The 56,902-nt window shown below is 60.7% G+C and carries 53 protein-coding genes and 2 tRNA genes (1 of these 55 cut by a window edge); 14 read left to right on the forward strand and 41 right to left on the reverse strand.

Going from position 1 to position 56,902, the window contains the following annotated elements; translation table 11 throughout:
• Nucleotides 1-1,125 carry the 5' portion of an FAD-dependent oxidoreductase gene (locus tag AC1D3C_RS06565; RefSeq protein WP_477482311.1) on the reverse strand. It extends 351 nt beyond the left edge of the window, so 1,125 of the gene's 1,476 nt are visible here — the first part of the coding sequence; it begins with the start codon at nt 1,123-1,125; the stop codon falls past the left edge of the window.
• Nucleotides 1,126-1,612: 487 nt separating this feature from the next.
• Here AC1D3C_RS06565 and AC1D3C_RS06570 point away from each other — a divergent pair, with 487 nt between their 5' ends.
• The 7 genes from AC1D3C_RS06570 to AC1D3C_RS06600 all read left to right on the forward strand — a co-directional run bounded on the left by AC1D3C_RS06570 (nt 1,613) and on the right by AC1D3C_RS06600 (nt 8,857).
• Nucleotides 1,613-3,211, forward strand: coding sequence for an ABC transporter substrate-binding protein (locus AC1D3C_RS06570; RefSeq protein ID WP_477482374.1), 1,599 nt, complete (start codon nt 1,613-1,615; stop codon nt 3,209-3,211).
• Between the two features lie 78 nt (nt 3,212-3,289).
• Nucleotides 3,290-4,243, forward strand: coding sequence for an ABC transporter permease (locus tag AC1D3C_RS06575; protein ID WP_477482312.1), 954 nt, complete (start codon nt 3,290-3,292; stop codon nt 4,241-4,243).
• Between the two features lie 3 nt (nt 4,244-4,246).
• The gene (locus tag AC1D3C_RS06580; RefSeq protein WP_477482313.1) at nt 4,247-5,140 is read left to right on the forward strand and encodes an ABC transporter permease; all 894 of its coding nucleotides are present in this window, start codon (nt 4,247-4,249) and stop codon (nt 5,138-5,140) included.
• A complete protein-coding gene (locus AC1D3C_RS06585) occupies nt 5,137-6,198 on the forward strand; it encodes an ABC transporter ATP-binding protein (RefSeq protein WP_477482314.1) in 1,062 nt (353 codons plus the stop codon). Before AC1D3C_RS06580 ends, AC1D3C_RS06585 begins: the two co-directional genes overlap by 4 nt.
• 2 nt (nt 6,199-6,200) lie before the next feature.
• Nucleotides 6,201-7,166 carry an ABC transporter ATP-binding protein gene (locus AC1D3C_RS06590; RefSeq protein ID WP_477482375.1) on the forward strand — a complete coding sequence of 322 codons (966 nt, stop codon included), beginning with the start codon at nt 6,201-6,203 and terminating at the stop codon, nt 7,164-7,166.
• A 69-nt stretch (nt 7,167-7,235) separates the two neighbouring features.
• Entirely contained in the window at nt 7,236-7,913 is a 678-nt protein-coding gene (locus AC1D3C_RS06595; RefSeq protein ID WP_247036719.1) for an aspartate/glutamate racemase family protein, read from the forward strand.
• 104 nt (nt 7,914-8,017) lie between these two features.
• A complete protein-coding gene (locus AC1D3C_RS06600; protein WP_477482315.1) occupies nt 8,018-8,857 on the forward strand; it encodes a MurR/RpiR family transcriptional regulator in 840 nt (279 codons plus the stop codon).
• A 42-nt stretch (nt 8,858-8,899) separates the two neighbouring features.
• Here AC1D3C_RS06600 and AC1D3C_RS06605 read toward each other — a convergent pair whose 3' ends face one another.
• The 4 genes from AC1D3C_RS06605 to AC1D3C_RS06620 form a co-directional block, all read right to left on the reverse strand.
• Nucleotides 8,900-9,958, reverse strand: coding sequence for an ABC transporter ATP-binding protein (locus AC1D3C_RS06605; protein ID WP_477482316.1), 1,059 nt, complete (start codon nt 9,956-9,958; stop codon nt 8,900-8,902).
• A 91-nt stretch (nt 9,959-10,049) separates the two neighbouring features.
• Nucleotides 10,050-10,940, reverse strand: coding sequence for a carbohydrate ABC transporter permease (locus AC1D3C_RS06610; RefSeq protein ID WP_477482317.1), 891 nt, complete (start codon nt 10,938-10,940; stop codon nt 10,050-10,052).
• A gap of 2 nt (nt 10,941-10,942) precedes the next feature.
• Nucleotides 10,943-11,911: a carbohydrate ABC transporter permease gene (locus AC1D3C_RS06615; RefSeq protein WP_477482318.1), complete on the reverse strand. Its 969-nt coding sequence runs from the start codon at nt 11,909-11,911 to the stop codon at nt 10,943-10,945.
• A gap of 60 nt (nt 11,912-11,971) precedes the next feature.
• Nucleotides 11,972-13,327, reverse strand: coding sequence for an ABC transporter substrate-binding protein (locus AC1D3C_RS06620; RefSeq protein ID WP_477482319.1), 1,356 nt, complete (start codon nt 13,325-13,327; stop codon nt 11,972-11,974).
• A 401-nt stretch (nt 13,328-13,728) separates the two neighbouring features.
• Here AC1D3C_RS06620 and AC1D3C_RS06625 point away from each other — a divergent pair, with 401 nt between their 5' ends.
• From AC1D3C_RS06625 to AC1D3C_RS06640, 4 genes are all read left to right on the forward strand, one after another.
• Nucleotides 13,729-14,661, forward strand: coding sequence for a LysR family transcriptional regulator (locus AC1D3C_RS06625; RefSeq protein WP_477482320.1), 933 nt, complete (start codon nt 13,729-13,731; stop codon nt 14,659-14,661).
• Between the two features lie 227 nt (nt 14,662-14,888).
• Nucleotides 14,889-15,800: a sugar phosphate isomerase/epimerase family protein gene (locus AC1D3C_RS06630; protein ID WP_477482321.1), complete on the forward strand. Its 912-nt coding sequence runs from the start codon at nt 14,889-14,891 to the stop codon at nt 15,798-15,800.
• A 103-nt stretch (nt 15,801-15,903) separates the two neighbouring features.
• The gene (locus AC1D3C_RS06635) at nt 15,904-17,577 is read left to right on the forward strand and encodes a GMC oxidoreductase (RefSeq protein WP_477482322.1); all 1,674 of its coding nucleotides are present in this window, start codon (nt 15,904-15,906) and stop codon (nt 17,575-17,577) included.
• A gap of 167 nt (nt 17,578-17,744) precedes the next feature.
• On the forward strand, nt 17,745-18,596 hold the full coding sequence (locus AC1D3C_RS06640) for an NADPH-dependent oxidoreductase (RefSeq protein ID WP_477482376.1): 852 nt from the start codon (nt 17,745-17,747) through the stop codon (nt 18,594-18,596).
• A gap of 182 nt (nt 18,597-18,778) precedes the next feature.
• Here AC1D3C_RS06640 and AC1D3C_RS06645 read toward each other — a convergent pair whose 3' ends face one another.
• The 33 genes from AC1D3C_RS06645 to AC1D3C_RS06805 all read right to left on the reverse strand — a co-directional run bounded on the left by AC1D3C_RS06645 (nt 18,779) and on the right by AC1D3C_RS06805 (nt 50,949).
• Nucleotides 18,779-19,045 (reverse strand): hypothetical protein, encoded by a 267-nt coding sequence (locus AC1D3C_RS06645; protein ID WP_247036707.1) that lies wholly within the window; start codon nt 19,043-19,045, stop codon nt 18,779-18,781.
• 91 nt (nt 19,046-19,136) lie between these two features.
• Nucleotides 19,137-19,373: a hypothetical protein gene (locus AC1D3C_RS06650; protein ID WP_477482323.1), complete on the reverse strand. Its 237-nt coding sequence runs from the start codon at nt 19,371-19,373 to the stop codon at nt 19,137-19,139.
• 660 nt (nt 19,374-20,033) lie between these two features.
• Nucleotides 20,034-20,945: a class I SAM-dependent methyltransferase gene (locus AC1D3C_RS06655; protein WP_477482324.1), complete on the reverse strand. Its 912-nt coding sequence runs from the start codon at nt 20,943-20,945 to the stop codon at nt 20,034-20,036.
• Nucleotides 20,942-21,658, reverse strand: a complete 717-nt coding sequence (locus AC1D3C_RS06660) for a ThiF family adenylyltransferase (RefSeq protein WP_477482325.1) — start codon at nt 21,656-21,658, stop codon at nt 20,942-20,944. Before AC1D3C_RS06660 ends, AC1D3C_RS06655 begins: the two co-directional genes overlap by 4 nt.
• A 61-nt stretch (nt 21,659-21,719) precedes the next feature.
• A complete protein-coding gene (locus AC1D3C_RS06665) occupies nt 21,720-23,168 on the reverse strand; it encodes an aKG-HExxH-type peptide beta-hydroxylase (RefSeq protein WP_477482326.1) in 1,449 nt (482 codons plus the stop codon).
• A 270-nt stretch (nt 23,169-23,438) separates the two neighbouring features.
• Nucleotides 23,439-25,136 (reverse strand): S8 family serine peptidase, encoded by a 1,698-nt coding sequence (locus AC1D3C_RS06670; protein ID WP_477482327.1) that lies wholly within the window; start codon nt 25,134-25,136, stop codon nt 23,439-23,441.
• Between the two features lie 34 nt (nt 25,137-25,170).
• Nucleotides 25,171-26,181, reverse strand: a complete 1,011-nt coding sequence (locus tag AC1D3C_RS06675) for a phosphatase PAP2 family protein (RefSeq protein WP_477482328.1) — start codon at nt 26,179-26,181, stop codon at nt 25,171-25,173.
• A 39-nt stretch (nt 26,182-26,220) separates the two neighbouring features.
• On the reverse strand, nt 26,221-28,173 hold the full coding sequence (locus AC1D3C_RS06680) for an AfsR/SARP family transcriptional regulator (RefSeq protein WP_477482329.1): 1,953 nt from the start codon (nt 28,171-28,173) through the stop codon (nt 26,221-26,223).
• Between the two features lie 440 nt (nt 28,174-28,613).
• On the reverse strand, nt 28,614-29,528 hold the full coding sequence (locus tag AC1D3C_RS06685) for a DUF6282 family protein (RefSeq protein WP_477482330.1): 915 nt from the start codon (nt 29,526-29,528) through the stop codon (nt 28,614-28,616).
• 32 nt (nt 29,529-29,560) lie between these two features.
• Entirely contained in the window at nt 29,561-30,475 is a 915-nt protein-coding gene (locus AC1D3C_RS06690) for a cupin domain-containing protein (protein WP_477482331.1), read from the reverse strand.
• A 23-nt stretch (nt 30,476-30,498) separates the two neighbouring features.
• Nucleotides 30,499-31,266: an HpcH/HpaI aldolase family protein gene (locus tag AC1D3C_RS06695; protein ID WP_477482332.1), complete on the reverse strand. Its 768-nt coding sequence runs from the start codon at nt 31,264-31,266 to the stop codon at nt 30,499-30,501.
• A gap of 113 nt (nt 31,267-31,379) precedes the next feature.
• Nucleotides 31,380-31,844, reverse strand: coding sequence for a PaaI family thioesterase (locus tag AC1D3C_RS06700; RefSeq protein WP_477482333.1), 465 nt, complete (start codon nt 31,842-31,844; stop codon nt 31,380-31,382).
• Complete coding sequence (locus AC1D3C_RS06705; RefSeq protein WP_477482334.1) at nt 31,844-32,725, reverse strand: beta-keto acid cleavage family enzyme; 882 nt, start codon at nt 32,723-32,725, stop codon at nt 31,844-31,846. Before AC1D3C_RS06705 ends, AC1D3C_RS06700 begins: the two co-directional genes overlap by 1 nt.
• Before the next feature lie 86 nt (nt 32,726-32,811).
• A complete protein-coding gene (locus tag AC1D3C_RS06710) occupies nt 32,812-33,612 on the reverse strand; it encodes a helix-turn-helix domain-containing protein (RefSeq protein ID WP_051900409.1) in 801 nt (266 codons plus the stop codon).
• Nucleotides 33,613-33,822: 210 nt separating this feature from the next.
• Complete coding sequence (locus tag AC1D3C_RS06715) at nt 33,823-35,046, reverse strand: MFS transporter (protein ID WP_477482335.1); 1,224 nt, start codon at nt 35,044-35,046, stop codon at nt 33,823-33,825.
• Nucleotides 35,047-35,272: 226 nt separating this feature from the next.
• Entirely contained in the window at nt 35,273-36,784 is a 1,512-nt protein-coding gene (locus tag AC1D3C_RS06720; protein ID WP_477482336.1) for a tripartite tricarboxylate transporter permease, read from the reverse strand.
• A 7-nt stretch (nt 36,785-36,791) separates the two neighbouring features.
• A complete protein-coding gene (locus AC1D3C_RS06725) occupies nt 36,792-37,271 on the reverse strand; it encodes a tripartite tricarboxylate transporter TctB family protein (RefSeq protein WP_040124556.1) in 480 nt (159 codons plus the stop codon).
• A 44-nt stretch (nt 37,272-37,315) separates the two neighbouring features.
• The gene (locus AC1D3C_RS06730; protein WP_477482337.1) at nt 37,316-37,813 is read right to left on the reverse strand and encodes a nuclear transport factor 2 family protein; all 498 of its coding nucleotides are present in this window, start codon (nt 37,811-37,813) and stop codon (nt 37,316-37,318) included.
• Between the two features lie 15 nt (nt 37,814-37,828).
• Entirely contained in the window at nt 37,829-38,662 is an 834-nt protein-coding gene (locus tag AC1D3C_RS06735; protein WP_477482338.1) for an amidohydrolase family protein, read from the reverse strand.
• Between the two features lie 65 nt (nt 38,663-38,727).
• Entirely contained in the window at nt 38,728-39,708 is a 981-nt protein-coding gene (locus tag AC1D3C_RS06740) for a Bug family tripartite tricarboxylate transporter substrate binding protein (protein WP_477482339.1), read from the reverse strand.
• 952 nt (nt 39,709-40,660) lie between these two features.
• Nucleotides 40,661-40,801: a hypothetical protein gene (locus AC1D3C_RS06745; protein ID WP_477482340.1), complete on the reverse strand. Its 141-nt coding sequence runs from the start codon at nt 40,799-40,801 to the stop codon at nt 40,661-40,663.
• Between the two features lie 229 nt (nt 40,802-41,030).
• Nucleotides 41,031-41,981, reverse strand: coding sequence for a methyltransferase domain-containing protein (locus tag AC1D3C_RS06750; protein WP_477482341.1), 951 nt, complete (start codon nt 41,979-41,981; stop codon nt 41,031-41,033).
• Between the two features lie 23 nt (nt 41,982-42,004).
• Nucleotides 42,005-42,613, reverse strand: coding sequence for a class I SAM-dependent methyltransferase (locus AC1D3C_RS06755; protein WP_477482342.1), 609 nt, complete (start codon nt 42,611-42,613; stop codon nt 42,005-42,007).
• Nucleotides 42,606-43,583 (reverse strand): lysylphosphatidylglycerol synthase transmembrane domain-containing protein, encoded by a 978-nt coding sequence (locus tag AC1D3C_RS06760; RefSeq protein WP_477482343.1) that lies wholly within the window; start codon nt 43,581-43,583, stop codon nt 42,606-42,608. Before AC1D3C_RS06760 ends, AC1D3C_RS06755 begins: the two co-directional genes overlap by 8 nt.
• A 548-nt stretch (nt 43,584-44,131) precedes the next feature.
• Nucleotides 44,132-46,177, reverse strand: coding sequence for a thiol-disulfide oxidoreductase DCC family protein (locus AC1D3C_RS06765; protein ID WP_477482344.1), 2,046 nt, complete (start codon nt 46,175-46,177; stop codon nt 44,132-44,134).
• A gap of 397 nt (nt 46,178-46,574) precedes the next feature.
• Nucleotides 46,575-46,650: transfer RNA gene (locus AC1D3C_RS06770), tRNA-Phe, on the reverse strand.
• A gap of 165 nt (nt 46,651-46,815) precedes the next feature.
• On the reverse strand, nt 46,816-47,025 hold the full coding sequence (gene yacG, locus AC1D3C_RS06775; protein ID WP_046607348.1) for a DNA gyrase inhibitor YacG: 210 nt from the start codon (nt 47,023-47,025) through the stop codon (nt 46,816-46,818).
• Nucleotides 47,026-47,156: 131 nt separating this feature from the next.
• Complete coding sequence (locus AC1D3C_RS06780) at nt 47,157-47,777, reverse strand: Maf-like protein (protein WP_247036656.1); 621 nt, start codon at nt 47,775-47,777, stop codon at nt 47,157-47,159.
• A gap of 26 nt (nt 47,778-47,803) precedes the next feature.
• Nucleotides 47,804-48,022 carry a translation initiation factor IF-1 gene (gene infA / locus AC1D3C_RS06785; protein WP_004435948.1) on the reverse strand — a complete coding sequence of 73 codons (219 nt, stop codon included), beginning with the start codon at nt 48,020-48,022 and terminating at the stop codon, nt 47,804-47,806.
• A 152-nt stretch (nt 48,023-48,174) separates the two neighbouring features.
• Nucleotides 48,175-48,654 (reverse strand): arsenate-mycothiol transferase ArsC, encoded by a 480-nt coding sequence (locus AC1D3C_RS06790; RefSeq protein ID WP_040124542.1) that lies wholly within the window; start codon nt 48,652-48,654, stop codon nt 48,175-48,177.
• Nucleotides 48,655-48,656: 2 nt separating this feature from the next.
• Nucleotides 48,657-49,130: a UPF0262 family protein gene (locus AC1D3C_RS06795; RefSeq protein WP_477482345.1), complete on the reverse strand. Its 474-nt coding sequence runs from the start codon at nt 49,128-49,130 to the stop codon at nt 48,657-48,659.
• A 3-nt stretch (nt 49,131-49,133) separates the two neighbouring features.
• Nucleotides 49,134-50,447, reverse strand: a complete 1,314-nt coding sequence (gene hisD / locus AC1D3C_RS06800; protein ID WP_477482346.1) for a histidinol dehydrogenase — start codon at nt 50,445-50,447, stop codon at nt 49,134-49,136.
• A gap of 67 nt (nt 50,448-50,514) precedes the next feature.
• Nucleotides 50,515-50,949 (reverse strand): DUF2948 family protein, encoded by a 435-nt coding sequence (locus tag AC1D3C_RS06805; protein WP_247039173.1) that lies wholly within the window; start codon nt 50,947-50,949, stop codon nt 50,515-50,517.
• A gap of 897 nt (nt 50,950-51,846) precedes the next feature.
• Between AC1D3C_RS06805 and AC1D3C_RS06810 the strand changes: the two genes are divergently transcribed.
• Complete coding sequence (locus tag AC1D3C_RS06810) at nt 51,847-52,746, forward strand: helix-turn-helix transcriptional regulator (RefSeq protein ID WP_477482347.1); 900 nt, start codon at nt 51,847-51,849, stop codon at nt 52,744-52,746.
• A gap of 62 nt (nt 52,747-52,808) precedes the next feature.
• Nucleotides 52,809-53,687, forward strand: a complete 879-nt coding sequence (locus AC1D3C_RS06815) for an NAD(P)H-binding protein (protein WP_477482348.1) — start codon at nt 52,809-52,811, stop codon at nt 53,685-53,687.
• A gap of 102 nt (nt 53,688-53,789) precedes the next feature.
• On the opposite strand, the gene AC1D3C_RS06820 is transcribed toward AC1D3C_RS06815, so the two are convergent.
• The 3 genes from AC1D3C_RS06820 to AC1D3C_RS06830 form a co-directional block, all read right to left on the reverse strand.
• Nucleotides 53,790-54,632: an oxidoreductase gene (locus AC1D3C_RS06820; RefSeq protein ID WP_477482349.1), complete on the reverse strand. Its 843-nt coding sequence runs from the start codon at nt 54,630-54,632 to the stop codon at nt 53,790-53,792.
• Between the two features lie 157 nt (nt 54,633-54,789).
• Entirely contained in the window at nt 54,790-56,082 is a 1,293-nt protein-coding gene (gene murA, locus AC1D3C_RS06825) for a UDP-N-acetylglucosamine 1-carboxyvinyltransferase (protein ID WP_477482350.1), read from the reverse strand.
• Between the two features lie 113 nt (nt 56,083-56,195).
• Nucleotides 56,196-56,447 carry a hypothetical protein gene (locus tag AC1D3C_RS06830; RefSeq protein WP_040124531.1) on the reverse strand — a complete coding sequence of 84 codons (252 nt, stop codon included), beginning with the start codon at nt 56,445-56,447 and terminating at the stop codon, nt 56,196-56,198.
• 152 nt (nt 56,448-56,599) lie between these two features.
• Between AC1D3C_RS06830 and AC1D3C_RS06835 the strand changes: the two genes are divergently transcribed.
• Nucleotides 56,600-56,674: transfer RNA gene (locus tag AC1D3C_RS06835), tRNA-Thr, on the forward strand.
• Nucleotides 56,675-56,902: the final 228 nt, after the last annotated feature.

The following is a 56,902-nucleotide window of genomic DNA, read 5'->3' on the forward strand; positions in this document are numbered from 1 at the left end:
GACGTCCTTCCAGAGCAGGATCCTGTTCCGCAGCGCCGCAAATTCCGGACGCTTGCCGAAATCGACCGAAAAGCCGGTGGCGAAAATCACCAGGTCGGCGGCGTAACGGCCCTTCGGTGTCACGACCTCGACACCATCGCCTGTCTCGACGAGATCGTCCACGGGGCTTGCGATGTGAAAAAAGGCGTTCGGGTGCCGCGAGACCCGTTGCACGCTGTGACGCGGCGGCGGAATCTGCGCCCGCTCGCCGGCCACCATATAGGTCCATTTGTCCGCATCGGGCAGGCCGAGATAACCATGTGTCATTCCCTGGCTGCCGACACCGGTGAACTTGTCGATGCGCGGGATATCCGCACGGCGGACGAAGATATCGACACGTAGCGCGCCGGCCTCCAGAGCGGCGGCGGCATTGTCCATGGCCGAGGCACCGGCCCCGACTATCGCAACCCGCTTGCCCTTCAGCGAGCCCATGTCGATGAGGTCGGCCCCGTGCTTCACGAAGCGCGGCGAGACCCGGCCAGCGACCTCCGGCTGGGCGGGTGCGCCCAATCCATCGAGACCGGTCGCCAGCACGACGCGGCGGGCGAGCACCTTCTGCGTCTGCCCGCCGGCCTCCAACTGCAGTGCCAGGAGCCCGTCCTCGCGAAAATCCAGACCGGCAAACGCCGTCTCGTTGGCCACATCAAGATCGAGCACCCGGCGATACCAGACAAGGTATTCCATCCACATCGGGCGTGGGATGAGCCCCATGTCGAGATAGGCCTGAGCGCCGTATTGCGCCTCGAACCAGGCCCGGAACGTCAGCGACGGAATGCCAAGGGCCGGACCGACGGCATCCTTGCGCGTCCGCAGGGTTTCCATGCGCGCATAGGTCACCCACGGCCCTTCGAACCCTTGCGGGCTACGGTCATAGGCCCGCGCATTCGGTATCCCGACCTTTTTCAGTGCCGCCAGAGTGACCAATCCGCACAGACCCGCCCCGACCACCGCAACATCGAGAACCCGCGAGCCTTCGACGCCCCGGGGCGGCACCCAGGCCTTCGGCGGCTGGTTCAACCAAAGCAGATCCAGGGCCAGACGCGCTTCAAGCGCCTCAAGATCGGCGGGTCGATTTCGATCCTGCATTCTCGTACCCCAAGTCAATTATGCGAAAAGAACATAGAAGTGCGTTAAGGATGCGCTTTCTGAAAAATTACTCCAACCGTGGAAGATTGCAAGAGCGTCGTGATTGTGTGTCGGGCGCGCAATAGATTTCCTTTTCAAGAATTCCATCGAATTGAGTATCGCCTCTGTTGAGCCCAAGACCCGCACGCCATGCGCCGAGGCCGAGCACGTCGATTTTATCCAGTCCGCGGTATTTTTCGGCAGACGCCCGGCATTCCCGCCACAGAATTCGGCACGAGCGGCCTGCATTCCGAAATTGATCTCGCCTGTTTTGCGCTATTCACCTGGCGCAAATCATGAAATTTCAGTTTCACAGCAATTGGCATGAAATCTGCTTCTCCTTTGCCGACTGGGTGAAAATCCGGCGACTTCAATAAAAAGAGGGAACAGCATGACCAGAACTTCATCAACTTGCCGGCACGGCATCGGCATTTTCCAGAACCTGCGGATGACGACGATATTCGGCGCGACCGCGGCAGCACTCCTTGCAGCCGCCGCGACCCCCGCATTGGCGGCTGGAACGCTGCGCATCGGCATGACCGCTTCCGACATCCCGCTCACCACCGGCCAGACCGACCAGGGCGGTGAAGGCCAGCGCTTCATGGGTTATACGGTCTATAATTCTTTGATCGAATGGGACCTTTCGAAGGCCGACAAGCCATCCTCCCTCATCCCCAGCCTTGCAACATCCTGGCAGGTCGATCCGACCGACAAGACCAAATGGATCTTCAAGCTCCGCGATGGCGTCAAATTCCATGACGGCAGCGCCTTCGATGCGGATGCCGTTGTCTGGAACCTCGACAAGCTTCTGAAGACGGACGCCCCGCAGTTCGACAAACGCCAGGCGGCCCAGGGCAAGTCGCGTATTCCGGCGGTTGTCTCTTATAAGGCAATCGATCCGCAGACCGTCGAGATCGTCACCAACACGCCGGACGCGACACTTCCCTACCAGATCAGCTGGATTCTGATCTCTTCACCGATGAATTGGGAAAAGCAGGGCAAGAGCTGGGATGCGGTTGCCCAGAAGCCGTCAGGCACCGGCCCATGGAAGATGGAAAGCGGCTTCACGCCGCGCGAGCGTGCGGAGCTGACGCCCAACAAGGATTACTGGGACAAGGCGCGTGTTCCGAAGCTCGACAAACTCGTCCTGATCCCGCTGCCCGAGCCGAACACCCGCGTAGCCGCAATTCGCTCCGGCCAGGTCGACTGGATCGAGGCGCCCGCTCCGGATTCGGTGAAATCGCTGAAGGAAGCCGGCTTCAAGATCATCACCAATTCCTATCCGCATAACTGGACCTGGCATCTGTCGCGTGTCGAAGGCTCGCCGTGGAACGATATCCGCGTCCGCAAGGCCGCAAACCTTGCCGTTGACCGCGCTGGCCTCAACGAGCTTCTCGGCGGCCTTTCCGTTCCCGCGCAAGGCTACATGCCGCCTGGCCACCAGTGGTTCGGCAAGCCGACCTTCAAGGTGGAATACAATGTCGAGGAAGCCAAGAAGCTGATGAAGGAAGCGGGTTACGGTCCCGACAAACCGCTGAAGACAAAGGTCATCATCTCCTCCTCCGGGTCCGGTCAGATGCTGCCCCTGCAGATGAACGAATACATCCAGCAGACGCTCGCCGAAGTCGGCATCAATGTCGAATACGAGGTGATGGACTGGAATACGGTCATCAACGTCTGGCGCGCCGGCGCCAAGGATCCGAGCGCCAAAGGCGCCACGGCGATCAACTACAGCTACTTCATCCAGGATCCCTTCACCGCCATGATCCGTCAATCGCAGTGCAAGCTCGCCCCGCCGACCGGCACCAACTGGGGTTATTATTGCGACAAGGATATGGATGCGCTGTTCGACAAGGTGCGCAACACCTTCGATCCCGTGGAACAGGACAAGGTGATGCAGCAGGTGCATGAGAAATACGTGAACGACGCGCTGTTCCTGATGGTGACGCATGACGTCAACCCGCGCGCCATGACCACCAAGGTCAAGGGCTTCGTCCAGGCACAGAACTGGTTCCAGGACTTCTCGACGATCACCATCGATCCCTGATCCCGAGCCAGCGGTGCGCCGGTCGATCGGCGCGCCGCCTTTCATGATGCCCGATCAACCTCTTCCGGTGAGGACACCATGCTGCTCTACGCCCTGAAACGGCTTCTGCACGTCATTCCCGTCGCGATCGGCGTGAGCATCGTATGCTTCATGCTGATCCATATCGCGCCGGGCGATCCGCTCGCCGCCATCCTGCCTTCGGATGCCTCCGCCGAACTGCAGACGCAGATGCGCAGCTTCTACGGCCTCGACCGGCCGCTTCCCATCCAATATGCCCTTTGGGCATGGCATGCGCTGCAGGGCGATCTCGGCAACTCGATCGCCAGCGGCCGGCCGGTGCTGAACGAGATCCTGGATGCATCCGTCAATTCCATCATCCTCGCACTCGCTGCCGCCATGATCGGCTTCGTGGCGGGTTCTTCCCTGGGTTTCCTTGCCGGTGTCTTCCGCGGAAGCTGGGTGGATCGCCTCGCATCGGCGGTTTCGATGCTCGGCGTCAGCGTGCCCCACTATTGGCTCGGCATGGTGCTGGTCATCGCCTTCTCTGTCACGCTCGGCTGGCTGCCGGCCATGGGCGGCGGACCGGAGGGATCGGCGGGCCGAACCTTAAGCTGGGCTTATCTGCAGTTCCTCATCTTGCCCGCGGTCACCATGTCAGTCATCCCGATGGGCATCATCGCCCGTACCATCCGCTCGCTGGTCGCCGATATCCTCTCCCAGGACTTCACCCAGGCGCTCGCCGCCAAGGGGCTAATGACACCGCAGATCCTACGCCATGTGGTGCGCAACGCCGCGCCGACCGCGCTCTCGGTCATGGGACTGCAGCTCGGTTACCTGCTCGGCGGCTCGATCCTGATCGAAACGGTTTTCTCCTGGCCCGGAACCGGCTTCCTGCTGAACGGCGCGATCTTCACTCGCGACCTGCCCATCCTGCAGGGGACGATCCTGGTGCTCGCCATGTTCTTCGTTTTCCTCAACCTCGTCGTCGACGTGCTGCAGAGCGCCATCGATCCCCGCATCCAGAGGAGCTGACCCATGGCTGTCGTCACCGCAGACATCGCGGCCCCTTCCCCTGCCGCTATTGCCAAGTCCCCCGGCTTCTGGAGCGGCGTGCTGCGCCGCATCTGCCGTGACCCGGTCGCCATGTCGGCCCTCGCTATTCTCCTGATCCTGGTGCTGATCGCGATTTTCGCGCCCTATATCGCGCCCTATGATCCCTCCAAGGGCAGCGTCATCCGCCGCCTCAAGCCGATCGGCACGCCAGGCTATATCTTCGGCACCGACGAACTCGGCCGCGACATGCTCTCCCGGCTGATCTATGGGGCGCGGCTTTCGCTTATCATGGGCGTCATCCCGGTGCCGGTCGCCTTCATCATCGGCTCGACCATCGGTATCGTCGCCGGTTATGCAGGCGGCATCGTCAACACGCTGATCATGCGCACGGTCGACGTCTTCTACGCGTTTCCGTCGGTCCTTCTGGCCGTGGCGCTGTCGGGCGCACTCGGCTCGGGACTCACCAATGCGCTCGTCTCGCTGACTGTCGTCTTCATCCCGCAAATCGCCCGCGTCGCCGAAAGCGTCACCACCCAAGTCCGCAAACTCGACTACGTGGACGCGGCGCGGGCGTCCGGCGCCCCGCCGATGACGATCATCCGCGTTCATATCCTCGGCAACGTGCTCAGCCCGATCTTCGTCTTTGCGACGAGCCTGATATCCGTCTCGATGATCCTCGCCTCGGGCCTCTCCTTCCTTGGCCTCGGCGTGCGGCCGCCGGATGCCGAATGGGGGCTGATGCTGAACACGCTTCGCACGGCGATCTACAACAACCCGTTCGTGGCGGCCCTGCCCGGCCTGATGATCTTCATCACCTCGATCTGCTTCAACCTTTTCTCAGACGGGCTGCGCACAGCCATGGACGTGAAGTCATGATCAGCATCGTCGAAGAACCCGCCTACGATCTTCCCGTAGGCGAAAGGGGCGGGCCTGCGCAACCGCTGATCTCCGCGCGCGGCCTGATCAAGCACTTCCCGGTCAAGGGTAGCGGTTTCATGAAGCCGAAGAAGGTCGTCCGCGCCGTGGATGGCGTGGATTTCGATATCTTCAAGGGCGAGACGCTCGGGGTCGTCGGAGAAAGCGGGTGCGGCAAGTCCACCACGGCGCGGCTGCTGATGCAGCTCATCTTGCCCGATCGAGGCGATATCCTGTTCGACGGTGAGACGGTCGGTGGCGCGCTGCCGCTTTCCGATTACCGCCGCCAGGTGCAGATGGTCTTTCAGGACAGCTATGCCTCGCTCAATCCCAGGCTGACGATCGAGGAATCCATCGCCTTTGCACCGCGTGTGCATGGCATTGCCGCGAGCAAGGCGATCGCCAGGGCCCATGACCTGCTGCATCGGGTCGGGCTGGAGCCCTCGCGCTTTGCCGGCCGTTACCCGCATGAACTGTCGGGGGGACAACGGCAGCGCGTCAATATCGCCCGGGCACTCGCACTCGAACCGCGGCTCGTCATCCTCGACGAAGCCGTGTCGGCGCTCGACAAGTCGGTGGAGGCCCAGGTCCTGAACCTGCTCCTCGACCTGAAACGGGATTTCGGTCTGACTTACCTGTTCATCTCCCACGACCTCAACGTCGTGCGCTTCATGTGCGACCGGGTGATGGTCATGTATCTCGGCAAGGTGGCCGAGATCGGCAGCCGCGATGCGATCTTCGAAAACACCCGCCATCCCTATTCCGCTGCGCTGCTCGCCTCGATGCCAAAGATGGACCCGTCCGAAAGAACCTCGGAGCCGCCCCTCTCGGGCGACCCGCCGAACCCGATCGATCCGCCGTCAGGCTGTCGATTCCATACCCGCTGTTCGTTTGCCGAGAGCGTCTGCAGCGAGAGTTTGCCGCCGCTTGCCAGCGTCTCCGAAAGCCAGTCCGCAGCCTGCCTGATGTCCGTACCGGGCTCACGCCACAGCCGTGCGCCGGCATTGATGGAGGCATGACCATGCAAACCGCCGCGATGATCGATATTCGCAATCTTTCGGTGACGTTCAACCGCGGCCGAAAGCCCGTGAAAGCCGTCAACGGCGTCAGCCTTTCGGTACAGCCGGGCGAGGTTGTTGCGCTGCTCGGCGAATCCGGGTCCGGCAAGAGCGTCACCATGCGCTCGCTGCTGCGCCTGCACCCCAAAGGCACGACGATCGAAGGCTCGATGACGGTCGCCGGCCGCGATGTGACCGGATTGACGGCCAAGGATCTCGGTGCCTTTCGCGGCGCCGTCGCCTCGATGGTCTTCCAGGAGCCGCGGCTGGCACTCGACCCGGTCTACACGCTTGGCCGCCAGATAGAAGAAACCATCATGCGGCATGAGGGCATCTCGCGCTCGCAAGCGGCGGCGCGCGCGCTTGCGCTCTTCCAGAAGGTCAAGATCCCCTCCCCGGAGCGCCGGCTGCAAAACTATCCGCATGAAATGTCGGGCGGCATGCTGCAGCGGTCGATGATCGCCATGGCGCTTGCCTGCAATCCGAAGGTCCTGCTCGCCGACGAACCGACCACGGCCCTCGATGCAACGGTCCAGATCCAGATCCTCCTGCTGATCCGCGATCTGCAGAAGGAATACGGGCTCTCCGTCATCTTCGTCACCCATGATATCGGCGTTGCGGCGGAAGTCGCGGACCGGATCGCGGTGATGTATGCCGGGCGGATCGTCGAAGAAGGCAGGGTCGCCGACATCATCCGCGAACCGAAGCACCCCTATACCAAAGGGCTGCTCGGCGCCCGCGTCGAACTGGCCCACGGACGTGACCGGCTGGTCACCATTCCCGGCGCACCGCCGGACCTGGCCGCCATGCCGCCCGGTTGCGCCTTCGCACCGCGCTGCGCCCAGGTTTCCGATCTCTGCCGCACGGAAGTCCCGGCCTTGATGCCGTCCGGCGGGGCCGGCAGCGTCGCTTGCGTGCAATATGCCTGAACACCAAAGATGACGAGAGACGATAACAAGGTAGGGAGGGCGTCCGTGCAATCGCGCACGGAACGAGACATGACGCATATCACATTGATCAATCCGAACACGTCCCAGGCGACGACGGTTATGATGACCGAGATCGCCCGGAAATACCTGCCGGAGAAATTCTCGGTGGAGGGGGTCACCGCCACGAGAGGAGTATCGATGATCCTGAATGGCGAGGAGCTTGCTGCAGCGGCCGGCGGCGTCGTCGAAATGGGATTGGCCGCGGCGGGAATGAGCGACGGGTTGATCGTCAGTGCATTCGGTGATCCGGGACTCGAACGCCTGAAAGCCCTGTCCGGCCTGCCGGTCGTCGGCATCTGCGAGGCGAGCATGCACGAGGCCTCCGCCGGAGGCCGGCGTTTCGGCATCGCGACCGTCACTCCCGACCTCGTGGCGAGTTTCGCCGCCAAGGCTGAAACGCTGGGCCTTGCCCACCTCTTTGCCGGGACACGGCTGACCAGCGGCGATCCGCTGGTCCTTGCATCCGACCCCGCGCGTTTACACGCGGCTCTTGAGATCGCGGTTCGGGAATGTTTCGAAAGGGACGGCGCTGAAGCCGTCATCATCGGCGGCGGTCCGCTGGGCCAGGCGGCGGACGATCTTCAGCAGGCTCTCTCGTCACCGGTGATTGCGCCAATCCGCTCCGCTGTCGAACTGTTGCTTTCCCGGATCGCCCATCCTCCCGAAGCCGGAGCGAGGGCGAAATGATCAGGGCGTCTCCCGAACAACGCCATGGAGGGGTCGTTTTTTCTGTTGCAAGTCGCGGCGCCCCGCCGGAAGGTCAGCCCGCTGACGTCTTGGCGGAGTTTCCCATGCCGAAGGATAAATCATTCCTGTATCGGGTCAGGCAAGCCCTGCCCGAACTGCGTCCGGCCGAAAAGCGCGTGGGAGAATTCGTCTGTGATTTTCCCGGCGAGCTTGCCAGCTATTCGGCGCAGGAGCTTGCAGCGCTGGCGCATGTCTCCAAGGCCACGGTGACGCGTTTCATCCAGCGCCTCGGCTACGAAAACTACGAGGAAGCCCGTCGGCATGCTCGGGCCGAAAAACAGACCGGCTCCCGGCTCTTCCTGACGACCGCTGCCGACGCGGCGGCGGCCCAGTCGATGCAAGCGCATGTCGCCCAGGGGGTCGCCAATCTTGAAGCAACATTCCTTTCCATTTCCGAGGGCCAGATCGAGGCTGTGACGGACGCAATGATTGCGGCCAGGAAGGTCTGGGTGCTGGGTTTCCGGAGCAGCCATCCCTTTGCCTCCTATCTGCAATGGCAGTTGACCCAGGTCATCGAGGATATCATCGCAATCCCCGGCGCGGGGCAGACGCTTGGAGAACACCTTGTCAGCTTGCGCGAAGACGACGTCGTGGTGTTCTTCGCCATGCGCCGGAGGATCGCGCAGGTGGACGCCATCCTGGCCCAGCTTCGGCGGTCTAAAGCGAAACTCCTCTACATCACCGACGAGGGCGCCCCGTTCGAGACGTCGGCAACCTGGCATTTCCAATGCCAGACCCTGGCGCCCGGCCCGCTCTTCAACCATACGGCAGTCATGGCCCTCTGCCATCTGCTGATCACCCGGTGCCTGGAGAAGGCAGGCATCGAGGGAAGAAAGCGCCTCCGCCACATCGAGACGCTGAATGAAGGGCTCGACGAACTCTGACGAGATCGATGCCGACGCTATTGGGTACCGGCCGGCCCACCGTCAATTTACGCGCTGCTCGCTCTGTGGGTCGAAGAGATGCACCTTTCGGGAATCAAATTCGACGCGAAGAACATCCCCCGGCCGCGTCGTGACCCGCTCGCGGAATACCCCGATGACCCGCTGGCCCGCGACCTGGCCGACGACATGCGTTTCGGCGCCGGTTGGCTCGACGACCTCGACGATGAGGGGCTGGCCAGCTTCGCCGCCCATGCTCAGATTCTCCGGACGGATACCGTAGACCACATGGCTCCCCTCGTTTTCCAGCGCCGGAAGCTCTAAGACAGGAAGCGCGATATCGCCAATCCAGACCTTCCCCTGGGCATAACGGCCGGACAGGAAATTCATGCCAGGCGACCCGATGAAGCCTGCCACAAAGAGGTTGGCAGGACGATCGTAGAGAGCCAGAGGCGAGCCGACCTGTTCGACGAAACCATCCCGCATAACGACGATCTTGTCCGCCATCGTCATGGCTTCGATCTGGTCATGCGTCACATAGATCATGGTGCTTCCCAGCCTCTGATGCAGCGCCTTGATCTCACCGCGCATGGTGACCCGCAGCTTGGCATCCAGGTTGGACAAGGGCTCGTCGAACAGGAACACCTGCGGGTTGCGCACGATTGCCCGTCCCATCGCGACGCGCTGCCGCTGGCCACCCGACAACTGCCGCGGGTAACGCTCGAGCAGGGCCTCAAGGTTAAGGATCTTCGCCGCCTTTTCGACCTTGGCGCGGATTTCCGGCTTTGCATCGCCGCGCAGCTGCAGGGAAAAGCCCATGTTCTGGGCGACCGTCATGTGCGGGTAGAGCGCATAACTCTGAAAGACCATGGCGATATCCCGGTCCTTCGGAGACATTTCGTTGACGACGGTCGAGCCAATATGGACCTGGCCGTCGCTGATTTCCTCCAGCCCGGCGATCATGCGCAGCAGCGTCGATTTTCCGCATCCGGACGGCCCGACCAGGACCACGAACTCGCCGTCGTCGATATCGACATTCACGCCATGGATGACCTGGGTCTGGTTATAGACTTTTCTGACGTCGCGCAGATTTACGTTTGCCATGTTTCCATTCCTCGTCTTGGGCGCCGGACCTTCCGGTCGAGCGCGCCGGTCTCTGTCTTGCACACCAGGCGGATCGCAAAACCGTTGATGGTCATCCTTTGACGGCGCCGCCGAGCACGCCGCGCACGAAATATTTCTGCAGGCTGACGATCAGCACCAGCGGTACGATCACCGAGATGAAGGTCGCCGCGGTGAGCGTATTGAGGCCGCCCGCATTGGTCTGGGCAAGGCTCGCGACCTGCACCGTGAGTGGTGAAAGCGAACCCGATCCCAGGAAGATCAGCGGGATCAGCAGATGGTTCCATGCGATCATGAATTGCAGGATTGCCAGCGACGCGAGAACAGCACCCGACAGCGGCAGGATGATCTGGAAGAAGATACGCGGCTCGGAGGCGCCGTCGATGCGCGCCGCCTCCACAAGGTCTGAAGGGATGCTGGAGAAGAAGCCATAGAGGAGAAAGATCCCGAACGGCACCGTCAGGCCCATTTCGATGATCCAGACCGGTATGAAGGTCCCCGTAAGGCCGACCGCGAGGAAGAACTTCAGCATCGGCACCAGGACGAGCTGAGGCGGCAATACCTGGAAACCGACCATGGCAAGAAACAGCGCGATACGCCCGCGAAACCGCATGCGCGCCAGGGCGAAGGCGCCAATTGCCGAGAAGAGCACGGTCCCGAGCACGGTCGGAACCGTCAAGACGATCGAATTGACGACGCTGCGGCCGACGCCGGTCAGGTACATCGCCTCGACATAGTTCGACAGCACCGGCCGCCATTCGACGAAGGCGTGCCACCAGCCCGTCTGGGAAGAGTCGCTTTCCGAGCGGAATGTCGTCACGAAGAGCGACAGGACGGGCGTGAACCAGACTACGCAGAGAAGAAGGACAGCGCCATGGAGCGCGATCCGCTTCAACCGGTTTCCGAACTTGGAGATCGGGCGCACGGAAACGAGCGTGGCCCTGCGGCTTTCGATTGCGGACATTGTCACTCTCCTCCCTCCGACCTGATCTGCTTGATGTTCATGAAGATCACCGGAGACGCGAGGATGAGGAGCAGGACGGCGATGGCGCTGGCCGTTCCGAGATTCTGCTTCACGAAGAGCTCCGAATACATCTTGTTGGCGATCACGTCGGTACCGAAGGACCCGTTGGTCATGACGTAGACGATGTCGAAGACCTTGAGGGAGAAGATCGCCTGGGTTGTCAGGACCACGAGGATCGTCGGCCAGAGCGAGGGAAGCGTCACGAAGCGGAAGACCGCCCACTCCCCAGCCCCGTCGATCTTGGCGGCCTCGACCAGTTCGCGCGGGATGTTCTTGACGCCCGCCGACAGAATGAGCGTCGCAACACCGATGCTCATCCACACGGCGACGAAGATCAGCGCATAGTTGTTGACGTTTCGGTCGATCAGCCAGGCGATCGGCATCTTGCCCGTGACAGCCGTCCAGATGGCGTTGAGCGTACCCGTCTGCGGCTGCATCGGCGGCTCATACGTATACATCATCTTCCAGATGACGGCGCCGGCGACGAAGGACATCGCGGTCGGCAGGATCAGGAAGGTTCTCGCGACCCGCTCGTACTTGACCCGGTCCAGCATGATTGCGGCGGTCAGGGCAAGCACCGCCGTCAGCAGAGGAAAGACAACGATCCAGAGGACATTGTTAAACAGAACTGGGCGCATGGCGGTCCCGAATGCCCAGACGAAGTTTCTAAATCCAACCCAGTTGCTGCCGGTCGCGTCACGGAAACTGTAAACGATCGAAGCGACGAGCGGATAGGCTATGACCAGACCCACCAGAGCCAGGACCGGCGAGAGCCAAATCCACGGGCGGATGCTGCTCTGCGTCCTTTGCGGAAACCTCCTGATAGCCAGTTCGCCCGGCAGAATGATGACCAGAGCCACTGCGGGCAAAGAAAGGAGCCCCAGGATAAGTTGCAGAATCTGACTACTCATGGCGTTTATTCCATCCTGTGCCAGGAGCAGCCGGGCCGCTCCTGGAAATGATCGTCCGGCTTATCTCGCAGCGTCGATCGCCTGCAGCACGTTATCCAGGCTGTCGGGATCGAGCACGTATTGCACAATGCCCTTCCACAATGCCTGGATCACCGGCGGATCGACAACCTGGGTCGGCTGGGCGACAAGCGTGACGCCTGGCTTGAGCAGCGTCTCGCGAGCCCGCTTGAGCACGGGATTGGAATAGTCGCTCGGCTGAACCGCCTGGCTGGCAACGGTCCAGTTGCCAGCGGACGCCACGAGCTTCTGTGCCTCGTCCGATACGAGGTAAGACAAGAATGCCTTGACCTGCGGCGTGTCCCTGAATGCCAGGTAAAGCGTTCCCCCGAACGTCTCATAGGCCGCATTTTCCGGTTTGCCCGGTACCGGCATGAAGTCCATATCTTCGATCGGCTTGACCTTGGGATAGATCAGATTGGTAAGGCTGCCGGCATATGTTCCCCAGAGAAGAACCGAACACTGCGGGGGATCGTAGAAAAGCCCCGCCCCGACTTTGACCGCAGGCGTCGACATGGCCGCGACCGGGCCACCGGGAACCATCTTGGGATCGTGGGCGATTTTCCCGAACGCCTCGAACGCGGCCTTTACTTCCGGCGCGGTCCAGGAAATCGAGCCATCGCCAAGACCCTTGAGGGTTTTCTGGCCGGAATTCTTCAGGATGTAGGCCTGGATCCAGTTGCCGGCAAGCGCTCCCGAGGAAGCACCCCGTTCGTCGGTATAGCACCAGGGTGTCTTGCCGGCGTTGGCGCGCTTCACGGCCCAGGCATCGAACTGCTCCCAGGTGGGGGCATCTTTCGGGCCGTCGTAGGTGTGGACATTGTACCAAACCATGAAGTTGTTGAGTTCGGCCCAAACCCCGTAGATCTTGCCGTTCAGGCTTGCAGCATCGACGAGTCCGGGATCGAACTTCCCCTTGATGGCAGTTTCGCCGACCATCGCGCCGACATCCTTCAGGGCACCTTGCTTTGCGTAGCGCACGAGGTTGTTGATATTCGTAGACCCGGCGAGATCCGGTGGGTCACCTGCCTGAACGCGGGTCTGCAGCACAGCGGCAAAGTCGGTCGTTCCCGTATAATCGACGGTAATCCCGGTCGCCGCCTGGAAGGGAGCCCAGGCTGCCTTCAGCATCTCGAGTTCCCGGCCACCGTTGACGCCAAGAATGGATACCTTGCCTCCGATCTTCTGCCCACCCGTCAGCGTGGATGCATAGGCCTGGGCCGCGTCCATCAGTGGTTTGGGAAGTTCGACCGCCTGGGCATGGGCCAGTCTGTCGGAGGATGCCAGCGCCAGTGCCACCACGAAACACGTGGACAGCAGTGCCGGCGCGCGCGCCTTTTCGATTGTTCGGGACACCATAATTCGTTTACCTCCTGTTTGAACGGTCCGCTCGTGGATTCTTACGTCTGGGCGCACGACTGCTCTCCGCATCATTCGGGATGCTGCGAGTATTCAGCGTGTCGAAATCTCCAGGATGGCTCCAGCCCGCCGTTTCACGTCTTCCGTGACTATGACGCTGCGCCTCTTGGCCTTGGATCAATCAGCGTAATCATCCTGTTCCCCTGTCGTGGCCGCCACTTCCGCCATGCGGATCACCCCAGCGGGTTGATTTCGCTGCGAGATGCAAAGGCAGTGTTTGGCCCGGCATTTATGACACCACACTCTGTTCAGCGGGGGCTCGAAGTCAAACAACTAACATTGCCCGAGGTATAACCTTTGGTCATAGTGGAACCGTAGCTGCCTCTCTGCGACCGGACACCATGGATAAGAACCTGCACCGACTGGACCTTCGACAGCTCCGGCACTTCATCGCCGTCGTGCACACGGGCAGCTTCAGCATGGCGGCCGAAAACCTGCGGCTCACCCAGCCCGCTCTCAGCAAAAGCATTCGCAGCATGGAGCAGGCGCTCGGCGTCCGGTTGCTCGACCGAGGCCCGACGGGAGTTCAGGTTACGCTGTTCGGGCAGCGCCTTATCGGCTACAGCGAATTGCTGCTGTCTTTGGCCAACGAGGCCGTCGACGAAATAGACGCACTGCGGGGCGCACGTCGAGGTTCGCTTCGGATCGGAAGCATGGCGGCTGCCCTCAGACAAGTTATTCCCGATGCGTTGATCCGCTTTTCGGCCGCCCGTCCTGATGTTGCCCTCATGGTGCACGAAGGCACCAACGAAGTCCTCCTCCCCCAACTCTTCGCGGCCAAACTCGACGTCGTGTTGACGGTCAAGCCGAGTGATATCCTGAACGAGGATTTCGAGTGGAGACTGGTTGCCAGGGAGCCGGTAAAAATCGTTGCGCATCAATCGCATCCGCTTGCACAACGCAAGAACCTGTCGGTCTCCGATCTTGCGGAATACAGCTGGGTTCTGCCACCGCTGCCCGAGACCGACCGGCTATTGCTCGAATCGCTTTTTCGCACGTCGGGTCTGCCGAAGCCTGTCGTGGCCGTGGAAACGACGTCGATCAATTTCCTGACGTCGATGATCTCTCGCACCCATCATCTGGCGTATCTGACGCGAGCGAACCTTCAGGGAAGCGGATTGGGATTGGTCGCTCTCGACTTCAACGAGATTTCCCTCACACGCGATATCTACGCGGTCTTTCGCCGCAAAGGGGAAGTCCGCCCGACAGTTTCGGTCCTTCTGAGAGAAATTGAACGGGCCAGCGGCATCGGTGAAACCCCTCCTGTGGCATAGCTGCCCTATGAAGATCAGTTATACCTACGCCAGCCGAAGTTATTTTATTCGTTGAACGCGCTCATGTACCTCTTGGGGGTGCTCGCCGCCAGCACATCTTGAGCGGCGAACCAACACCAAACATGCCGCAGGGCATCTCGCGTCGTTCGGGCAACCATTCGGCCGCGGCGATGGCATGCCCCAAACCGAGCGGCGTGCGGCGCGTTCAAACGGAGCGAACCCTATCCATGAACGATTTTCTCTCCAGGCCCGGCGGCTACAAATTTGCTCTCAACCCTATCCAGTGGTTCGCCACGGCGGACGGCTGGCTCGATCCGACCAAGGGACCGGCACCACGGGAGCTGCTGAAGGAAATCGCGCGGTCCGGCTTTGATGCAGTGCATGCGCAGGTTCCAGCCGGGTGGACGATCGGGGAATACAAGAGCGCCTTGCAGGATGCAGGCCTGAAGCCCGCTCCGGGTTACCTGTCGATGGCGCTGCCGGAACACGGCGTCGAGACAGAGGCGACATTGGAAACCGCCCGCACAAGCGCCGCTCAACAGGCAGAGCTCGGCCTGAGCGACATGTTCATCGCCACCCGGATGACCAAGGATGCGCCGCGGGTCATGCGTCCCGGCGTCGGTGTGGAATTCAACGAAGCCAGGTTCGCGATGATATTCGATCTCGTCGATCGGGCCTCGGCTATCCTGAGCGAAGAAGGCGTCAAGGCGGCGCTCCACCCGCATATCGGCACCTGGATCGAGACCGAAATCGAAACCCGCCGCCTCCTCGACAATATCAGCGCAAACCAACTCGGCTTCGGTCCGGATACGGGCCACCTCTCATGGGCAGGCGCCGATGTCATCGGCCTTATCAGGGATTATCGGGACCGGACCCGGGTTATGCATGTCAAGGACTGCCGGCTGCAGGTGCGCGATGCTGCCAGGGCCGCCGGCAAGACCTATCAGGAGACGGTGGTTTCCGGTCTCTGGGCTGAACCCGGTTCGGGTGAACTCGATCTTGGCGGCATGCTTGCAGCCCTTGGCAGTGACTTCGACGGCTGGCTGATCGCCGAGGTCGATTTCCCGACACTGCCGCCCTTCGAATGCGCGAAGGCGAGCGCCGAATGGCTCTCGAAATTGCGGCGGCCCTCGCATTAGGGAACACGCCCGGCGGCAAACGAAGCTTCGAGACCATCAGGGCCGAGCCACCTTAACGCCGCCTTCCAGGACACTTATTTGCCGCGCAGGATACCGAGAAGCGATGTCTCAAGCCATTTATGATGCACTGGTCGTCGGGTCCGGCGCGGCCGGATCTATTGCGGCCAAAGAACTCACCGCCCAGGGCCTGTCCGTCGTTCTTCTTGAGGCGGGGCCCGCGGTCGGCCCGAAAGACTTCGACCCGGCGCGCAAGACGGCGGTTCAAAAGGACATCAATATCTGGGATCGGGCAATGGCCACCGCCAACGGGCAGGCCGTCCAGGCGCGGGCCGTCTTCTTCAAGGAGTGGATGAGCCACCTCTTCGTCAACGATCGCAAAAACCCTTACACGACGCCAGCGGATGCGCCGTTTCTGTGGATCAGAGGGCGCCAGGCCGGCGGCAGGCTGCACACGTTCGGCCGGGTTCTGGTGCGGTGGAGCGACGACGATTTCAGGCTGCACAGTCGCACCGGCGAAGGCATCGACTGGCCCCTGTCATACGATGACATCGCCCCCTTCTATTCCGAGGTAGAATCCTATCTCGGTCTCTACGGTCAGGAGGATCGTGTTTCGACGATGCCCGATGGCGTCTATGCCAATCGCTCGAACCTGACGCCGGCGGAGGAAGCGTTCAAGGCCTCCGTCGAAGGACGCTGGCCCGAGCGCCGCATCGTCTCCTGGCGTTACGTTGCTCCGGAAGCGAAGCGTGTTCCCCGCGCCCTTCGGGATGCGCAGGCAAGCGGCCGGCTGACCATTCGCTACAATGCGGTAGTTCGCCGTATCACCACGGACGACAAAACCGGCCTGGCAACCGGCGCGGAGGTGACGGACGGCATTACCGGCAAAACCGAAAAGGTGCAGGCCTCCAACGTCATCGTCTGCGCCTCGCCGATCGAAAGCATCAGGCTGCTCTTGAATTCTGCGTCAGCCAGGCATCCCGCCGGTCTCGGCAACAGTTCGGGGACGTTGGGCCGCTACTTCATGGATCAACTGCCTTGTTTGGCGATCGGGGCCTTCCCCCCGGTTCCAGGCTGGACGAAGGACGAGTCTGCTCCGCCGGATCCGTTCTATGCCGCATCCGGCGGTATCTTCATCCCGCGATTCGAAGGCTTCGGTAGCGGTGAGAAAAAAAGCGACTTCGCCTATCAGGGGACCGTCGGCAGAGGACCTGTCGCCGGTGATATTCCCGGCCGCATGGCGTTCTTCGGCTATGGGCAGATGCTGCCGTATGCCGACAATCGGGTTACGCTCGCCCCGAACAAGACGGACGCATGGAAAATACCGGTTCCCCATATTCGATGCGTCATGGGTTCAGGGGAGCGTGACCTGCTCAGGCGGCAGGAACACACACTGATCGAGATCGTCGAGCAGGCCGGTGGCGAGCTGGAATTCATCGGCTCCCCCCTCGGCCTCAAGGAAATGGGCAAAGGCGCTTATCCCAACGCCGATGCCCTTAGCCGCTTTCTCTTCCGAAGGATGTTCCACAGAAGCATGTCGATGGGCGCCGCCATCCATGAAAGCGGCGGTGTGCGTATGGGAACATCAGCCGAAACATCGGTTCTGAATTCCTGGAACCAGAGCTGGGACGTTCCCAACCTGTTCGTCACCGATGCCAGCGCCTTCCCCACGAGCGGGGTCGCCGGTACGACGCTGACGGTGATGGCGCTGACGGTCCGCGCCTGCCGACGACTTGCACAACAGGCTTCGGTCCGGCCTCCGCGAAAATCGCCGGGATGAGAGGAGACCTTCCACAGAGCTGTCTGCGCGTTGCGCTGTGGTCCACCGAGACGAAATAAAATCCCATTTTCCGCAGGTTATTTAAGATGCGGCCGGCATGCCGCGTCTTGGACAAAGTGCTAGGCTGGCGACGACCGAAGTTCCAAACCCATGAACAAGGACACGCGATGTCGGCCGACCCCCTCGCCTCTCCTCCACAGCGCAAAACAGCAACCGATTTTCTGTGCCGCCGTTACGGGAAAGACCAGCCGGCAAAGACTGTGGAATGGAACGACGCTCTTGAGGCTATTCTTTCGCACCGCTCCGTCCGAAACTACCTGCCAAAGCCTGTGCCGGAAGGCATTCTGCAATTGGCTATCGCCGCAGCGCAATCGGCACCGACATCCTCCAGTTTACAGGCGTGGAGCGTCGTCGCGGTCGAGGAGCCGGAACGCCGGGCAAGGCTTGCCGAACTTGCCTCTCCCAACCCGCAGATTCTCTCCGCGCCGCTTTTCCTCGTCTGGTTAGCCGACCTGTCTCGGCTCCGGAAAATCGCCGCCGAGCACGGCAAGACTGGCGAAGGCCTCGACTATATGGAAAGTTTCCTGCTGGGCGCGATTGACGCGTCGCTCGCCGCTCAAAATGCACTCACGGCGCTGGAATCGCTCGGTCTTGGGACCTGCTATATTGGCGGTATCCGCAATCACCCCGCCGAAGTGGGTGAAGTCCTTGGTCTTCCGCCGGAGGTCTTTGCGGTATTTGGCATGACGGTCGGATATCCAGATCCCGCCGTCGAGACCGAAGTCAAACCGCGTCTGCCGCAATCACTGGTCCTGCACCGCGAGTATTATCAAGCCAGACCTTCCGACGCGGATCTCACTGCCTATGACGATACGATGCGCACCTTCCAAACCAGGCAAGCCATGGCTGCTCGGGGTTGGACGACTGTCATCGCCAACCGCATCGCGGATGCCGCGGCGCTGAAGGGTCGGCATGCGCTTCTCGACGTCGTGCGGCACATGGGGTTCAAGGTGAAGTAACAAAAAGGCGGCCGGCGCGATATGAAACGCCGCTCGCCATTTGCGCCACTGGTTGAAACATTGGTCATCAGCTTCTTGGTTCCAAGAAGGATGATCGTTCAGGTTTCGACTATCTTGGACGAGCCATCGCTAACGAAAGGAGCGCCGAGAAATCCCGGCGCCCGATTTTCAATCCTGGCTGTTTATCGACCGCGCACTGCGCCGTCGTAATAGTCGCCGCTGTCGATCATGGGAGACGCAGGATCATTGAGGCGCTGATCACGCTTCAACAGCGGGTAGCCGTAACGGGTGACCGAGGGGATGCCCGGTGAATCCGTCGTGACCGCCAGATTGTCGCGGTCGCGAGAGGCGCCCTCGTAATAATCGCCTTCCTGCGCAAAGGCATTGCCGCCTGCAAAAGTGGATACCACCAGGGTGGCGAGGACGGTGGAGATGACAGAGTTTTTCATGATCATATTCCTTGTTTAGCCTGATCGGCTTCTGGTGCGACCCAGCCGATCGATGTCTTGAATGAACTGTCTGGATGCTTGCTTCCGGGGTCTACTGCCGTTCGTCGCCGGCAAGCCGGTTGTCGCGACGGGTTGGGGCGCGGACTTGCGCCACGTCGCGCGCGACATCGGCTTTTGTCTCGGCTTTGGCGGCATCCACCGGAGTGGCGAACGAAACCTCGTTTCCGGAAGCAGACTGATGGCCGTCGTAGGCCAGGACATGTCCGGCAACCGAAGCCATGCAGGCCGCGGCAACGAGGAAGGCAATCTTTTCTATAGGCACAGTCATTTCTCACTCCATTATTTGGCGAAACCCGCTTCTGCGGACATCGTGTTTGATTTTAAGTCTGGCGAGACAGCAGTCGCTGTCATCGATTTTCCGAATGACTGGAGGATCTCCTCTCGGCCCGCTGAACGGTATTGCCGAAGCTCTCCTTGAGCTCTTCATCCTTCGGAAACGAAAGCAGGCATGAGGATCTGCCCACCGGCTTGAAGCGTTTGTGAGCGTGGGGCCTCCGCCTATCGGTCGAGTGCTGCCGGGAACGGGCAATCTCAGCCAGCCGGACTGTGTCTCCACCGTCTTTCGTGATGAGACTTTCTCTCGAACCCGTCATCGCCTCGCCAGCGCGGCGTTAAATTTCCGTAAAAAATCGCGGTGAACAGGAAAACAATGAAGAGAATCTCAATACTTCGAATCTCTCGCCCTAACGAAGGTACAAAAGCCAACAGAATCGAATATCGCGACGAGCAAACAGCCAGTCTTGCGGAGACTGACCGGGGAAATCTCAACATCTGAGCATTTGGGGGAGAATCTGATCTGGCTGAAATCGCGAATTTCATCGCAGCATTCAGGCCGTAAAAGCCTGGCTCGGCAGCAAACGTTTATCTGAACGAGGCCTGCGGTTTTGATTAATCCACGAGACAATCTGAGTTGATGTCGGTCTGGGTTTTACGGATATGCGCTATGCAGGCTAACCGCCCTTGCTGCCTCCCGCCAAAAGCTGCGCCGGACGACAATCGGGCGGCGCGCGGAAACATGACGATTGGACGTGACCGCGTCGAACGCCATCGGGACTTCCGTGCGTTCGCGTTGCGTCACGCCTTCGGCAACGGTCTGTTCGCCGGTGCGCGCTATCAGCAGATAGGGATGTCGGTGATGCGCCAGCTTGCTGATCAGCCGGCGGCGTTTCGCCATCGCCTCCGCCAATTCCTGCATCTTCGGAACCGTGTGCAGGATATGGCGCGCCACCCGGGCTGCAGCACTGTCTTCAAAATGGAACCGAGACAGCCGCTTGATCTTTCCGACGCTGAATCCTGCGTCTTCGTGGACGGACACGATGTCGTTCAGTCCGTCAGGCGTCCACCCCAGGCCGAACATTTCCTTCTCCTCCTGGCGAAGAGAAGGAGGTACGTCGGCGTCGTAGACATAGTGGCAATCCATCAGGAGTCCGCATGGCCTCAGGCATCGCGCCACCATCCGGTAGAGATCCAGCGGTCGGTCGAAAAAGGCGGCACTTCCTCCGCATATGATGACATCCGCCTCCGAGATGATGTCGGGGAGCGCGACCGTGTCGGTGCGGGAAAATACCGCTGTCGAATCCTCCAGCCGTGCGACCTCGCGCGCGACCTCGATTATCGCCGGATTTTCATCCACGCCGATCACTTCGGCTTGCGGAAAAGCCCGTGCAACCCTGCGGCTGATCCAGCCGGTATTGCAGCCGAAGTCGACGATCTTGCGCGCGTCGCTGGGGATGGCGGCAAGTATCGCCTCCATCATCGCCTCCCCGCCAGGCGGCACGTTCTTCTGCTTCAGAGCTGCGACGATCGAGAAATAGTAGTCCTGGGAAGAGAGGGGCTTCATGGTTGACACACCTTGCAATCGTGGCTCTTGGAAACGGGATGCAGCGAGGCGTGGCCCGTGGCTGGAGCAAAGAGCCAGCGATGGCCGCGCAATGAACTGCTGTGGGTAAGGCGTTCGATAGCGATCTGCGAAACCGCAAAGCAGGCAATCAGCGCGTTGTCGGCCGGCGACGGCGGAGCTATGACCCCCGTGTCAACCGATGCCGGCAATGTCGAGCAACAGAAGGGGCACGCGTCATCCGGCAGCGCCACCAGCGGCCCGGCGACACAAAACGGGCCGAGTTGGCCGACATGCAGGTAAGGTGGAGGCACTGGCGCCGTCGCATGATATTCCGCCAGGAATTGGCGGGCCAGGGAACCATTGTCCTCTGCAAGTATCAGGAACGGTTTACGCGTGCGGGCCAGGGTGAGTCGGGCAGCCTCCGTCCCATCGGCGAACTGGGTCATGATCGCGACTGCGGCAGAAAAGCGGGAGGCGAGATAGGTTGCCAACCGGTCGCTCTTTAGTCGACCGGTATCCTCCGCTGTCGCCCGGCTTCTTCGGTTTTGGCTGCTCTCTTCGATGCGGTCGCCATCCACGAGGAAGAAATTGCGAGCCCCGAGTGCCGCAAGCTGGGAGGCGATCTGGGAGCCGAGGCCTCCACATCCGAGAATTACGAAATCCGTGTCGTGAATGACATCAAAGAGATCGGCATGATATTCGAAGGCTTTCATGATCGTTTACCTTTGATCCAGTCGAGGACTGCTGCGAATTCACACGAACCGCGCTTGCCCATCACGCATGCGCCATCACGGTCGAACCTGACGTTCCCGCCAGCGCGACATCTTGAATGGAAGGCGCATCGGGGGGTCGGATGGTGGCTTTGCGGATCGTATGGAGCCGGCCATCATACCAGAGGCTGAGACCATCGCCGCTGCTCTGCAGCATCGGCCGGCCCATCCTTGGGTCGATCGGCTGCTCTCCCCGCAGAATCACCTGCCCGAGATCCCAGGCCTGACGATCCACGACGCACCGGCGCTGGGCGTAATAAGCCTGGCGCCGGGCCATCGGCTCCCGTTCCAGGAGTCGGTCGACGAGCGCCAAGATTGCGGCGCCCCAGGAAGGAATGACGGCGATGTCCCGGAGGTCGAGAAGAACATCGCCGCCCAGACGCTCGATCCCCTCGCGGGCGATATCGATGAGCGGAATCAGGCGGGCAGCATACGCAATAACAAAAGCTGCTTCCCGCGTGCGGTGCTCAGGCGGTGCTCTGAAAGGCAAGCATGCGATGCGAACGGCACACTCCCAGGGAATGGCGTAGGCCATATGCAGGATGCTTTCGAGCGTCTGTAAACTATGGGTGTATGGCGAGACGTAACGGAGTTCGGCGGGCAGCGATAACGGCGCAGCCGCAGTGTACAGCCGCAGCAGGACATGCCCCGCTTCGCGCAGAAGCTCCGCGGCGGTGGCGGGATAGTCTTCGGCGTCCAGTCTTTCCTGCGACAGGACCACGACGGCACTCCCCGGCAGATCCCCGGAGCTGGAGACCGAGCTTATCGCACCGCGCCGGGTGCCGATATAAAGGGTATGAAGGCCTGCAGTCAGCCGTTGGTAGCTGCCGGGATCGACGGTCGAGATCAAGGTAATGGCCTCGGCGAGATGATCGGCGATCCGGTCGATATCGCGGTCGCTCGTCTGGGCATGTTCGAGGCCGGAATCGGCCGGCAGGCAACGGGCGATGCGCTTGCCCAGGGTGCGGCTCGCTTCCTGACTGTCGATCAGAACAAGACCGATACCGCAGGCAAGTCGGCGCACCGGATGGCGCTCGAGCGCAAGGTCCTCGGCCACAAGACGAGGCTGCAGGTTGTCGTCCACAACCTCGGAACTGGCGCCATCAACGTAGCTTTCCAGCGCCCGCTGAAGCTCATCCATCCAGGCAGCCAGAGCCGGAGACCGGTAAGGGTCGCTTCGCACAGGCAGGAAGGCTGAAGTGGGCAGGAAAGCGTCGGCATCATGATATCCGCCATCGGACAGGCCCGGGAAATAGGCGGCCAGGGCCTCTACTCTTTCAACGCTCTCCGGCAGTTCGGAAGCGGCCGCAAGAATTCGGGCATAACGAGGTCGCTGTTTCAGCATATTGCCCGTTGCAGCCGCATTCACGAAACCGGACCTCGAAAAGAGCGGATTACGCTGGAGCAAGGCTCTGGCTTGATCCGCCAACTGCTCGATTTGATAAGCAGACATCTTAAGCTCTCCTCACCCCGGACGCTTTCAAACCTCGTCATGAGGCGCGCCACTCCAGGGAAGATCAGTTGCCGCCGGAACCGGCCGCATCGACGGCCATCCGGCTTGAAACCACGATCTCGTCTGGTCTTTCGATAAGAGGAGCTTCTTGCCGACCCGTCATCGGCACGCCAGCACTGCGTTAAACTTCCGTTAAAAGGACGTTTCGCCGACAAAAAAGCCCCCATTTCAGGGGGCTTCAATTCTGGTGATCCTTGCCGAGAGCCGGTGTCAGGGAGTCAAGACGGCGGCGATCGCTGCGGGGACATCGGGCAGGCCGAACCCGAAGAAGTAATTCATCTCGAGAGTATCTTCGCCATCGGCGTTCATGCAATCGGGAGTAAGAGCGCGCATTCCGGGCGCTACGGTCGCATGCAGGCGGGAAGTGGCCTGAAGGATCGACTTGACTGCGGGGCCTGAGAGCCGCGCATCGCCATCATTCTGGCTCTTATGTGCCCGCTGGATCAATGCGCAGATGCCCCCCACCTGCGCAGAGGCTCCGGACGTGCCGCCGAACGTCGTGTAATAGCCTCCGCCAATACCGGGACTGGCTCCGAATGGCACAATCGACGACCATGGATCGGCCCCCCGGTTGTAGCCGAATGCGCCGGCAAGATCGGTCGTCAGCAACGAGAAGTGCGAATACTGATATTCCCGCAGTCCGAATGCCTGATAGTCATGCTGCGCGGCGAAAGGAGAGAGACGATCGATACGCAACTGATGACGATTGAAAACTTCGCCGTCATCGGATGGCGAGACGACCGTAAGCCCCTCGCCGTAATTGCTGTATCCTGAACGGTAGCCCTCGACCGTCACCGCGCCGACTGCGATGACCCCGTTGTCATCGGCAGCCAGACTGGCCGGATAGATCAACTGGCTTTCACCGCTGTTTCCCGCCGCGCAAACGATCGGAATATGATGGCTGATAGCGACGATGAGCCTCTTGAGGATGTGCCACGCCCGATCAGGGTTTGATCCCTTTTGCGCAGCTTTCGGCTCCAGTTCGGCACCACCATGTTCGGCCAGCGAAATACGGGCGAACAGATCGGCAGCGACCTGATTTTTCCAGCGTTCGAGATCGGCCTTCAATTCGTTCTTCGGAATAACCCGGCTGCGCTTCGGGTCCGGTAAGCCGCGTGGCATGACGATGACGTCGACGCGCTGATGGTACGCGTAGAGAAACGCGGCGATGAACTGCAGGACATCGTCCTCGAAAGACGTCCTGATCGAGATCACCCGCGAGAAGGGATCGACACCGAAATAGGGGAGAACATTGCGATTGGCGCTCGGGCATGGCGTGCCGCCATCACCGTAGAATATGCCCTCGGGAAGTGCCGAGGGATCTCCGTCCTGCGTCGCCACGGCCGGTTCGCCGACGATCAGGCCGGCACAGCAGGTGCCATGGGAAGCAAAAAGCGACTCCGGCTGGAACAGCCGGCGGACGACGCCCTGCGAGGCAGCATATTCGGCGACGATATCGTCGAGATATTCCCGATCATCGTTGGACAGGCCGAGATTTCCCAACGGGGTGATATCAAGCCCGGCGAAGAACGCCTGCTTTTCTTCACGATCGAAGGAGGTGGTTGCGTCGAGGATTTCGGCGACGCGCGAGCCGTAACGATGGGTCGTGAGGTCGATCGACGCTTCCCGGTCAAGCCGCGTCGCCAAATTCGGATGATCGGGCGCTATTCCGACATCGATCAGCGCCACGCGGGCGGGATGGATAGGACCGGCAGCCGCAATCGTATCCCAGACACTTCCCGCGATCTCCGGGTCAGGGACTGGGGACGCGGCGGTCTCGTTTTCGGACGGCGGTACGATTGGCGGCGAACCGTAATCGGCATCGATGACGCCCAAGGCCGTCAGATGCCAGAGATAGTAGTAGTCCATCGGTACAGCTTGCAGCGCTTCCATGTCGGCGGACGTCATGACCTTCGTTCTCCCCAAAGAATAAAAACCGGCCTCAAACCCATTCGTCGTGGACCGCCTGGAAAAGCGACCCGAACGCATCATGAAGGTATGGGGCGAAGCGACGCGCCAGATCCCGGCCAGCTTGCGTATCGCTCGGATAATGCAATCCGGCCCATTCGCGATTTTCAGCGACGTTCTGCGCGATACGGGCGAGGTCGTCCGTCGCGGGATGTTCAGGCAGGATCGTCGAGAAAGCGAATACGATCGAAAAGCACTGGAAGGCATGGTTGCTGGGATAGGACTCGTGCACCGGCACGGGCAGAAGCGGCCGCAACAGGGATTCGAACTGGTTCGGCCGAAGCCTGTTGAACTGGCTTTTGTAGAGAAGCCCGACATATTCGCAGGCGGTCAGGATCGCCTGAAACAATCCCTCGGTCTGTTCGAACCCTCCGATATCCTCGATATGCAAGGCGCGGGTGAATTCCGACACGGAAATTGTCGCCTCAGCCTGGATGTCGGGCAATCGCCTCGCCCGCTCACGATCGCGCCGCTGCATGGAAAGCAGCACCGCTGCTTCCAGTCTGGTGTAGTCCGGGCCGGGTGGCGGCAGGATGTCGAGCATTTCCCAGGTAAAGCGCCGCGCGGCCGTAAACGCGTTGCGCGACGGCTGTTGGTGCAATCGACGCAATTCAAACGCCGGAATGAGCTGCGATACGCCGAGGCTTGCGCCGTCCATCGTCGACTTGTTTTTGTTCTTATTTTTGTTTTTATTCTTGTTCTTGTTGAGCGCGGCCTTGTTGAGCACCGACTTGTTCGCAACGCTCTTGTTGAGGACCGAGGCAGCTGCCATTGTCGCCATCATCAACGGAGGTTCGTCTATGGGGGGACCTTCCTCAGGCAAAGGAGCCGGCGCAGCGGGCGGCGGTGCTAGCGCCTCCGGAAGGGGAGCCGCGACAGGCCTCGGCTCGCATGGGAGAACCGTGTCCGGCTCAACTTTAAATTTATATGAATTCATAAACTGCACAATCTTTGATTGCGCATCGAAAATTGCTTCCCGTACCATGCCCCAGCCCCCTCAAATAAGACCATCATGAATGTTGCCTTAGCGAATTCTGGCGCCGGCCTTGATCAAGCCGTCGAGCAGCAGCTTTCCGCCGCCGGTGCTGAGCAATGGATAGCCCGTGCCGCGAAACGACGTTATGGAGAACCCGTTTTCAACCTTATCGAGCCGTTCCACATATTGGTTCGCGACCTCCAAATTGCCCGCGTGGGCATGGCTGGAGGCGAGATAGCGCAACAGGCTATTGAAGTTCGGCCGGGAATGCAGCGCATCCTCGCCTGCCGCGATCGCTGCCGCGTGGTCTCCTGCCAACCCGGCGCTGATGCATTTCGTGGTATCGAAGTAATATTTATGCGCGCTGTAGACGCCGAGCTCCTGAACCCACCGCGCCATTGCACTGGCCCTCTCCGGCTGCCCCGCATAGCAGTGCAGCATGGCATAGAGATCCCATCCCAGCGGCAAGGCCGGGTTGAGGCGGATCGACTTCTCGAACAGACCGGCGGCGTAGTCGTATTCCCGAAACAGGAACGAATGAACGTGTCCGACCAGCGCTAAAGAGACGGAATTGTTCGGATCGAGTTCAAGGGCCTTTCGCGCATAGGCCTGGGCCTCTTCGATCAGATGCGCATCCAGCGCGCTGAAGCGCTGGCCGACCTGGAATGTGCGGATGAAGGACAACCAGGCGAAGGCAGAGGCTCGCGGCTGGTATTGAATCTGCTCCTGCAATTGCCTTTCCGCTTTTTCGAGATCGCCTCGCGAAAGCCGAAAAATTGCGTTGACCGCATCGATGAAAAGACCATCGCGGCCGAGGCGACCGTCGCCGGCGCTCAGCTCCTGAAACAGCGACAGCTGGTCGACTGCCTGGCTGATCAGAGCCGCGGCGATCCCGTATTCGGACCGCTCCATCTGGGTGCGTCCGATCATACGGCTGCCAAGCCATATGATCCTGTTGTCCAGCAGATGCTTGATCGCCAGCTCCACCAACACCTGACTGCCATCGTAGGTCAGCCGCAGTTGAAGACACAGTGGCAGACCCATTTTTCGATCCGGTTGGCCAAGGTGCGGATCGAAGGAGAGATCGGTAATGCCGAGCCCCAATCCATCGAAGATCGCCTTGGCGAGCAGGTTCTGAAACTGCAAAGCCGCGATCTGTCCGCCATCTCCGGCGCCCACGACAATCGGCGGCTGGAGAGCGATGGTCCACTGAATATTGTCCGGGGACGGCGGCTTGTCCGGATCATTTCCTGCGGCGGCCGGGGGAATATCGGTCGGGCGCTGGTCGGGCAAGCCTGTCAAAGGCAGCAATGCCGATAGCGTGCTGACATCGCGGCGGGGCTGCTGGCGAGGCTCGAACACGTCGTCGACGCGACCTTCTTCGATGCGACGGTACCAGTTCTGTCTCTCGACCGTCAGCCAGTCTTCGAATTCAGGATCGCGGATATCCATGCCTTCGAGCAGTTCATCGGTGATCTGATCCGCAAGGCGCTCGCTGCGCAGCATTTCATCGGTGTCGAGCGCGATGCTGTCCATATCCAGCCACACGGTGTTCTTGTCGGCGATGATGAGATCGCGACACGAACCCAGGGCTTTGTGAATATCCAGCAGGGCCTGTCTCAGGCTGGCAGCCGCCTGATCCTCGGAGCGGTCACTCCACAATTTGTCTCTCAGCCAAACCCGCGAGCGGGACCCTCGCGCAGACAGTGCAAGCATTGCAAGAATTGCCTGGGCCTTCTGGGACCTGGGCGTGGCGGATTTCCCTTTGCTGTCGACAAGGCTGAACGGGCCAAGCAGGTACATCCGGAACACTGCATGTTTTTCATCCATGCGATCCATCGGTCCAACTCGTGTTGTGCCCCTTTCGATGAAATCATCGAACCCAGGCCGCCCGTCCGACAGGCAGTCTGACACAAAAGCGTCCCTTGACAAGAGCGCGACAGGCGCACTTGCGCTTCTGTAGTGCATGCCAGCGTTGTGGCCATCAACGAATTGAAGCATGAAGAGCATCCCAGGAAACCGTGGAATTGCCCTAGCGCGCCGCTGTCAAAGCAGCGTCAAAACAGCGTTAAAAAACGAGGCCTGACGAGCTGCACTGAAGCCCAGCCTTTACATTTTCTCGGGTTGGAGAACCGTCGTGTTGATCCGAAACGTCCGGTTTCCCCGAGAGTGCAACCGTCCCCTCTGACAGCTCAACGATGGTCAAAAGACATCTGCCTGCCTTTTCAGGGCAGCGGCGGCAACGTGTCGTTTCCTGGAAATGGGGAGCGGCTGATCCCATGGCCAGTTGACCTATAATACAGGGGATCCCTTGGCCATTCATCCTATCCGTTCTCCGTGACAAGCCCCCTAATATTGGTAGGGGCCATCCGCCATTTTGGGTAGGCACGTTTACGGTTTGCAGATCGCTTACAGCACGTGCTTCTTGGGGCAGGTGCCTCTCAAAGCAGCTCCACCGCATTGCCGCCCACCAGTTTGCGAATATCGGACCTGGGCACCTGCAGGTCGAGCAGGTCGTTGACGATGGCGCGGTATCCTTCGACCGGACGCGGCATCTTCACGAGGCCGAGGTCGGAGCCGAATATCGTCATCTCCACGCCGGCCAGATCCACGAGGCGGCGCAATTCAGCAGCGTCCCATCTGGCTGGGCCGCGCTCGTTGGGGATGAACATGCAGATGGAATGTTCCATGTAGACGCCAAGCCGGCTCAGTTCCCGGATATCGTCGTCCGAGCAGCCGATGACATAGGTGGGATGATTGATCATCATCTTCTTCACCCCCCGCCGCTTGGCTTCCGGATAGAGCACTTTCAGCTCGTCCACCGACAGATGCCCGCTCGAAAGGATGATGTCGCCGGCAGCGATCACGTCGAGAACGTCATTGGTTTCCTTGGTAAGCCTGCCGTTCTCGTCGAGCACGCTCAGCGGAATGGGCGGCAGCATCGGATCGGCGCTCTTTGGATAATTCTTGGTCTCGTTGGCGCTCTTGTCGATATGGTTCGCCGCCGCGAATGTCGGCATCCAGACGATCTTGCCGCCGAGCTTGACCGCGTGATCGACCGCATGCGGATTGATACCGCCGCTCGCGTTGTTGAGCGCGACACCGGAATAAAGGCGCACGCCCGTATCCGGATAGAGCGTCTCAAGCAGCTTGGCATGCGCCATGCCAGGGTAGAAATGATCCTTGTAGACCAGCGCGGAAAAGCCGGCTGCGGACGCCTCGACCATGGCTTCGTAGTGATCCAGCAGCCGCGGGAAGACCGCCGGCCCGCTATGGCAGTGGAGATCGACCGCGCCGACAAGAAGATCGGCGATCTCGGCATTTCGGTCAGTGGTGGCGGCGGACGCTTCGGTCATGCAAAGTACTCCCTTAAGGGCTGATAATCGGATCAGCGTGCGGTGTTGCCTGGCGCGGGATATTCGTTGGCATTCAGCACCCAGCCGGGTTTGGCGGAAAAATCGGCGCGCGGCGGGCTGAAGATGTCGACCAGGACGTTCTTCACCGGGTCCATCGACCGGGACGTGTGGATGGCCGGGGGCGGAATGACGGCGACGGAGGGCGCTGCGCAAAGCTCCGCGTCGTCCGGCCTCCAGGCATTGAGATCGCTGATCCAGGGCCAGCGCAGGTAATGGATGTAGGCGCCCGCGACGCAGAGCGAATACTGTTCGAAATCGTCGTGGAAGTGCGGCGACATCCTGGTGATGTCGCGCGGCCCACTGCCGGGCAGGAAGTTGACCATGATCGTCGAGCAGCGGAAGATGATGCCGAAGCGGCCGGGTTCCGGCGGTACGTCAAGGCTGTATTGACGCAGCTTGTGGCCGCCGACCGGGTCGGGCCAGGGCTCGAACGGCGGGACGTTCGGGTCTGGGCTCAGATAGGAGTCCGCGTTCGAGCATTTGGCGACGAGATCGGCGGCGCGGGTGGTGATCAGCCGGATCACTTCGCCGTCGCCTTTCAACTGTACCTCGCTGTCGCCTGGAGGCACGACGACGATGCAATAGCCACCAACCGCAATGCTCTGACCGTTCCAGCGGACCTCGACCGGCGTATCCCTGTTGGGAAGCAGAACCACATATTCGTCGACCTGGTTGGCCCTGGAAAGCACGAGGCCGGCTTTGCCCCTGGTGTGCGCGACCACAAGGTTCTGGCCCCGCGCATAATAGGTCTCGCTGCCGCCCGTCACCTCCTGCGGCGGGGCATCATAGAAGCGGGCATATTCCGCGCCCTTGTAGGCGGCAGGAGCGGGATTGCTGCGGGCCGTTGCAGTATTGAGCGCCGCCCGTGGGTCGTTTGCTGCGTACATGTCCAATTCCTGACGTGATCGTTTCAGTTGACGGCCGCGCTGAACTCGGCGCGAATCCGGTTGGCGCTGGCGCGCAAAAGGGCCTGGTCGGAGGAAACGATGAAGGCGCTTGCGCCGTCCGCACGGAAAGGCGCGACCTCATCCACCGAGCCGACCATGATGCAGATGGGTTTGCCGGCATTGCGGGCAGCGGCCATGATGCGCGCAACAGCATTCTTGACCACCGGCTCGCTCGCCGACTTGGCGCCGAGCGAAACCGTCAGGTCACCGCGACCGATGAATATCCCGTCGAGCCCGTCGACGGCCACGATGGCCTCGATGACATCGATCGCTTCGCGATCCTCGATCATCGCCAGCACGACGATATCGCGGTCCTGCGCCTCGATATGCGCCCACATGCCGGTCGCGCCGTAACCGCCGGCGCGCGGCGAATTGGAAAAGCCGCGGGCCCCGCCGCGATATCGGCTGGCGGCCACCGCGGCGCGGGCGATCTCGACTGAGGCTACATGCGGGACCAGCACACCGCTGGCGCCGCAATCGAGCACCGACTGGATGGCGCTCGGGGCCGACGAGGGCACCCGGACGAGGCCGGCGATATCGTTCGCCCGGCATCCCAGCAGGATCTGGTCGGTCGTGAAACGATCGATCGGCGCGTGCTCTTCGTCAATCACCACGAAATCGAACCCCGCGCCGCCGAAGATTTCCGAGGCATGGCTGGTGGGCGTCTTGACGAATGTGCCGAGCAGTTGCCGAGACGCCTTGAAACGCGCCGTAAACTCCGTCCGTGGCATGCTTTTCCTCCCCGAGGCCGCTTTGTTTCTGTGACTCTGCGGCGTTTGGCGGCATTCGGCGAGGGTCGGCGTGGGGACATTTCAATGACTGAAATACAAACCGACGGACCTGTTCAGCCGACCGGCTTGACCAGCTTGAACACCGCCTGCAGCGATGCGACAGCCTCGTTGCCCACTTCCACAAGCCCGTCCAGGAACACCAGCGTGCGCGTTTTTCGGGTGACACGACAGCGGGCGATCACGAAATCGAACGGCCGCACGGCCGCGAGGAACTGCACGTTGAGCTGGACCGTGACGGACCGCACCGACGGCGCATCAGGTTCCTGAGCGCGCGACAAGGTTTCATGGAGCGTGCCGCCCAATGCCTGATCGCAGAAGGTCGCGAGCGCGCCTCCATGCATCACGCGCGCGTTGTTCAGAGTCTGCGGCGTGCAGAGTAGTCCGAAGAGGATCTGCCCATCCTCCTGCTTCTGCCAGAACGGCCCGACCACATCGGAGAAAGGGTTGGACCGGCGCTTCGTCCAGCCTGCCGCGGCAGGATCGAAGACGGTCTCGGAAACCGGCTCGAGACCATTCATCAGGCGGCCATCCTTGCCGCTTCGAGCGACAGGATCTCGCGGGCTTCCGCCGGCGTCGCGGGCTCTGCCCCAAGTGCCCTGATGATTTCGATCGCGCGTTTGACCAGCGGCGCATTGCCTTCGGACAGAACACCATGTTCCAGGTAAAGGTTGTCTTCCAACCCGACGCGGCAATGGCCGCCGAGGATGACCGACTGGGCGACCATGGGCATCTGAAAGCGGGAAATGCCGAAAGCAGACCAGATGGCGCCCGGCGGTAAAAGCGAGCGCATCAGGAGCATCGCCTCGGTCGTCGCCGGAGCGCCGCCCGGAATCCCGAGGCAGAACTGGAAGAATGGCGGTTGCGGCAGGTGCCCGGCTTCGAGCAACCGCACCGCGACGCCCACATGGCCGACATCGAAAACTTCAAGCTCCGGCTTCACACCGGCCGCCTGGATGGATTTCGCCATGGCGATCAGATGCGGCGGCGTATTGACGATCGCCCGGTCGCCGAAATTCATGGTCGCCACATCCAGCGTGCAGATATCGGGGCGCAAGCGCGAAACATGGTCGGTGCGAACGGTGGGAGACAGGACAGGCGGCACGGCAGTCTCGTCCAGTGTCGGCGCGTAGCCAGCGCCCGGACCGGCGGTCAGATTGACGATCACGTCCACTCCGGAGCGTCCGATACGCTGCATCACCTCCTCATAAAGTTCGAATTTCATCGAGGGGGCGCCGGTCTGCGGATTGCGGACGTGGATATGCACCGAGGCAGCACCGGCCCGCGCGGCTGCAATCGCCTCATTGGCGATCTGCTCCGGCGTAATCGGTACATATTGGCTGTTCCTGGATAAAGCACTGCCGCCCGTGACGGCACATGTCAGCACAACCTTACGCTTCATTGGATCCCTCTTTGGGTTGGTCACGATTGGACACAGCGAGGCCTGCCCCGATCGAGCACGCCCAGCGGATCAGTGTTGATTGTGGCTCAGTAGCCGGCGCTATTGAGGTTGCGCATATCCACTTTTATGGCGGATGCGGTCTCGAGCATGGGCTGGATTACGCTCTCCACGATGCGATCGGACGGAACCGCGGTACGATAGAAGCCGACCCCCATGCAGGCAGAGCAACGCTGACCGTCGAGGATCGGGACAGCCACGAAATCGAAAACCCGCCGCGGTCCGCCGACACGGGCATAACCGCGCTTGCGGGTTGCCCTGAGGTCCCTCAGCACCCGCGCGGCATCGAACGGCTTGCCCTGCCCGCGGCGCTGCTGGGTCAGTGCGTTCAAAAGCAGCGCACGCTCCTCGTCATCGCAGAACGCCAGGTAACACTGCCCCATCGCGGTCAGTTCCAGATCCAGGAACCGGTGCAGCACGGGAAACGGATAGGACCAGGGACTGATCGGCGCCGTGGTAAAACTGACCAGGATGTGGCCGTCGCGCAGCGTTCCGAGGCTCACGGGCCACTTGATATCATTGGTCAACGCCACCGCCCGCGACCGCGCCGCCTCGATTAGCAACGGAGCGCCGCTGAACCCGGACGCAAGCGAGACGACCTTGGAGGTCACGCTATAGCCGCCGACGAAATTGTCGCGGACGACGTATCCTTCGCTGATCAAGGTTTCGAGCATTCTGACGATCGTCGACTTGGAAAGGCCCGTCACCTGATGCAGCGAGCCGATGGTGGCGATACGCTGGGCATTGAGCGCCTGCAGCAGCAGCAGAACCCGGCGGGCGGATTCGACGGGAGCATAGGACGCCTTGTGTTCGTCGACGCTGCCACGCAATGAGTTAGCCCTGCAATGAAGATCGTTATATTTCGGCAGCTGCGGAGATCTGGCCGGTCTCTCCTTAAGCTCGCTATCCAGCATCCAGAACTCCTCCCAGAATTCCCTCTGCACCGGTCTCCCAACCAATGCCTAAGCAAACGGTAGTCCCCGCCGGGCGATGAGGCCAGAGGCTTCTTTTTTTCATTTCAGCAGATGAAATGAAAACGGTCACGATTGCTGCCGGCGGAAGGCCAGCGCGATGGCGCCGGAATAACAGGCGGCAAGCGCCGCGACGCCGACGATGGGAATGACCATGCCGACAAACGTCGCCGCGGTTCCGATGACGAAACTACCGACCGCGGGACCGCCACGGATGATCATGCTGTAGATTCCCATCACGCGGCCCAGCTTGCCGGGCTCACTCTCCAGCTGCAGCAAGGCTTGTCCGGCGATCCCCGCATACATGTTGGCGAACGACATGCAGAAGATCGCAATCAGCGCGAGGTGAAAGCTCGGCGTCAACGCGAGCACCGCAAGGGCGGCGGTGGCGCAAATCGCGGCAAACGCGATACCAAGCAGGCCCCGCGCACTCGGTGGCCGCAGCAGGGTTATCGTGCCTGAGACCACCGACCCGAAGGCGGAAGCCGCCATCAGCCCCACGAACCCGTCTATGCCTTTCCCGAACAGGGCATCGGAGATTGCCGGAAGCATCTGCAATATCCCGTTGACGCTGATCCCGGTCATCCCCAGCAGCCCCAACGTCGCGAGAAGGCTTTTGTGGCGACGCACGTAACGAAAGCCATCGGCGGTGCCCGATCGCTGAACAGCGTCTGAGGGTCGATCGATACCCTTCTGGACCCGGATCATAGCCAGCGCATAAGAGAAGAAGGCGATTGCCGCGGCACTCGCCGCAAAGGTGACGCCGACATTGACTTTACTGATCAACAGCCCGGCGATGATCGGGCCAACGAACCGGGCGAGGTTGAAACTCAGCGCATTGACCGCCACTGCCGCATGCAGATAGTCCGCAGGCACGATTTCCCGAATGAGCGACAACCGCGCCGGCTGTTCGAGACTGCTGGAAATTCCAAGGATCAGGGTGAGCCCGAGCAGCACTTCGACGGTGGTGAGCCCCAGCCACGAGAGCAGGGCCAGCGCCACGGACTGCAGAATGGCGACAGATTGCGCCGAACGCAGCACCTTGATCTTGTCATGCGCGTCGGCGAGCGAGCCGGCAAAGCTGCTGAKGAAGATCGACGGCAGCATGTCGGCGGCGGCAATCAACCCGAGCCAGAATGGCGACTTGCTGAGCTCCCATGCCAGCCATGCGACGCCGATCTTCTGCATCCACATGCCGAGGACGGAGACGATGCTCCCGATGGCGAAACGGCGGTAATGCGGGTCCTTCAGGGCAAGCAGAGGGTTGTAGCGTCCGACCTTGTCAGCGCTCATCAGCACAGCCGGAAAAATGGAAACTCAGCAGATATTGCAAGTTTCACCTGTGAATATCGGGGTTGGTTGATGGGTGGGAAACGCTGTCCGGCTGTTTGCCGGATTTCGATGAGTTACAACCCGGACGGTCGAGGGGTCCACCTTCGCCGCGCGGCGATTTCACGACATGAAACACGATCGCGCCATAACACGTGGTAAAATCCGCCCTGCAACGATGGAGAAGCTCTCAATCCTCTTCCGCAAAAACGACCCTGCGGCGGTTGCGGATCGCCGGAAAGAGCACCGCAAAGAGTGTCACTGCCGCGACAAACAGCAGGCCGGCGGTGAGCGGCCGCTGGAAAAACACCAGCGGATTGCCGTCCGCCAGCAGCATGGCGCGCCGCAGGTATTCTTCCAGCAACGGTCCGAGCACAAAGCCCAGCAGCAGGGGCGCGGGTTCGCAATCGAGCTTGGTAAGGCCGTAGCCGATAACTCCGAAAATCGCCATCACGACCAGATCGAACGGATTGTTGCCGACACTGTAGACGCCAATCGCCGAGAAACCGATGATCGCCGGAAAAAGGTAGTGGTTGCGCACCGAGAGCAGCTTTACCCACAGCCCGACAAGCGGCAGGTTGAGGATCACCAGCATCAGATTGCCGATCCACATCGAGACGATCACACCCCAGAACAGAACCGGCTTCTCATTGACGAGATTGGGGCCCGGCGCCACGCCTTGCAGCATCAGCGCGCCGATCATCAGCGCCATGATCGCGTTCGAGGGGATACCGAGCGTCAGCATCGGGATGAAGGAACTCTGAGCGCCGGCATTGTTGGCCGATTCCGGACCGGCAACACCGGCGATCGCGCCGTGGCCGAACCGTTCGGGATGGCGGGAAATCTTCTTTTCCAACGCATAAGACGTGAAGGACGACAGCATCGCGCCACCACCCGGCAGGATTCCGAGAATGCAACCGAGCCCCGTCCCCCGCAGGATAGGCCAGGCTGACTCCTTGATATCCGCCCAGGTGGGCATGAGGCCGGTGACGCGCGTGGTCAGCACATCCCGCTCCTGCTCCTTTTCATCCTCGAGACCACGCAGGATTTCGGCGATCGCATAAACGCCGGAACCGAAGGCGATGATCGGAATGCCATCCGCGAGGTCAAGCGTGCCGAGCGTCAGGCGCATGCTGCCGGTATAGACATCGGTCCCGACGCAGCCGAGCAGCAGGCCCAGCACGATCATGACAAGTCCCTTCAGTACCGAACCGTGCGCCAGCGCGATCGAGGCCACGACCCCCAGCACCATCAGCGCAGAATAGTCCGAGGGACCGAAGCTGAGAGCAAGCGAGGTCAGCGGCAGCGCAAACAGCGCGATAACGAGCGTCGCGACGCAGCCGGCGAAGAACGAGCCGAGCGCGGCGATGGCAAGTGCTGCCCCTGCCCTGCCCTGGCGCGCCATCTGGTAACCGTCGATGGCGGTCACCGCCGATGTCGCCTCGCCAGGCAGGTTGATGAGGATCGCGGTGGTGGAGCCGCCATATTGGGCGCCGTAATAGATGCCGGCCAGCATGATCATCGAGGCCTCCGGCGCAAAGCCGAACGTCACCGGCAGCAGGATGGCGATCGTACCGAGTGGACCGATGCCCGGCAGCACACCGACGGCCGTGCCGAGCAGGCAGCCGATGAAGCAGAACATCAGATTGGAAGGCTCAAGAACCGCCCCGAAGCCGAGCGCGAGATTGGCAAAGATATCCATGGCGTTTCTAACCCGTGATCAGGTCGCCCCAGAGGGCGATTGGCAGGTTCAGGAGATAATGGAATACCGCCACGCAAAAGACGGTGAAACCGACGGACAGCAGAAGGGATTGGCGCAGGGTGGCAAACCGGCTGGCAAAACTGGAAAAGAAGATCGTCAACGCCACTGCAGCCACCAGACCCAGCGACTGGATGGACGCTGCAAAGACCAGGGGGGACCCCATGATCAGAATGGACGCCTTGACCGGGGCGAACCGCAACGGCTGGGCGCCTGCGGGGATCGGCGTGAAAGCCACGGCCAGGGACAGGAACCCGAGCACGATCGAGAGCATGACGGGAAAGAACCCGGCCCCCATCTCGGCCGCCGTGCCGATCTTCAACGTTTCATAAGCGTAGATGCCGACAGCCACGCTGAAACCTACGAAAATGGCGGCGAAAGTGACATTTCGGCGACTGAGCGGGCGGTGCTGTCGCGTTGCGATGGCCATGCTGTTTTCCTCCTCAACGGCATTCGATCGGTATGATATGGAAATTAGCTCTGAGCCTGCGAGCTGCCCTCCGGCAGCAGGGCCTCCCGCAGATCTGCCGGCATCGTCGTCGTCGGCTCCTGCCCCTTGAACAAATGGGTAAACACCTTCGACTGGATCTTCCAACCATCCGGCCAATCGCGCACGACCACTTCGAGAACGTCCGAAATGCTGTTTGGCCCGTTGATGGGCAGGACCGGCAAGCCGTCGACCGCATAGATGGTCATGATATATCGGATCGTGGCCCGATCTCGGCTTTCGATCGAAACCATCGGGTTGTTGATCAGATGGCGCGCAACGCGTTCGCCCCGGCTGCGGCGCCAGTCGTAAAACGCCTTTATCTGCTCCCTGCCGATAAAAGCCGAAAGGCCTGACCCGAACACGCCGTCCTCGGTGAACATCATATGTGCACCGGCACCCCAATTGGTGTCGACATCGTTCCAGTACTCGGTGACGAGGGACAGGATTTCGGCCTTGGCAGTCAATTCCGCGAATGCATCCATTTTCAGTCCCAGCTTTTACATGAAGTAGAGTTCGAGGGCATTTCGACCGGCGATGCGTCGCCGCATGACCGGGTCAGGCACCCATTCGGAAAGCGCCGCCACGGTCTCTCCGTAGGTCACGTTGTTTTCGTAGGCGGCAAAAGGCCAGTCGCTCGCCCAGACCAGCCGCTCCCCGCCCGTCCGCTTCACCAGCTCCCGCGCGCAATCCACGGCGGCCGAGGGCGGCTTGAACCGATAACCCGCCGAAAGCTTGACCCAGGTATTGCCACGATCGATCGCGTTGAGGACGAGGCGAAATCCGGGATCGTCCACACCCTTGCCCGCCTCCGGCATGCCCATATGATCGATCACCACGCGCGCGCCCGCTGCCTCGATCTCCTCTATCATCCCCGGCAGTCGATCCGCCCGTTCGATCAGGTGCACGTGCCAGCCGAGATCGGCGACCCGCCGCAGCAGCCGGCGATAGTCCGGCGAGGTGATATCCGGCGCCTCCGCAAGCGTTCTCCACATCAGCCGGATGCCGACGAAGCCGTCGTCGCGCATCCGCTCCAGCTCGTAGATGCCGATGGACGGAGAGACGATTGCCGTTGCCCGCAGGCGGCGATATCTGCGCAAAGCATCACGAACGTAGTCGTTGTATTCGCCATGCAAGCTGGCGGCAGCCACCACCCCGAGCGAGATGCCATGGTCGTCGAGCAGCTTGATCAGCCGCTCGGTGCCTGCATCTTCCGGCGGTCGGTGCCAGGCGTCAGGCGCCAGCGGCAGGTCCGTCGTATAGATGTGAAAATGTGCATCCACCAGCGGCGCGTCGGCGGGCCGATGTGACCGGACAAGGGTATCACTCGACATCGGATGCGCTCCCGGATTTCGTCAATCTGCCGGCCGCCGCTCTCGGTCTCGGAGAGACCGAAGGACTATTCGCTCCGGATCTTGTATTTGGTGATGATGTTCCGCCACAGCGCTTCTTCATCGACGACGATCCTGTGGAACTCCTCGGGTGTGGTCGGCGCCGGGACCTGGCCCGCAACGGCGAATTTCCGGATGGCGTCGTCCGACTTCAGATATTCCGTGAGCACGTCGTTGATCTTCTTGACGACCGCCGGGGGCGTACCCTTGGGCGCCATGATGCCGCCCCACGGTACGGCAACGAGATCGAGCCCCGCCTCCTTCAGGGTCGGAACGTTCGGCAGTATCTTGACCCGGTTGGCTGAGATCACCGCGAGCGGCTTTAGAGTGCCTGCCTCGATGTGTTTGATATAGGCATCACCGAGATAATCCACGGAGAGATCCAGGCTCGCCGACAGCATGTCAGTCACGATCGGCGGGCTGCCCTTGTAGCTGACGAGCTTGATGTCGATTCCGGCCATATCCATGATCGCGGTCTCGATCATGTGACCGTAGGAGCCGATGCCGTTGTTACCGGCGCTCACCTGCGAGGGGTGCTCCTTCACATAGCTGATCAACTCGCTGAAATTGTTGGCCGGAAAATCCTTGCGGGCCACCAGCACCATGTCGCCAACCGAAAACTGGATGATGTGCTCGAAATCCTGCAGCGGCTTATAGGCCAGCCCGGGCATGGTATTGGTGAAATTGGCAGCCGGTCCCGGATAGGCGGTGACCAGCGTATAACCGTCCGGCTTCTGGCGAGCCACGTAGCCCGTGCCGATCGCGCCGCCAGCCCCCGGCTTGTTTTCGACAATGACCGTTTGCCCGATGCCCTTTTCCAGCGCCGCGGCCACCAGCCGCGCCAGATAATCGCTGCCTGCCGAAAAGGCGTGAACCAGAGTGACCGGCTTGTCCTTCGGCCATTCCGCCGCCAGCCCGGCACTGCTCGCTGCGTTCACACCCGCGAACGCCAGCAAGGCAAGACCGATCGATGTCAGTATCCTGCGCATTGTCTCTCCTCCCTCAAACCGGATCGGCGCTTGATGCTTCTTGTTCCGGTGGAGATGGATCATAGACAAAAGCCGAGCCTCGGCTATTGCAGTGAGGCATCTGTTTCAAAGGTTGAAATAGGGGTCTGCAGTCGGTGGAGGCCAAGACTGCAAGTTTCACAAAGTCCCGGACAGGGATTCAGTAAAGCTCATGCCGCTCTGCGCCCTCTTTCACCCCAGAGCAAGGCCGCAGGCCTGCCGAAACGATTTGCGTCCTGACCTCGTCCGGCAAGCGCCGGTGAAGTCACGTGCGGACTTCCCGGCCAAGAGAACCACCACTGTAATCTTCATGAAGAAGCGCCCGTTGCTCGTCCAGGGAAAGCTGACCACAGATCAAGGCGGGCAGGATTACGGGCGCATCGGCAACAGTTGGTCAGACAAACGCTAAGTTATTGAGGTAATTTAACTTCTTGTCTCGCTGGAATGCATCAATTTCATACATCGGCATTAAACCCGCAGCTTCCGATAGAGCCTCCTTTATCCGGGGTTGGCGGCCCTTGCCCTCGTCCATATATGTGGCTTGCCTCGTGAGCTCTTTGACGAATGTGCCCTAGGAACATGACGGGGTGCAGCTTGGCCATACGATGCCGCCGTAAAACGATCTCCAGCCTTCAATAGACGGATCAACGGTCGCGTGTGATTACGGTGATATCCAACCCGTGATAAGATATCAAACTAGCAAATATCCAGACCTTCTATTTTCGATGCGGGCTCAGACGCTTTCCCTGCTCTGGACTACGGCGAGCGTCGTCGCCATCGCTCGCGAGGCTACCTCCACAAGCGGAGAGACCACATATTCCAGGATGCGACGGGAGCCCGTTTTGATTTCCACCGTGACCGCCATACCTGGCGTAAGCCCGACCACCACGCCGTCCGCTTCGATGACGTCCCTGCCTGGCCGGAGAGCGCAGTACTAGGCTGATGGCGTCTCGTCGAGCACGCTCAGCGGAATGGGCGGCAGCATCATCTCAAGCAGCTTGGCATGCGCTATGCCGGGATAGAAATGGTCCTTGTAGACGAACGCGGAAAAGCCGGCTGCAGACGCCTCAACCACGGCTTCTTAATGATTCAGCAGCGGCGGAGACCGCCGGCGCGCTATGGCAGTGGAGATCGCGTCAATCGGCTTCGGCTCTCCCTCCGACGATCTACGAGATTTGAAAAGCTAAAGCATCATATTCCAGGAGGCGCACCAGTCAATCTACCGGTTTCTTTGCTCACTGTAATCCGGCTTCGGTTGCGCGACTATTTCTTAATCCGGTACACGACTGGAATCCAACGGCTGTTTAGCTCCGGATAGCAACAACGATCCGCGATCCGCCCACTGGGTACTGCATCCCCGCCAGGATCGTGGAGACCTCGAAGCTCAGGATCGAGCGTAGGATGGCGTTGATAAGACGAGGCGGCTTTGCCTCTAGATCCGGCATCGTCGGCTCACCAACACTCTTCTTGCGTCTCCGTTCCAGAACACGGCTGATGATCATCATCGGCAGGAGCATTGCGCAATAGGATGTGGAATAGGCCACGACGAAACCGTTTCTGGCCAATTTCGCTTCCAGTTCGCCGCGCTTATAACGGCGTTGGTGATACGCAATCTCATCGGCCGTACTCCATAGCCATGGATGCTGCGGGACAGCGATGACCAGGCCGCCCCCCGCGCGCAACGCACGATGCGCGGAGCGTAAGACCGCTTCGTCCTCGGCGATATGTTCGATCACGTCGAAAGCGCCGATGACGTCGAACGCATTTTCCGCCATAATGTGGCGCGCGTCCATCTGCACCAATTCGGCATTCTTTCCCATGCGCTGCGCCGCAACGACAAGCCCCGACGGATGTAGTTCTGAGCCCACCAAATGCTGCTTGGCGCCCTTTCTGGCGAGCGCTGTCAGCACGACCCCGTTTCCGCAGCCGACTTCGAGAACATTTCGCGCCGTTGGAAAGTACTTTTCAATCAGTCCCACAAGCATTCTATTTCGTGGTACGAACCAGAAATGCTCATCCTCGATCTCGGCCAGCATCTCAAAGGACTTCGGATCGAAACCCGAGATCGTATCCGCGAGATCGGGTGCGTACAGTGGTACTCCATCACAGACCGTTGGCGCGTGACCGCAGTTGAGACAAGCGAAGTTAATGGGCCAAATCGGTTGATTGTCGTCGACGACTGCCGCAGCTCCGCACTTGGGGCAAAGCCTGCGTGGCATGGTTGCCATCGCGTCATAGTCCATCAAAGTAGTCACTGGAAACTCCCGGTAAAGATACTCTAGCGCGCCGTCATTATCCAAAAGGTATAAGGGGGGAAACGCTGCCGGATGAGGTCGCCGGTCACGTCCGAAAATGAGGCCGCGGCAAGCGATGTATAGGCGTTTGGATGGCGAGCATGCTGGCCTCGATCAAGCGACACAAGAAGGCGGGCCAAAGGGTTCTGACGCTCAATATAGGCGCAATCGAGGCTCACCACGCGTCCGCCCGGCTTCACTACCTTGCGCAAAAGTGCATAGAGATGACGAGCCTGCTCATCATCAAGGTGATGCAGAACGGCGCCGACAATGGCGATGTCCACAGGTGGCAGCGTTGATGCCTCGGCTTCACCGAAATAGCCTACGTTGAAGCTGCCGCGGGTGCCATACTTCTTTTTCGCCGTTTCGATATACGCGGGGTTGGGTTCCCAGCCGATATAATCGACGTTCGGAAGATGCTCCAGCAGGTTTGCTGGTCCGCAGCCTATGTCCAACACGCGGTCGCCGGGATTTGCGCGGACATAGGTGTCGGCAAACCATTTGCGATTTCGTTCGGCTTGGAAGATCTGCTGGACGACCTCGTATACGACCGGATGGCGCAAGATGGAAAAGATACCCTGTTTCTCAGACATTGCTTTTTGTTCGCCCCGTAGAGTTGGATATTCGATAGAGGAAAGGCAAATGGGCAAGACCGAGGACGACCATAACCGGCGTGAACAACCTGAGAACGATGGCCGCCGCCTCGGCATGACTCGGCTCGACATTCATTCCGACGAGGATCGCTCGCACCGAAACCTCTTGAACGCCAAGTCCACCCGGAATCATAGACAAGATAGATATCGCCGTGACCGAGCCGACCAGTAGCGATCCTTGCCCGATGGTCAGGTTTACATCGACGGCGCTGAGGATGAGCAACCAGGCTGCCAAAGTCAGCCCCCACTTAAGAATGGTCGTGACCCCAAAGATCGCAAGGCGATATATGGGGATCGGTCGCCCCGAAAAGACTTTCATGCGCCGTCCGAACGACGTATCAGCTAGTCGGCGAACATAGGCCTGCAGGACCAGCGGAATGGCGAGCCCGACAAAAAACATGAGTATCAGCGCGAGCAGCGACAGAAATGCAGATCCGGAGCGGACGTAAATCAGGCCAGATACCCCCATGGCGGCAATGGTCGCTAGGTCGAGGATGCGCTCAAGCGCGACGTTGAAGGTCGAGTTGCCTATGTTGATGCCGGATTCATGCGCAAACTTCACTTTCAGCAGCTCTCCCAGCTGCAGGGGCGTGACAATCGATGCCCCGATCACGAAAGCGACGTAGCAATAGACGGGGCCGATCACCGCCGAGATCCAGGGGAGCTGGCTGATGGCGATCCAGCGGGCGGCGCAAACTGCAAATACCAAGATCGTCACTATGGACATCATGCAGAGAAGCCAGCCAACGGGTACCGCAGGCAAGATAACCGCCATTTTGCGCCAATCGAATTGGTAAAGGGCAAAGCTGCAGGCAGCAACGGCGATAGCGACTGGCCAAGAGCGTCTAAAAACTCGTCCGATCATGCCAGCCCAACCGACGCGATTTGCGCAGTTCTTTGGTTCAGGCATGGCTTGTCAATCTTATACATTCGATGCGTCACGTATGGATCCGTCAGAATGCTAAAATAGCATTGCCAATTACAAGACACTCCTACCAACCGGTGTTAGCCGGAGAGCGCGACACCTGAGGGCCGATTCGATACTTCAGCCTATGTTGTGCGACGGCAACGATCGTTATATCGGAACGCGCATCCATGCCAGACCATTTTTTTCGAAGCCCAGTCCCATATTCACCTTTTGACCTTTGTTTATTTCGAACGAGAGGTCTCAGTTCACCTCTGTGGGCGTTCCCAAGTAATTGATATCGCAGACGTCAGTCAGCGTGGGATCGGTGCGGTACAGATGTTGACGGAGCGAGGCGAAACACGGAACTGCGGAGCCGCTTCTCGATGACTGGAGCCGCATTCATAAAACATGGGGAAATCGCAGCGCTTCTCCAAGAGGCCGTCTTCCCGGGCCTTTGTAAAGGCCAGTTGGTTATGGGTGAAGCAAAACGAAAAAAGCCCTTCCGAGGGGGCCTTCATGGTAGGCTTTTAAGCTCAGTACCGCGGAATCTGTCAAAACGTTACTTCGCAGACAAGTCGTCTCTCGCTCGCCATATATTGGCCCCGCAATACCAAATCTACGCTGGGTAGCGGCTCCAGGTACTGGCGATAAATGAGTATGTCACCGTTCAGGTGTTCGTTTTCGACCAGATAGCTGACCTTCTCGCGAAACGCATCGAATTGGCAGCCTTCTGTGCCGATCACCCCACGCCTAAACCTTACCGTGTGCCCATAATAGACCCGGTCAGACCTGTGAGCTGCTAGTCGCTTCCCGTCCTCGGTGAATATAGGAAGAAGCTGTTCGAGGCCATCCTTTGTCTTCCTGCTGAGGGTAAACCAGTTCTCAGCCATGCGAAGATCGGTTGAATTAAACACGTTGATTGGACCGACTCCGTAGATTCCGACTGCGTCCGTCGGCGCCGCAACGGATTTCTGGATTTCCCGCAAGACCTTCGGAGGGTTTGTCACCACGTACGGCAGAGGAAGCGAAATTACATAGCATGCAAGCAGGATCATTACATGAGAGAAGACAGTGGAGATAGGATCACCAGGGACGATATCCTTGTGGACTATCTGACCTGTTTGCAACAGCGTATGCTCTGGCTTTGGCGTGGGGATTTGGCATACGCCGAACATCCTCGTCCGGCGCTCGGCAACGAACCTGTAGATTGAGGGGCCGCCCAAGTACCTACCAATTATGAGCAACGGATGGAGCGGCAGCAAAAGGAACACGTGCTGCGACAAAAGCACGTAGAACTCGTAACCTTTGACTGCCTTCCCGTTGCTGGCATCCACCGCGTAGAGATCCTTTTGAGCATCATCAGGGTCGATACCGACTTCGAGAAGCCACGGAATGTTTTTGGACAGCGGCTTAAGTTGGACCCGTCTAAATAGATCGACGGCCTTTACGAACGTTACCGTTCTATCGCACAGATTGCATCGGTCATCGTACGCGACCTGCAGCCTGTCTACACCACTGATGAACGTCTTGGTCCAAAACAAGGCTGCCAGGAACAGGAACTCGAATTGAGCCAGCCACCCGAGCTGTAGGACGAACAGGCTAAGCCCGAAGAACAGCAAGGCCCATACAATTACATACTTGCGAAACACTCCGCCTACAAGCACAAACGGCAGCAGCAGAAGATACCACGGCAACATCGCCCAGAGTGATACCCGCGCCAGGAAAACCGGGATCGGGCCTTGCGAAAGCAACCAACTAAACTCAGCAGAATATCTGGACATGAAGTTGTTGGTGAGCAGCATTGGACCCGCCCAGCCTGTCATCCATGCTGGCTCGGCCAGGTGAATCGAAAGCGAGTACAAGCACACGCACCAGTAACAGGCGAGCGTCATCAGCTTCGCGAGCTGCAGTCCGGATTCACTTGGCAGTCGGTTGTCATAGTAGAACGCCGAGATGGCCTTTCCCGCGAAGGTKCCTCTTTTCATCAGCACTCGATCGAGCGAAAAGTTCGCACCGGCGTTTGCAAAGATCAGGAGCACTGAAAGCATCGCTGCGATATAGTTCCCCAGTGTGTACGTGCTGAGCAGGGCGTCTCCCATCTGCCATTGGAAAACGATCAAGTACACGAGCGCGGATTGCGTGCAGAGGCCGAATGTCACCAAGACAGCGCCCAACAATCCCGTCATGGAAGTCAACCAAACAGTTGGCTGCCCCCAATCTGAGGGCTCAAGATAGGCTAATATCCAGAAGGCCCGCTCGGTCATGAAGAGTCCAAATGCGATGCGTATGAGCGCGAACTTCGGTGCTTCTTGCTCTGGGTTTGACGCGAAGGCCCCGCGTTTAGTGAGCCAGTGCGCGAGGCCACTAAGCACGGCCGCAGCCTTCACCCTGATAACTGGGTGTATGCCGAGGACAAACAATCCGATCAGTGTCGAGAAGAATCCCAAAGAACGCTTCCCGAACGCGTCCCAGGTTCCAGTAGACACGACCAAGGAAAGAGCAATGATAAATACAAGGCTCGTTACGACGGTCCCTTTGCTGCGGTGCACGTGCAAAAGGGATTTCATCCCCGCTGACATTTCCGTCGCATCAACCATGCCCATCCGTCGCCTTCAGTTTCTTCGCGAAGTCTCAACTGGGGCTTATTGAAAGGTGCCAAAGGGACTGCGAAACCGCTTGCTTCTATGACTGCTGTACAGGCGAACGCTTACTTTAAAATCTTACGAAGCTCAAGGTGAGACGGCGAGAGCCCACAGGCGGTTTGTCACCATTACGGCCAGTAATCCTGGTTTGTGGCGAAGTCGGCGGGGAAGGGCCCATATCCTTCAGCGCCAGAGCGGCCGGAACGACGACAACTGAATTCGCGGCTCCCAAGCGGTCCGCGCTGGCTCCACGGGCGCCGATTCCGGTGAAGGCAAGGATCGGATCTGTCAAGCCGGAATCATCAAAAACGGATTATATAACGGAAGCGGCAATAGCACCAATGGCTTATAATGGTGCCCGGAGGCGGATTTGAACCACCGACACGCGGATTTTCAATCCGCTGCTCTACCAACTGAGCTATCCGGGCATCGAGGCCTGAGGCCTTCCGGCCGAGGCCGGCGGGGGTCATTTCCCCCGGAGCGAGCGGGGTTATAACATCTTGTTCGGCCATGTCCAGCGCCAGAACCCACTTTTTTGACAGGTTTACGAAAATCGCTAATTCCTGAACAAAAACAGGCGCAACCTGCTCGGCTCAGTCGTCCGAACCGTCGGCCTTGGTCTCGTCGTCCGAGACCGGAATGGCGTAGGAGCCCGTCAGCCAGCGCGACAGGTCCAGCGTGCGGCAGCGGTCGGAGCAGAAGGGATAGTGGTCGCGCGCCGATGGCTTGCCGCATTCCGGGCAGGGTCTCGTCTTGCGGAGCGGCTCGACCTTGCCGCCGGTCTTGATCGGTTCGGATGTCATTTTAGAATACTCCTTTCTACAGGGGCATGGCGCTTCGGCAGCTTTTGATCGCCGAAAACACCCTGCAGGCGCAGCCGGAGCACCTTTCGGTCGGCTTGCTCTATTGGCCGCGCCGTCTGAACCGGCCTCTTTCAGCCTTCCGGCCAGGCCGCCGCCACGTCGAAGCCTTCGCCGGTCAAAAGCCCCGTCACCTCGAAAAGCGGCAAGCCGACGACGTTGGTGTAGGAGCCGACCAGCTTCTGCACGAAGGATCCGGCAATTCCCTGGATCGCGTAGGCGCCCGCCTTGCCGCGCCATTGCCCGGACGCGATATAGTTGTCGATCTCGCGGGTGGAAAGCCGCTTGAAGCGCACCTTGGTCTGCACCACCTTCTGGCGGAACTGGCCGCCGGGGGTGATCAGGCAGATGCCGGTATAGACCCAGTGTCCGCGCCCGGAGAGCAGGTGCAGGGCAGACGAGGCCTGCTCCGTATATTCGGTCTTTTCGAGAATGCGGCGACCGACGGCGACCACCGTGTCGGCCGACAGGATATAGCTGTGCCGCCAGGCCGGATCGTTGCGGATGGCCCCAAGCGCCGCTTCGGCCTTTTCCGTCGAAAGCCGGCGGGCAAGCGAGCGCGGATGTTCGGATTTCTTCGGCGTCTCGTCGATATCCATCGGCATCAGCCGCGCCGGCGCGATGCCGGCCTGGTTGAGGAGGTCGAGACGGCGCGGAGAACCGGAGGCCAGTATCAGCTTTTGTTCCAGCGCCATGAGAGCCCGCCGCGGATGAAGGGATTTTACTTGAAGCGGTAGGTGATACGGCCCTTGGTCAGGTCGTAGGGCGTCATTTCGACAAGCACCTTGTCGCCGGCGAGAACGCGGATGCGGTTCTTGCGCATGCGGCCGGCGGTATGGGCGATGATCTCGTGTTCGTTTTCGAGCTTCACGCGGAACGTCGCGTTGGGCAGGAGTTCGGTCACGACGCCCGGGAATTCGAGGACTTCTTCTTTAGCCATCTATAGTTTTTCTTCCTGTGTTGGGTTGGGCCGGCAACGCTTTTCGCGCCCGCCCGGAAATTTGCGCGGAAACTACACAATCGTGTCCGCTTTGTGAACCTCGCTTGCGCGCTATTCTCAATGTCGTTTCAAGTCACATCCGGCAGGCCGTTTCAGGCGGTCTCGGCGGGGTGCCGGCTGATGCCGGAAAGCCGTTCGTCGATCAGCCGCCAGAGGTGGTCTCGAACCTCACGATAGGCATCGAGCATCTGGTCGCGGGTGCCGGTCGCAGCGGTCGGATCCATGGTCGGCCAATAGACCACGTCGACGGCATTGGCCCGGGTCAGTTCCAGCGCGGCATGGTGGGCTTCCGGCGTCAGCGTGACGATCAGGTCGAAAAAATCGTCCTCGAGCTCTTCGAGCGTACGCGGCTGGTGGCGGCCGATCGAAAGGCCGACCTCCTCCAGCACCGCATCCACGAAGGGATCGCGCTCACCGGAGCGCACGCCCGCCGACTGGACGTAGATATCGGGTGGCAGCAGCCGCTTTGCAATGGCCTCCGCCATCGGCGAACGGATGATGTTGAAGCCGCACATGAAAAGGATGGCGCCCGGTCTCTTGGTTTTGGTCTCCGGCGCGAGCACTGCTTCCATGCTCAACCGCGCCAGTAAAGCACGCAGACCAGCGTGAAAAGCCGGCGGGCCGTGTTGAAATCGACGCGGATCTTGCCGTCCAGCCGGTCCATCAACGTCTGCGAGCCTTCGTTGTGGACGCCGCGCCGACCCATGTCGATTGCCTCGATGCGGCTCGGGGTAGAGGAACGGATCGCCTCATAATAGCTTTCGCAGATCATGAAGTAGTCCTTGATGATCCGCCGGAAGGGCGTCAGCGACAGGATATGGGTCGCCACCTCGTCGCCCCTTTCGGTGGTGATGCCGAGCACCAGCTTGGCGTCAACGAGCGAGAGCTTCAGCTTGTAGGGGCCGCCGGCATGGCCGAACGGCTCGAAAGAGTTTTCCTCGACCAGGTCGAAGATGGCGACCGCCCGCTCGTGCTCCACATCGGGCGTCGAACGCCCGATCGAGTCGTCCAGAACGACGTCGTAAAGCCGAAAGTCGCCCCGCCCCATCCGTCAGCCCTCGTCGTCGAGGGGCAGGCCGTTCAGGCGGATTGCGACGGAACGGGCGTGCGCATCGAGCCCTTCGGAATGCGCAAGCGTGATCGCCGCCGGCGCCAGCTGGCGGAGCTGATCCGGCCCAAGCCGCAGGATGGAGGTGCGCTTGACGAAATCCAGCACCGAAAGGCCGGAGGAAAAACGGGCGGAACGGGCGGTCGGCAGCACGTGATTGGAGCCGCCGACATAATCGCCGATCACTTCCGGCGTATGGCGGCCGATGAAGATCGCACCGGCATTGCGGATGCCGGGCAACAGCGCGTCGGGGTCGGTAACGGCAAGTTCCAGGTGCTCAGCGGCAATCCGGTTGGCGAGCGGCAGCGCGGCCTTGAGGTCCGGCACCAGGATAACGGCGCCGAAATCGCGCCAGCTCGCCGCGGCGGTTTGCGAACGCGACAGGGTCTTCAGCTGGCGCTCGACCGCCGCCTCCACCGCCTTGCCGAGCCCGGCGTCATCGGTGACGAGGATCGACTGGGCGCCGGCATCATGTTCGGCCTGGGCGAGCAGGTCGGCGGCCAGCCAGTCCGGATCGTTCTCAGCGTCGGCGATGACCAGGACTTCCGAGGGGCCGGCGATCATGTCGATGCCGACCGTGCCGAAGACATGCCGCTTGGCCGCCGCCACAAAGGCATTGCCGGGGCCGACGATCTTGGCGACCGGGGCGATCGTCTCTGTGCCATAGGCGAGCGCTGCCACGGCCTGGGCGCCGCCGACGCGGTAGATCTCGGTGACGCCGGCGATGCGGGCAGCGGCGAGCACCGCCGGATTGATCTTGCCGCTGCTTGCAGGCACCACCATGACGACGCGCGGCACGCCAGCGACCTTTGCCGGCACCGCATTCATCAGCACCGAACTCGGATAGCTGGCTGTGCCGCCGGGAACATAGAGGCCGACAGCCTCGATCGCCGTCCAGCGGGAGCCCAAGCCGACGCCGATCGCATCCTCGTAGATGTCGTCCTTCGGCATCTGGCGGGCATGGTGGCGCTCGATCCGTTCGGCGGCGAACTCCAGGGCGTCAATGACCTTCCGGTCGGTCGCGGCAAGTGCTGCGTCAATCTCGGCCTCGGTCACCTTTATTCCGACCTTGGCGAGGTCTATACCGTCGAAGCGGGCGGAATAATCGATCAATGCCTGGTCGCCGCGGGCGCGCACATCGTCGATGATGGCGCGCACCACCGTATTCACATCTTCCGAGACCTCCCGCTTGGTCGAGAGAAATGCGGAAAACTTCGCCTCAAAATCCTGCGACGCCTGATCCAACCAGATTGCCAAGCGGATATCCCTTCCAGCTCAAAAAACGATGTTATCCCGCTCGGGCCGTTCGGGCAAAGGGGCCAGATCAGGGATGACGGGGCTTCGACGCCGTTTCCCATGCGCCGCCGACATCCGCAAGAGCAACTTCGATGCATTCGACATCGAGCGCAATTGTCGATTTGCCGGAAAGCACCAGTTCGATCGTGCCTTCCGGGCCGTCGCCCTTCTGCGAGAAGGTGATCGCCAAAAGCGACAGGACCTCATCCTTGCGGCCGCGATTGACGCCCGTCGAGCGCACCGCCTCGACCCGCTTGAAGACGATGGCCGAGCGGCGGCGTTCGAAACTTTTACGTTTTTTCTCGCCGGCATTTTCCCAGACGAAACGGTTGGCCGCGAGCGAGAAGTTTCGTTCGGGCTGCGACCAGCGCACGTCACCCACCTTGAAGACCGCATCCTGCATATGGGCGGAAATGACACCCAGGTCGTCCGGGTCGAGGGCCAGCAGCTTCAAGTCGGTCATCGCTTCCAATATCCATTAAGAGGCGCGCGTTCACGCGAATGTTCCTGGGACTTGAGATAGGATGTGGCGAGCCAAGAAGCAACGGCGGCGAACAAGACAGCACGCAGCTTTATCCGCAGCCGACAGATGGTGCCGGCACGGTGAAGACGGGAATGGGGCAGGCAGGGCATGGGGTATTGATGTGAGGTCGGTTTCCACCTGCCCCGATCGACTTTTGCGGTTCAGGGAGGATTTCCGAGCCCTCCCCTCGCCGCTTTTGACGACCATCACCGGAACCGGGCACTTTCGAACCTTGGTGAAGGCAGCCGGTTCGCGAACCCGGTTCCCATCCGATGACGCGGCCATTATGGCCCGGCGTCTTGATCCCGGGGATGTCGATGGAGCGAAAAATCTGCCAAGCCCTTGACGAAGCAGGAAGGCAACCGCCGTCCGGCCGCATTTCCTCCCCGGAGTTATCGGGGATATCGCCTTGGCATGCGTAGTTACGAATGCGCTACGATGTGATTAACAAGGCGAGGCGCTTCCTCGGCAACCGCCAATATGGTGCCTGACTTTCGGGTCGAGGCGAAATCCAATCCGGCGAAATAGAGGTCCGGCAGGGCGGTCACGCCGTCCTCGTGAACCGGTTGCCCCAAGCTGTCGAGCACACCGGGAAGTCTCACCCAACTAAAATCACCCTTGAAGCCTGTGCACCACCGGCCTGCTTCGGCCAATCCCTCCGCGATCTGGACGCCCGATTGGCCGCCTCCGACCACCAGCACCGGTCCGTAGGGCAGATCGGCATCGCCGCGGTAACCGGCCGACGGCAGATCCTACTCCACGCGATTTGGCGCGTTGTTGCGAAGGCGAATGAGGGATAGCATCGTTCCAAACGTTGAGATCCGAGCACATCCGACCATGACATTTTCCTCGCCGCAACCGTCAGCCCGGATCCTCTTTTCCAGTGAGGGAAGAGCCTGGAATGCGCTCGATGCCGCTCTCGTGCATATCCCGGGCGGAGTGTCTTCGCATGTGCGGGGGAGCGAACTGCATCGACTGGGCATGCATTTCGGTCCGCCCGTCCAGGCGGATTGCACGGTCGGCGACAGGCGGATGCGGCGTTTGCAGAAGCCCGGCGATATCGATTTCGTTCCGGCGGGCGTGGATGGATCCTGGGAGGACGATGCGGATTGCCAGATCCTGCGGCTGAGCCTTCGCCCCTCGCTTCTGGAACAGGTTGCCGAAGAGCTTGGAAGGGACACAGCAAGGATCGAATTCATCCCGCGGCTCCAGCTTCGCGATGCCCGTATCGAGGCGATCGGCTGGGCCATCAAGGCGGATCTCGAGGCGGAAATGCCGTCCGATCCGCTCTACATCGATCTTCTGGCGAACGCGCTGGCCGTCCGACTGATCGAAACCACGACTGACGGCAGTCCATACCCGAGAGCCTCCGGCGCGCCAAGAATGTCCGCGCGCCAGCTCAGAATGCTGACCGACTTCATCGAGACGAACCTCGACCAGAAACTTCATCTCGCCGATCTGGCTGTCGTCGCGGGCGTCAGCGTCACCCGGCTCAAGACGCTGTTTCGCCACAGCACCGGAACGTCCGTGCATCAATATGTGATGCGCCGCCGCATCGAATACGCAAGGGCCCTGATCGCCACGACGAGGATGCCGGCCAGCGAGATCGCCCTGGCCGCCGGCTTCGCTCACCAGAGCCACATGGCCTCGACGATGCAGCGTATCCTCGGGCAGACCCCGAGCGAGATCGCTCGTCCGGCACCCGAAATCCGCCCGAAACTGCAAAGATCCGTCTGAATCTGCGCGATGCGGCCTGCCCTATTCCTTAGCTCTATACCTCGCAACTCAAGGAATTGGACATGCTTGCAATCGTCGGAGCGGCCGGAAAGGTCGGTTATTCAACATCATTGGCATTGCGCAAGGCGGGCGTGCCCGTCAGGGCGATCCTGCGCGATCCGGCAAAGACGGAACAGCTGAGCAAGATCGGCTGCGAGATCGCAATCGCCGACCTTCTGGATGCCGAAGCCCTCGCCAGATCGATCGCCGACGCGGATGCCGTACAGATCATCCTCCCGGCCTCGCCGCAGGCGAAAGACACCGCCGACGAGATGCTGCGGGCGATAGAAAGCCTTGCCGGAGCGCTCGAACAGGCGCGCACCAAGCGGGTGCTGGCGATTTCCGACTACGGCGCTCACGTCACCGACGACATCGGGATGCCCAGCATCTTTCGGATATTCGAGGACAGGCTCGGCCGGCTCGATAGCCACACGTTGCTGCTGCGATCGGCGGAGCATATGGAAGGATGGGGGCGCGTCATCCCGACCGCCATCGCATCCGGCATCCTGCCGACCTTTCACGACCCGGTCGACAGAAGGTTTCCCACGATTTCGGCTCCGGACCTCGGCCCGATTGCCGCCGGCCTGCTGTTGCAGCCTGCCACCGGGCAAGGCCCGGAAGTCATCCATGCCGAAGGGCCACGCCGGTACAGCGCCAGCGACGTTGCGGAGGCGCTGGGCCAGCTCCTGGGCCGGACGGTTTCTGCACAAACCATACCCCGTCCGCAATGGAAGGAACGTTTCGAGCGGAGCATGAACGCGAGTGCCGCCGGACTGCTGATTAAGGTCTATGACGCTCATAACAAGGGCGGCCTGATCGATATCGAACCGGGCGCCAGCAATATTCGTTACGGCACGACCGGACTGAACGATGCTTTGCGGCCGCTGCTTCCGCCGCAGTGAAGGTCGACCGGAGCGGTTGCGGTCCGGTCGACTGCAGGACGGTTCACCACTCGCCCGGGAGCGAATGACCGCCTCACCAGCCTGTCGCCCACCGCGCCATCCTCAGCTGGGAAAATCGGCGGAAAGGCTGATGTCCTCCCAGAGTTCGATCTGGGCCAGGCGCTCCTTCAGCTTTTGCGTGACGGCGTTATAGGCGATGGCGCCCAAAACCAAGTGGCGGGGCGCCTGATCCGCTTCGGTCGCGGCGATCATCGCCTCGCCGGCGCGCACCGGATCGCCCGGCTGGCGGCCGCTATAGCCGGCTGTCGCGCCCATGCGGGCGGCCGCCGTCTCGGAATAATCGGCGATCGTGCTCGGCGTCTGCTTCAGGGATCGGCCGGCCCAGTCGGTGCGGAACGGACCGGGCTCGACGCAGGTGACCTTGATGCCAAGCGGCGCGCCTTCATGGGCGAGCGCATCGGAAAAACCTTCGACCGCATGTTTGCTCGCCGCATAATATCCGGAACTCGGAAGGCCCATGAAGCCGGCCATCGAGGTGATGTTGAGGATGTGGCCCCTGCGCTTCGCGCGCATGCCCGGCAGCACGGCGCGGGTCATGGCGAACAGGCCGAAGACATTGGCGTCGAACATCGCCCGGATCTCGTCCTCCTCGCCTTCCTCGATCGAGGCCTGATAACCGTAGCCGGCGTTGTTGACCAGCACGTCGATGCGTCCGAACTTCCGCTCGGCAGCCGAAACCGCATCAGAAACCTGCTTCATGTCCGTCACGTCGAGATCGAGCGCCAGGACATGGTCCGTGCCTTCGGCCAGATCGGCGACGCGATCCTTGCCGCGGGCGGTGACGACGGTCGGCCAGCCGCGCTCGATCGTCAGTTTGGCAAGTTCGCGGCCGAAGCCGGTGGAACAGCCGGTGATGAACCAGACGGGGGCTTGAAGATCGGTCATGGGGAAATCTCCGTGGAGGTGCCGGATCAAACAATATGAGGCGGGATTAAAGAAGGGCGTATGCAAGAGATAGACATGCAAAAAAGGACGGCAAGGGCAATGCCCCAACCGTCCTTCATAAATCTCAGCCTTTATAAATATCAGCCTTTCGGATCGATCAGTCGCTGACGCGCTCGACCACTGCACCGCAACGGGTGAGCTTTTCTTCCAGCCGTTCGAAGCCGCGGTCCAGGTGATAGACGCGGCTGACCATGGTTTCCCCTTCGGCGGCAAGGCCGGCAATCACCAGCGAGACGGAAGCGCGCAGGTCGGTCGCCATGACCGGAGCGCCCTTCAGCCGAGTCACGCCTTCGACCCGGGCCTTCTGGCCGGACAGCGAAATCCTGGCGCCGAGGCGGGCAAGCTCCTGGACGTGCATGAAGCGGTTCTCGAAAATCGTTTCGGTAATGTTCGAAACGCCTGAAGACCGGGTCATCAGCGCCATGAACTGTGCCTGCAGGTCGGTCGGGAAGCCCGGGAACGGCTCGGTGGTGATATCGACCGGCTGGATGCCGTTGCCGTTGCGCACCACGCGCAAGCCGGTCTCGGTCTCGGTGATGTGGGCACCGGCCAAACGCAGCGTGTCGAGCGCGTTGTCGAGCAACGACGCTTCCGTGCCCTCGAGCACGACGTCGCCGCCGGCCATCGCCACAGCCATGGCATAGGTGCCGGTCTCGATGCGATCCGGCAGGACCCGGTGGCGGGCGCCGGAGAGCGACGTGACGCCCTCGATGGTGATCGTCCGGGTGCCGGCGCCGGAAATCCTGGCGCCCATGGCGGTCAGGCATTTTGCGAGATCGACGACCTCCGGCTCACGGGCGGCGTTTTCGATCACCGTCGTGCCGCGCGCAAGCGTCGCCGCCATCATCATCACGTGGGTCGCGCCGACCGACACTTTCGGGAAGACGTAGGTGGCGCCGATCAGGCCGCCCTTGGGGGCCGTAGCGTTCACATAACCGCCGTCCACCTCCAGGGAGGCGCCGAGCGTCTGAAGACCTTCGAGGAAGAGATCGACCGGACGGGTGCCGATCGCGCAGCCGCCCGGCAGCGAGACACGCGCCTGGCCTTCGCGGGCAAGCAGCGGCCCGATGACCCAGAAGCTCGCCCGCATCTTGGAGACCAGCTCATAGGGGGCGGTCGTATCGACGATGGTGCGGCAGGTGAAATTGATGGTGCGCGAATAGCTCTCTTCCTGGCGTTCGCGGCGGCCGTTGACGGCGACGTCGACCCCATGATTGCCGAGAATGCGCAGCAGCTGTTCTACGTCGGCCAGATGCGGCACGTTTTCGAGCGTCAGCGTGTCGCTCGTCAGAAGCGAGGCGATCATCAGCGGCAGAGCGGCATTTTTCGCTCCCGAGATCGGAATGGTGCCCTTGAGTTCGTTGCCGCCTACAATTCTAATGCGATCCATAAGTTGTAACTCTTCCTTCTGAGAGCGCGAAAGGAGGCGTCCTTAAACGAAATCCGCCGCTGCTTCAATGATTGCTAAAATGGCCTGCCCGAATAGCCCGTCTGGCGCATAAGCTACGATGATTCGTCCGTTTTTGCGGCAGGCAGTCCCGGTTCTGCGGCGGGAAGTCCCTGGGTCAGATCCTCCTCGCCCGCCCGGCGGGCCCGCGCCTGGGTCTTGCGGCGCATCAGATTCTCGCGAAGCTTGGCCGCAGCCTTCGCCTTGCGCTGCGCTTCGCGGGCTTCCATCGCCTTGCGGTGCCGGTCGCCACGGCCTTCGCCTGTATCCCCACCTTCGGAATCGTGCCGTTCGTCATCATTCGCCATGGCCCTCCATAGCGAAAAAGCGGGATTCTTGAAAGCGGAAGCGACGTTTTCCCCACCCGTTGGCAAAGAACTTGGAATTTGCGGCTTGCGCTGCCGGWGAACCTATGGCAATAGGCCGCTGCCGACGACGCGGGTCTTTCGCGCCGGCTGACGCTGCTATAGCTCAGGGGTAGAGCACTCCCTTGGTAAGGGAGAGGCCGAGAGTTCAAATCTCTCTAGCAGCACCATTTTTCCATCCCAATAGAACCTCCAGCGTCAATAGTTCGCACGGCTCTGAACTCATGTCCGAATTTGCCAACGTTCAGACGAAGGTTGTGCCTGGAACTCCGGCGACCGAGAAATTATCGGCATGTGAACGTGAATTCACAGTCGAGGATACGTTAAGCCGGTCGATCTATAGCTGACGTAAGCATGGCCGGTTAGGACGATTGTTGCTAAAGGGGAAAAGCCGCCAC

It is taken from the genome of Neorhizobium sp. P1_A6, assembly GCF_056406795.1.

What these genes read in the sequence shown, in the direction of transcription:
- AC1D3C_RS06580 (WP_477482313.1), top strand. Translation starts at nt 4,247, where the DNA reads ATGGCTGTCGTCACCGCAGACATCGCGGCCCCTTCCCCTGCCGCTATT.
- AC1D3C_RS06650 (WP_477482323.1), bottom strand. Translation starts at nt 19,373, where the DNA reads ATGACTGTGCCTATAGAAAAGATTGCCTTCCTCGTTGCCGCGGCCTGC.
- AC1D3C_RS06665 (WP_477482326.1), bottom strand. Translation starts at nt 23,168, where the DNA reads ATGTCTGCTTATCAAATCGAGCAGTTGGCGGATCAAGCCAGAGCCTTG.
- AC1D3C_RS06630 (WP_477482321.1), top strand. Translation starts at nt 14,889, where the DNA reads ATGAACGATTTTCTCTCCAGGCCCGGCGGCTACAAATTTGCTCTCAAC.
- AC1D3C_RS06705 (WP_477482334.1), bottom strand. Translation starts at nt 32,725, where the DNA reads ATGAAGCGTAAGGTTGTGCTGACATGTGCCGTCACGGGCGGCAGTGCT.
- AC1D3C_RS06700 (WP_477482333.1), bottom strand. Translation starts at nt 31,844, where the DNA reads ATGAATGGTCTCGAGCCGGTTTCCGAGACCGTCTTCGATCCTGCCGCG.
- AC1D3C_RS06595 (WP_247036719.1), top strand. Translation starts at nt 7,236, where the DNA reads ATGACGCATATCACATTGATCAATCCGAACACGTCCCAGGCGACGACG.
- AC1D3C_RS06585 (WP_477482314.1), top strand. Translation starts at nt 5,137, where the DNA reads ATGATCAGCATCGTCGAAGAACCCGCCTACGATCTTCCCGTAGGCGAA.
- AC1D3C_RS06725 (WP_040124556.1), bottom strand. Translation starts at nt 37,271, where the DNA reads ATGGCCATCGCAACGCGACAGCACCGCCCGCTCAGTCGCCGAAATGTC.
- AC1D3C_RS06575 (WP_477482312.1), top strand. Translation starts at nt 3,290, where the DNA reads ATGCTGCTCTACGCCCTGAAACGGCTTCTGCACGTCATTCCCGTCGCG.
- AC1D3C_RS06590 (WP_477482375.1), top strand. Translation starts at nt 6,201, where the DNA reads ATGCAAACCGCCGCGATGATCGATATTCGCAATCTTTCGGTGACGTTC.
- AC1D3C_RS06810 (WP_477482347.1), top strand. Translation starts at nt 51,847, where the DNA reads ATGACATTTTCCTCGCCGCAACCGTCAGCCCGGATCCTCTTTTCCAGT.
- AC1D3C_RS06690 (WP_477482331.1), bottom strand. Translation starts at nt 30,475, where the DNA reads ATGTACGCAGCAAACGACCCACGGGCGGCGCTCAATACTGCAACGGCC.
- AC1D3C_RS06625 (WP_477482320.1), top strand. Translation starts at nt 13,729, where the DNA reads ATGGATAAGAACCTGCACCGACTGGACCTTCGACAGCTCCGGCACTTC.
- AC1D3C_RS06610 (WP_477482317.1), bottom strand. Translation starts at nt 10,940, where the DNA reads ATGTCCGCAATCGAAAGCCGCAGGGCCACGCTCGTTTCCGTGCGCCCG.
- AC1D3C_RS06640 (WP_477482376.1), top strand. Translation starts at nt 17,745, where the DNA reads ATGTCGGCCGACCCCCTCGCCTCTCCTCCACAGCGCAAAACAGCAACC.
- AC1D3C_RS06655 (WP_477482324.1), bottom strand. Translation starts at nt 20,945, where the DNA reads ATGAAGCCCCTCTCTTCCCAGGACTACTATTTCTCGATCGTCGCAGCT.
- infA (WP_004435948.1), bottom strand. Translation starts at nt 48,022, where the DNA reads ATGGCTAAAGAAGAAGTCCTCGAATTCCCGGGCGTCGTGACCGAACTC.
- AC1D3C_RS06755 (WP_477482342.1), bottom strand. Translation starts at nt 42,613, where the DNA reads ATGTCTGAGAAACAGGGTATCTTTTCCATCTTGCGCCATCCGGTCGTA.
- AC1D3C_RS06760 (WP_477482343.1), bottom strand. Translation starts at nt 43,583, where the DNA reads ATGCCTGAACCAAAGAACTGCGCAAATCGCGTCGGTTGGGCTGGCATG.
- AC1D3C_RS06795 (WP_477482345.1), bottom strand. Translation starts at nt 49,130, where the DNA reads ATGGGGCGGGGCGACTTTCGGCTTTACGACGTCGTTCTGGACGACTCG.
- AC1D3C_RS06815 (WP_477482348.1), top strand. Translation starts at nt 52,809, where the DNA reads ATGCTTGCAATCGTCGGAGCGGCCGGAAAGGTCGGTTATTCAACATCA.
- AC1D3C_RS06645 (WP_247036707.1), bottom strand. Translation starts at nt 19,045, where the DNA reads ATGAAAAACTCTGTCATCTCCACCGTCCTCGCCACCCTGGTGGTATCC.
- AC1D3C_RS06685 (WP_477482330.1), bottom strand. Translation starts at nt 29,528, where the DNA reads ATGACCGAAGCGTCCGCCGCCACCACTGACCGAAATGCCGAGATCGCC.
- AC1D3C_RS06570 (WP_477482374.1), top strand. Translation starts at nt 1,613, where the DNA reads ATGACGACGATATTCGGCGCGACCGCGGCAGCACTCCTTGCAGCCGCC.
- AC1D3C_RS06675 (WP_477482328.1), bottom strand. Translation starts at nt 26,181, where the DNA reads ATGGTACGGGAAGCAATTTTCGATGCGCAATCAAAGATTGTGCAGTTT.
- AC1D3C_RS06780 (WP_247036656.1), bottom strand. Translation starts at nt 47,777, where the DNA reads ATGGCGCTGGAACAAAAGCTGATACTGGCCTCCGGTTCTCCGCGCCGT.
- AC1D3C_RS06620 (WP_477482319.1), bottom strand. Translation starts at nt 13,327, where the DNA reads ATGGTGTCCCGAACAATCGAAAAGGCGCGCGCGCCGGCACTGCTGTCC.
- AC1D3C_RS06600 (WP_477482315.1), top strand. Translation starts at nt 8,018, where the DNA reads ATGCCGAAGGATAAATCATTCCTGTATCGGGTCAGGCAAGCCCTGCCC.
- AC1D3C_RS06695 (WP_477482332.1), bottom strand. Translation starts at nt 31,266, where the DNA reads ATGCCACGGACGGAGTTTACGGCGCGTTTCAAGGCGTCTCGGCAACTG.
- AC1D3C_RS06820 (WP_477482349.1), bottom strand. Translation starts at nt 54,632, where the DNA reads ATGACCGATCTTCAAGCCCCCGTCTGGTTCATCACCGGCTGTTCCACC.
- AC1D3C_RS06740 (WP_477482339.1), bottom strand. Translation starts at nt 39,708, where the DNA reads ATGCGCAGGATACTGACATCGATCGGTCTTGCCTTGCTGGCGTTCGCG.
- AC1D3C_RS06660 (WP_477482325.1), bottom strand. Translation starts at nt 21,658, where the DNA reads ATGAAAGCCTTCGAATATCATGCCGATCTCTTTGATGTCATTCACGAC.
- AC1D3C_RS06830 (WP_040124531.1), bottom strand. Translation starts at nt 56,447, where the DNA reads ATGGCGAATGATGACGAACGGCACGATTCCGAAGGTGGGGATACAGGC.
- AC1D3C_RS06735 (WP_477482338.1), bottom strand. Translation starts at nt 38,662, where the DNA reads ATGTCGAGTGATACCCTTGTCCGGTCACATCGGCCCGCCGACGCGCCG.
- AC1D3C_RS06635 (WP_477482322.1), top strand. Translation starts at nt 15,904, where the DNA reads ATGTCTCAAGCCATTTATGATGCACTGGTCGTCGGGTCCGGCGCGGCC.
- AC1D3C_RS06720 (WP_477482336.1), bottom strand. Translation starts at nt 36,784, where the DNA reads ATGGATATCTTTGCCAATCTCGCGCTCGGCTTCGGGGCGGTTCTTGAG.
- AC1D3C_RS06615 (WP_477482318.1), bottom strand. Translation starts at nt 11,911, where the DNA reads ATGAGTAGTCAGATTCTGCAACTTATCCTGGGGCTCCTTTCTTTGCCC.
- murA (WP_477482350.1), bottom strand. Translation starts at nt 56,082, where the DNA reads ATGGATCGCATTAGAATTGTAGGCGGCAACGAACTCAAGGGCACCATT.
- AC1D3C_RS06670 (WP_477482327.1), bottom strand. Translation starts at nt 25,136, where the DNA reads ATGACGTCCGCCGACATGGAAGCGCTGCAAGCTGTACCGATGGACTAC.
- AC1D3C_RS06605 (WP_477482316.1), bottom strand. Translation starts at nt 9,958, where the DNA reads ATGGCAAACGTAAATCTGCGCGACGTCAGAAAAGTCTATAACCAGACC.
- yacG (WP_046607348.1), bottom strand. Translation starts at nt 47,025, where the DNA reads ATGACATCCGAACCGATCAAGACCGGCGGCAAGGTCGAGCCGCTCCGC.
- AC1D3C_RS06730 (WP_477482337.1), bottom strand. Translation starts at nt 37,813, where the DNA reads ATGGATGCATTCGCGGAATTGACTGCCAAGGCCGAAATCCTGTCCCTC.
- AC1D3C_RS06790 (WP_040124542.1), bottom strand. Translation starts at nt 48,654, where the DNA reads ATGGAAGCAGTGCTCGCGCCGGAGACCAAAACCAAGAGACCGGGCGCC.
- AC1D3C_RS06680 (WP_477482329.1), bottom strand. Translation starts at nt 28,173, where the DNA reads ATGCTTCAATTCGTTGATGGCCACAACGCTGGCATGCACTACAGAAGC.
- AC1D3C_RS06805 (WP_247039173.1), bottom strand. Translation starts at nt 50,949, where the DNA reads ATGACCGACTTGAAGCTGCTGGCCCTCGACCCGGACGACCTGGGTGTC.